This is a genomic window from Streptomyces sp. NPDC026672 (assembly GCF_040638185.1).
Lineage (GTDB): Bacteria > Actinomycetota > Actinomycetes > Streptomycetales > Streptomycetaceae > Streptomyces.
The window spans coordinates 170,927-227,630 of record NZ_JBEZXS010000002.1; the positions used below are offsets into that span (position 1 = coordinate 170,927).

Annotated in this window: 48 protein-coding genes and 3 pseudogenes (2 of these 51 cut by a window edge); 25 read left to right on the forward strand and 26 right to left on the reverse strand. The window is 72.4% G+C overall.

From position 1 onward, the window contains the following. Positions 1-783, reverse strand: the 5' portion of a protein-coding gene (locus AB0F77_RS02455) for an AAA family ATPase (protein ID WP_361940086.1). Its footprint begins 1,893 nt before the window's first position; 783 of the gene's 2,676 nt are visible here — the first part of the coding sequence; it begins with the start codon at positions 781-783; the stop codon falls past the left edge of the window. A 350-nt stretch (positions 784-1,133) separates the two neighbouring features. Here AB0F77_RS02455 and AB0F77_RS02460 point away from each other — a divergent pair, with 350 nt between their 5' ends. Further along, the gene (locus AB0F77_RS02460) at positions 1,134-2,186 is read left to right on the forward strand and encodes a DUF2510 domain-containing protein (protein ID WP_361940089.1); all 1,053 of its coding nucleotides are present in this window, start codon (positions 1,134-1,136) and stop codon (positions 2,184-2,186) included. Positions 2,187-2,342: 156 nt separating this feature from the next. On the opposite strand, the gene AB0F77_RS02465 is transcribed toward AB0F77_RS02460, so the two are convergent. Then, the gene (locus tag AB0F77_RS02465) at positions 2,343-2,957 is read right to left on the reverse strand and encodes a TetR/AcrR family transcriptional regulator C-terminal ligand-binding domain-containing protein (protein ID WP_361940092.1); all 615 of its coding nucleotides are present in this window, start codon (positions 2,955-2,957) and stop codon (positions 2,343-2,345) included. Between the two features lie 245 nt (positions 2,958-3,202). Between AB0F77_RS02465 and AB0F77_RS02470 the strand changes: the two genes are divergently transcribed. Further along, positions 3,203-3,994, forward strand: a complete 792-nt coding sequence (locus AB0F77_RS02470) for a phosphatase PAP2 family protein (protein ID WP_361940096.1) — start codon at positions 3,203-3,205, stop codon at positions 3,992-3,994. Then, positions 3,991-4,950 carry a hypothetical protein gene (locus AB0F77_RS02475; protein WP_361940099.1) on the forward strand — a complete coding sequence of 320 codons (960 nt, stop codon included), beginning with the start codon at positions 3,991-3,993 and terminating at the stop codon, positions 4,948-4,950. Before AB0F77_RS02470 ends, AB0F77_RS02475 begins: the two co-directional genes overlap by 4 nt. A 100-nt stretch (positions 4,951-5,050) precedes the next feature. Here AB0F77_RS02475 and AB0F77_RS02480 read toward each other — a convergent pair whose 3' ends face one another. Further along, positions 5,051-5,878, reverse strand: coding sequence for a phospholipid scramblase-related protein (locus AB0F77_RS02480; RefSeq protein WP_361940102.1), 828 nt, complete (start codon positions 5,876-5,878; stop codon positions 5,051-5,053). A 66-nt stretch (positions 5,879-5,944) separates the two neighbouring features. Then, on the reverse strand, positions 5,945-7,993 hold the full coding sequence (locus tag AB0F77_RS02485; RefSeq protein WP_361940105.1) for a phosphocholine-specific phospholipase C: 2,049 nt from the start codon (positions 7,991-7,993) through the stop codon (positions 5,945-5,947). 493 nt (positions 7,994-8,486) lie between these two features. Here AB0F77_RS02485 and AB0F77_RS02490 point away from each other — a divergent pair, with 493 nt between their 5' ends. The 10 genes from AB0F77_RS02490 (at position 8,487) to AB0F77_RS02535 (ending at position 21,256) form a co-directional block, all read left to right on the forward strand. Beyond that, the gene (locus AB0F77_RS02490; RefSeq protein ID WP_361940108.1) at positions 8,487-9,014 is read left to right on the forward strand and encodes a hypothetical protein; all 528 of its coding nucleotides are present in this window, start codon (positions 8,487-8,489) and stop codon (positions 9,012-9,014) included. A gap of 399 nt (positions 9,015-9,413) precedes the next feature. Then, entirely contained in the window at positions 9,414-11,543 is a 2,130-nt protein-coding gene (locus AB0F77_RS02495) for a hypothetical protein (protein WP_361940111.1), read from the forward strand. Positions 11,544-11,629: 86 nt separating this feature from the next. Further along, positions 11,630-13,171, forward strand: coding sequence for a GT4 family glycosyltransferase PelF (pelF, locus tag AB0F77_RS02500; RefSeq protein ID WP_361940114.1), 1,542 nt, complete (start codon positions 11,630-11,632; stop codon positions 13,169-13,171). Continuing rightward, positions 13,168-14,553: a hypothetical protein gene (locus tag AB0F77_RS02505; RefSeq protein WP_361940117.1), complete on the forward strand. Its 1,386-nt coding sequence runs from the start codon at positions 13,168-13,170 to the stop codon at positions 14,551-14,553. Before pelF ends, AB0F77_RS02505 begins: the two co-directional genes overlap by 4 nt. A gap of 109 nt (positions 14,554-14,662) precedes the next feature. Further along, positions 14,663-15,664: a GDP-mannose 4,6-dehydratase gene (locus AB0F77_RS02510; RefSeq protein ID WP_361940120.1), complete on the forward strand. Its 1,002-nt coding sequence runs from the start codon at positions 14,663-14,665 to the stop codon at positions 15,662-15,664. A gap of 41 nt (positions 15,665-15,705) precedes the next feature. Continuing rightward, positions 15,706-16,419, forward strand: coding sequence for a nucleotidyltransferase family protein (locus AB0F77_RS02515; protein ID WP_361940123.1), 714 nt, complete (start codon positions 15,706-15,708; stop codon positions 16,417-16,419). Positions 16,420-16,426: 7 nt separating this feature from the next. After that, a complete protein-coding gene (locus AB0F77_RS02520) occupies positions 16,427-17,323 on the forward strand; it encodes an NAD(P)-dependent oxidoreductase (RefSeq protein ID WP_361940126.1) in 897 nt (298 codons plus the stop codon). Further along, positions 17,320-17,979: a spherulation-specific family 4 protein gene (locus tag AB0F77_RS02525; protein ID WP_361940129.1), complete on the forward strand. Its 660-nt coding sequence runs from the start codon at positions 17,320-17,322 to the stop codon at positions 17,977-17,979. The genes AB0F77_RS02520 and AB0F77_RS02525 overlap by 4 nt, the downstream gene beginning before the upstream one ends. Continuing rightward, positions 17,979-18,773: an endo alpha-1,4 polygalactosaminidase gene (locus tag AB0F77_RS02530; protein WP_361940132.1), complete on the forward strand. Its 795-nt coding sequence runs from the start codon at positions 17,979-17,981 to the stop codon at positions 18,771-18,773. Before AB0F77_RS02525 ends, AB0F77_RS02530 begins: the two co-directional genes overlap by 1 nt. Before the next feature lie 122 nt (positions 18,774-18,895). Further along, positions 18,896-21,256 (forward strand): GH92 family glycosyl hydrolase, encoded by a 2,361-nt coding sequence (locus AB0F77_RS02535; protein ID WP_361940135.1) that lies wholly within the window; start codon positions 18,896-18,898, stop codon positions 21,254-21,256. Positions 21,257-21,390: 134 nt separating this feature from the next. Here AB0F77_RS02535 and AB0F77_RS02540 read toward each other — a convergent pair whose 3' ends face one another. Next, the gene (locus AB0F77_RS02540; protein WP_361940138.1) at positions 21,391-22,860 is read right to left on the reverse strand and encodes an aldehyde dehydrogenase family protein; all 1,470 of its coding nucleotides are present in this window, start codon (positions 22,858-22,860) and stop codon (positions 21,391-21,393) included. Positions 22,861-23,041: 181 nt separating this feature from the next. On the opposite strand from AB0F77_RS02540, the gene AB0F77_RS02545 reads away from it, so the two are divergent. Continuing rightward, positions 23,042-24,727, forward strand: a complete 1,686-nt coding sequence (locus AB0F77_RS02545) for an IclR family transcriptional regulator C-terminal domain-containing protein (protein ID WP_361940141.1) — start codon at positions 23,042-23,044, stop codon at positions 24,725-24,727. Here the strand turns inward: AB0F77_RS02545 and AB0F77_RS02550 are convergent. The 3 genes from AB0F77_RS02550 to AB0F77_RS02560 form a co-directional block, all read right to left on the reverse strand. Beyond that, positions 24,705-25,628, reverse strand: a complete 924-nt coding sequence (locus AB0F77_RS02550; RefSeq protein ID WP_361940144.1) for a hypothetical protein — start codon at positions 25,626-25,628, stop codon at positions 24,705-24,707. The genes AB0F77_RS02545 and AB0F77_RS02550 overlap by 23 nt on opposite strands. Positions 25,629-25,741: 113 nt before the next feature. Continuing rightward, complete coding sequence (locus tag AB0F77_RS02555) at positions 25,742-27,064, reverse strand: DEAD/DEAH box helicase (protein ID WP_361940573.1); 1,323 nt, start codon at positions 27,062-27,064, stop codon at positions 25,742-25,744. 331 nt (positions 27,065-27,395) lie between these two features. Then, entirely contained in the window at positions 27,396-28,076 is a 681-nt protein-coding gene (locus AB0F77_RS02560) for a hypothetical protein (RefSeq protein ID WP_361940147.1), read from the reverse strand. A 546-nt stretch (positions 28,077-28,622) separates the two neighbouring features. Here AB0F77_RS02560 and AB0F77_RS02565 point away from each other — a divergent pair. Genes AB0F77_RS02565 through AB0F77_RS02575 form a run of 3 tightly spaced genes read left to right on the forward strand, consistent with a single transcriptional unit; the run spans position 28,623 to position 30,858 of the window. Next, positions 28,623-29,723 (forward strand): aromatic ring-hydroxylating dioxygenase subunit alpha, encoded by a 1,101-nt coding sequence (locus AB0F77_RS02565; protein WP_361940150.1) that lies wholly within the window; start codon positions 28,623-28,625, stop codon positions 29,721-29,723. Further along, positions 29,720-29,890 carry a hypothetical protein gene (locus AB0F77_RS02570; RefSeq protein ID WP_361940153.1) on the forward strand — a complete coding sequence of 57 codons (171 nt, stop codon included), beginning with the start codon at positions 29,720-29,722 and terminating at the stop codon, positions 29,888-29,890. Before AB0F77_RS02565 ends, AB0F77_RS02570 begins: the two co-directional genes overlap by 4 nt. Continuing rightward, on the forward strand, positions 29,887-30,858 hold the full coding sequence (locus AB0F77_RS02575; RefSeq protein ID WP_361940156.1) for a PDR/VanB family oxidoreductase: 972 nt from the start codon (positions 29,887-29,889) through the stop codon (positions 30,856-30,858). Before AB0F77_RS02570 ends, AB0F77_RS02575 begins: the two co-directional genes overlap by 4 nt. 51 nt (positions 30,859-30,909) lie before the next feature. Here AB0F77_RS02575 and AB0F77_RS02580 read toward each other — a convergent pair whose 3' ends face one another. The 11 genes and pseudogenes from AB0F77_RS02580 to AB0F77_RS02630 all read right to left on the reverse strand — a co-directional run bounded on the left by AB0F77_RS02580 (position 30,910) and on the right by AB0F77_RS02630 (position 43,307). Next, entirely contained in the window at positions 30,910-33,084 is a 2,175-nt protein-coding gene (locus AB0F77_RS02580) for a discoidin domain-containing protein (RefSeq protein ID WP_361940159.1), read from the reverse strand. Positions 33,085-33,160: 76 nt separating this feature from the next. Then, positions 33,161-34,765, reverse strand: a complete 1,605-nt coding sequence (locus AB0F77_RS02585; protein WP_361940162.1) for an alpha-amylase family glycosyl hydrolase — start codon at positions 34,763-34,765, stop codon at positions 33,161-33,163. A gap of 29 nt (positions 34,766-34,794) precedes the next feature. Beyond that, positions 34,795-35,670, reverse strand: a complete 876-nt coding sequence (locus AB0F77_RS02590) for a carbohydrate ABC transporter permease (protein ID WP_361940165.1) — start codon at positions 35,668-35,670, stop codon at positions 34,795-34,797. Next, on the reverse strand, positions 35,667-36,617 hold the full coding sequence (locus AB0F77_RS02595) for a sugar ABC transporter permease (RefSeq protein ID WP_361940168.1): 951 nt from the start codon (positions 36,615-36,617) through the stop codon (positions 35,667-35,669). Before AB0F77_RS02595 ends, AB0F77_RS02590 begins: the two co-directional genes overlap by 4 nt. Before the next feature lie 5 nt (positions 36,618-36,622). After that, positions 36,623-37,969 (reverse strand): sugar ABC transporter substrate-binding protein, encoded by a 1,347-nt coding sequence (locus tag AB0F77_RS02600; RefSeq protein ID WP_361940171.1) that lies wholly within the window; start codon positions 37,967-37,969, stop codon positions 36,623-36,625. Positions 37,970-38,091: 122 nt separating this feature from the next. Beyond that, complete coding sequence (locus AB0F77_RS02605; protein WP_361940174.1) at positions 38,092-39,090, reverse strand: LacI family DNA-binding transcriptional regulator; 999 nt, start codon at positions 39,088-39,090, stop codon at positions 38,092-38,094. Positions 39,091-39,179: 89 nt separating this feature from the next. After that, complete coding sequence (locus AB0F77_RS02610) at positions 39,180-39,410, reverse strand: hypothetical protein (protein ID WP_361940177.1); 231 nt, start codon at positions 39,408-39,410, stop codon at positions 39,180-39,182. Positions 39,411-39,451: 41 nt separating this feature from the next. Then, positions 39,452-40,589: pseudogene (locus AB0F77_RS02615) on the reverse strand (inorganic phosphate transporter). 497 nt (positions 40,590-41,086) lie between these two features. Next, entirely contained in the window at positions 41,087-41,914 is an 828-nt protein-coding gene (locus AB0F77_RS02620) for a helix-turn-helix transcriptional regulator (protein ID WP_361940576.1), read from the reverse strand. Between the two features lie 102 nt (positions 41,915-42,016). After that, positions 42,017-42,289: pseudogene (locus AB0F77_RS02625) on the reverse strand (hypothetical protein); the annotation flags it as partial. Between the two features lie 538 nt (positions 42,290-42,827). Next, positions 42,828-43,307 carry a hypothetical protein gene (locus AB0F77_RS02630; RefSeq protein WP_361940180.1) on the reverse strand — a complete coding sequence of 160 codons (480 nt, stop codon included), beginning with the start codon at positions 43,305-43,307 and terminating at the stop codon, positions 42,828-42,830. A gap of 80 nt (positions 43,308-43,387) precedes the next feature. Between AB0F77_RS02630 and AB0F77_RS02635 the strand changes: the two genes are divergently transcribed. Both AB0F77_RS02635 and AB0F77_RS02640 read left to right on the forward strand, forming a co-directional pair. Continuing rightward, positions 43,388-44,629, forward strand: coding sequence for a helix-turn-helix transcriptional regulator (locus tag AB0F77_RS02635; RefSeq protein WP_361940183.1), 1,242 nt, complete (start codon positions 43,388-43,390; stop codon positions 44,627-44,629). Beyond that, complete coding sequence (locus AB0F77_RS02640) at positions 44,626-45,180, forward strand: flavoprotein (protein WP_361940186.1); 555 nt, start codon at positions 44,626-44,628, stop codon at positions 45,178-45,180. Before AB0F77_RS02635 ends, AB0F77_RS02640 begins: the two co-directional genes overlap by 4 nt. A 270-nt stretch (positions 45,181-45,450) precedes the next feature. Here AB0F77_RS02640 and AB0F77_RS02645 read toward each other — a convergent pair whose 3' ends face one another. The 4 genes from AB0F77_RS02645 to AB0F77_RS02660 are packed head-to-tail and all read right to left on the reverse strand — an operon-like array spanning position 45,451 to position 49,446. Next, positions 45,451-46,266 (reverse strand): ABC transporter permease, encoded by an 816-nt coding sequence (locus tag AB0F77_RS02645; protein ID WP_361940189.1) that lies wholly within the window; start codon positions 46,264-46,266, stop codon positions 45,451-45,453. Positions 46,267-46,277: 11 nt separating this feature from the next. Beyond that, a complete protein-coding gene (locus tag AB0F77_RS02650; RefSeq protein ID WP_361940192.1) occupies positions 46,278-47,177 on the reverse strand; it encodes an ABC transporter permease in 900 nt (299 codons plus the stop codon). 3 nt (positions 47,178-47,180) lie between these two features. Beyond that, positions 47,181-48,380, reverse strand: a complete 1,200-nt coding sequence (locus AB0F77_RS02655; protein WP_361940195.1) for an ABC transporter substrate-binding protein — start codon at positions 48,378-48,380, stop codon at positions 47,181-47,183. A 25-nt stretch (positions 48,381-48,405) separates the two neighbouring features. After that, positions 48,406-49,446 carry an ABC transporter ATP-binding protein gene (locus AB0F77_RS02660; protein WP_361940198.1) on the reverse strand — a complete coding sequence of 347 codons (1,041 nt, stop codon included), beginning with the start codon at positions 49,444-49,446 and terminating at the stop codon, positions 48,406-48,408. Between the two features lie 103 nt (positions 49,447-49,549). Here AB0F77_RS02660 and AB0F77_RS02665 point away from each other — a divergent pair, with 103 nt between their 5' ends. Together AB0F77_RS02665 and AB0F77_RS02670 are read left to right on the forward strand one after the other, a co-directional pair. Next, the gene (locus tag AB0F77_RS02665) at positions 49,550-50,305 is read left to right on the forward strand and encodes a GntR family transcriptional regulator (RefSeq protein ID WP_361940201.1); all 756 of its coding nucleotides are present in this window, start codon (positions 49,550-49,552) and stop codon (positions 50,303-50,305) included. A 36-nt stretch (positions 50,306-50,341) separates the two neighbouring features. After that, the gene (locus AB0F77_RS02670; RefSeq protein WP_361940204.1) at positions 50,342-51,124 is read left to right on the forward strand and encodes a cache domain-containing protein; all 783 of its coding nucleotides are present in this window, start codon (positions 50,342-50,344) and stop codon (positions 51,122-51,124) included. Between the two features lie 125 nt (positions 51,125-51,249). Here the strand turns inward: AB0F77_RS02670 and AB0F77_RS02675 are convergent, their stop codons facing one another. Further along, positions 51,250-51,915 carry a hypothetical protein gene (locus AB0F77_RS02675; protein WP_361940207.1) on the reverse strand — a complete coding sequence of 222 codons (666 nt, stop codon included), beginning with the start codon at positions 51,913-51,915 and terminating at the stop codon, positions 51,250-51,252. A 243-nt stretch (positions 51,916-52,158) separates the two neighbouring features. Here AB0F77_RS02675 and AB0F77_RS02680 point away from each other — a divergent pair, with 243 nt between their 5' ends. From AB0F77_RS02680 to AB0F77_RS02690, 3 genes are all read left to right on the forward strand, one after another. Next, the gene (locus AB0F77_RS02680; protein WP_361940210.1) at positions 52,159-52,821 is read left to right on the forward strand and encodes a helix-turn-helix transcriptional regulator; all 663 of its coding nucleotides are present in this window, start codon (positions 52,159-52,161) and stop codon (positions 52,819-52,821) included. Positions 52,822-52,853: 32 nt separating this feature from the next. Next, entirely contained in the window at positions 52,854-53,387 is a 534-nt protein-coding gene (locus AB0F77_RS02685) for a toxin-antitoxin system, toxin component (RefSeq protein ID WP_361940579.1), read from the forward strand. Positions 53,388-53,542: 155 nt separating this feature from the next. Next, a complete protein-coding gene (locus tag AB0F77_RS02690) occupies positions 53,543-53,770 on the forward strand; it encodes a hypothetical protein (protein WP_361940213.1) in 228 nt (75 codons plus the stop codon). Between the two features lie 34 nt (positions 53,771-53,804). Here AB0F77_RS02690 and AB0F77_RS02695 read toward each other — a convergent pair. Both AB0F77_RS02695 and AB0F77_RS02700 read right to left on the reverse strand, forming a co-directional pair. After that, positions 53,805-54,475 (reverse strand): annotated as a pseudogene (locus tag AB0F77_RS02695) (4'-phosphopantetheinyl transferase superfamily protein). Beyond that, positions 54,423-55,331, reverse strand: a complete 909-nt coding sequence (locus AB0F77_RS02700; RefSeq protein WP_361940216.1) for a metallophosphoesterase — start codon at positions 55,329-55,331, stop codon at positions 54,423-54,425. Before AB0F77_RS02700 ends, AB0F77_RS02695 begins: the two are co-directional and overlap by 53 nt. Before the next feature lie 324 nt (positions 55,332-55,655). Here AB0F77_RS02700 and AB0F77_RS02705 point away from each other — a divergent pair, with 324 nt between their 5' ends. After that, on the forward strand, positions 55,656-56,704 hold the 5' portion of the coding sequence (locus AB0F77_RS02705) for an ATP-grasp domain-containing protein (protein ID WP_361940219.1). 106 nt of this gene lie beyond the right edge of the window; the window shows 1,049 of its 1,155 coding nt (coding positions 1-1,049); its start codon is at positions 55,656-55,658; its stop codon lies beyond the right edge, outside the window.

Genomic DNA, 56,704 nt, shown 5'->3' on the forward strand with positions numbered 1-56,704 from the left:
CTGCACCTTGGCGAGGAGTTCGACGGTCTCGTAGGGGTTGCCGCCGGTGACGGCCCAGACCTCGCGGCAGAACGGGGCGTCGGCGTGCCGGCCGAGCGTGACGCGGGTGAGGCCGGCGGAGGCCTCCGGGGTGAGCGCGCTCAGGGCGTTCTCGGGGGTGGCGGCGGAGGCGGAGACGGTCTCCAGGTAGCGCAGGCTCTGGCCGCTGACCTCGTCGGGCCTGCGGGCGACCACGACGAGCACGGACAGTTCCCGGAGGCGTTCGGCGAAGGCCGCGAGCCAGCGCAGGGTCTCCTGGTCGGCCCAGTGCGCGTCGTCGATCAGCAGGACGAGCGGCCACTCGCGCTTGGCGAGCCGGCAGACGGCGGCGACGAGGCCGTCGCACACGCCCTGCGGGTCGGGGTTGCGCTCCCCGGGGTCGGCTATGCCGAGGGCGGGGCCCGCGATCTCGTACCAGTCGCCGAGGTATTCGCGGGCCTCCTCGGGCATCAGGGACATCAGCGCGGGCTGGAGGAGCTGGCGCACGACGTTGTAGGGGACGGACCTGAGGGTCTCGCCGCCGCGGGTGGACCAGACCGTGCAGCCGCGCCGTTCGGCCATGCGGCGGGTCTCGGTCAGCAGGGCCGTCTTGCCGAGTCCGGCCTCGCCGGAGAACACCAGGACGTTCCCGGAGGAGGCGTGGTCGGCGCAGAGGGCGTCGAGGGCCCGCGTGACGGCGGCGAGTTCCGCGTCGCGCTCCCACAGGGAAGCCGAAGCGACCGCGCGGGGCCGTGCCTCCGTCATCCCGTTACCTCCCCAAGTCGCCCGAACGACGTACAGACGTCGAGCCTAGCCGCCCGGCCGGGTGTGCGGAGGTGGGTCGGGGCAGGTGTTGCCGTGACGGATGAACTGGGGTAAAGGTGGGCGGCGCGGCACGCCCACGACCGGACGGCGTGGACCGGACGGCCCGTCAACGGGCCCGGAAATCCGGCGAATACCGGACAACGGGGACCGTTTGCGAACGGCCGCCGCGTCAGGAGGACGGCACGGCGGCGGGAGGTCCGAGGGACGTCCGCCGGACACCCGCGCAGCGAATCCGGCACGAATGCGGGGGCTCTCATCCCGCTTTCACCGATGCCTCTTACGGTGGGGTCATGACGCAGGCGACTCCTCCCGGGTGGTACCCCGACCCCGGGCAGACGAATGACGGTCCGGCCACCGAGCGCTGGTGGGACGGGAACGCGTGGACGCAGCAGACCCGCCCCACCGGGTCGGCCGCCCCCTGGGGTCCGCCGGCGCCGTCGGAGCCCGCCGGGCCCTATCCGCCGTACGCCGGGTATCCGCCGCATCCGCCGCATCCGCCGACGCCGCCGCGGCGCGGGCTGCGCACGGGGATAGCCGTCGCGGTGGCGGCCGCGGTGCTGGCGAGCATCGGCGTCGGTGTGTACGCGCTGTCCCGGGACGACTCGGGCGGCAGCAGCCGCGCCGGGGCGCCGCAGCAGTCGGGCGGCGGCTCGCAGGGGGGCGACTCGCAGGGCGGCGGCGCGCCGTTCGGCGGACCCGAAGGGGGGCCGGGAGGCTCCGACGGGGGATCGGGCGGCGGGTCGGACGGGGGATCGGGCGGGGGACCCGGTGGTCCCGACGGCGGGCCGGGGCAGTCCGGGCCGCCGAAGGTCGAGGGCGGCGGGAACGTGCCGGACCCGCTCAACGCGATCAGCCTGCCGGTGCCGAAGGGATGGACCGGGGAGATGCTGAGCGTGGGCGCGCAGGTGTCGTCCGAGAACGAGTACAAGTGCCCGGGCGACACGTCCAAGGACTGCACGGCGGGCGGCGCCTACTCGGCACCGGTGGAGGCGCTGGGCACCAAGGGCGACACGGCCGAGGAGGTCGCCAAGGCGGACATCGCGGTCAACGCGAAGGAGTCCTACGGCGGCAAGACCTACGGGGGCATCACCTCGCACCAGGTGCTGGCGTCCGAGGCGGTGACCGTGGCCGGGCAGAAGGGCTACATGGTCCGCTGGAAGGCCGTCACCAGCAAGGGCGCGGACGGCTACGTCGAATCGCTGGTGTTCCCCTCCCCCGCCGACACCAAGCGCCTGGTCGTGGTCCGCTTCGGCCTCGACGTCGGTCAGGACCAGTCGGTCATCGACGAGATCACCAAGGGCATCAAGGTCTCGTCGGGCGGCGGCAGCGGCCAGAACGTCTGACCCTCCCGGCCGTCCCCACACGCGTGGGAACGGCGGCCGGGTGGGCTCCCCCTCCGCTCAAGGGGGAGCCCACCCGGCCGGGGTGCGCCGCGTCCGTCCCCACGGCGCGGCGCGGCAGGTCGCCGTCCAGTCATCCCGCGGACGGCGGCCCGGGTCTCAGGTCAGTCCGAGTGCGGGCAGCACGGCGGCCTCCACGAACCGGACGAGGTAGTCGGCGTCGGCGTACTGGCCGGTGAGCACCGGGCGCACGCGCAGGACGCCGAACATCATCGCGGGGATGTACTCCAGCGCCGGATGGTCGGCGCGCACCTCGCCCCGCTCGACCCCGCGCCGCAGGATCGCCTCCAGCGCGGCGATCTCGGGGTCCACCAGCGCCTCGCGCAGCGCCTGCTTCAGCTCGTGGTCCGCGGTGACCGCGTGCCCGAGGGCCTGGAGCAGCCGGGTGTCCTTGCCCGACCAGTCGCCGGCGCTGCGGGCGGCCAGCCGCAGGTCGTCCGCGAGCGAACCGGTGTCGATGCCGGTGAAGCGCGCCTCCCTGCTGGCGCGCAGCGCGGCGGCGACGAACTGGGGCTTGGTCTTCCACTGCCGGTAGAGCGTGGACTTGCTGCACCGCGTGGTGGAGGCGACGCCCTCCATGGTGACGGAGTCGTAGCCGCACCGCCGGATCTGTTCGAGCACGGCGTCGAAGAACTCCCGCTCACGCTCCGGCGTGATCTTGGAGCGGCGCGAAGCGGTGACCGTCTCCGGTCCGTCCTCGGCCTGCGACGTCATGCGCTCTTCTCCTCACTCGCCCGCGAGCGGCGGACGGCTCGTGCGCTGTGCCGGCGAACGACGCCGGCGGGCGATCCATTCCTTGATCCGGTGTGTTCTACGTCTAGCGATACGCCAGTGTACCGGTACGCGAGCGTATCGGTACACTGGCGTATCGGAACGGAAACGTATCGATGACCGCCGGCCACCGCCCGCGTCCCGTCCCGTACCGCCTCACGCACCACCGTCAGTGAAAGGGCCGGGGGATGAATGCCCGCACCGAGCCTGAACAGGAGCCGGACTCCATAACCCGGCCCCCGCTCGTCCGTGAGTTCCTGCTCGTCGCGGGGCTCTTCCTCGTCTACAAGCTCGGCCGGCAACTGGCCACGGGCCACACCGGCGAGGCGTTCCACAACGCCCACCGGGTCTGGGACCTGGAACGCGCCGCGCACCTGCCGGACGAGCTCTCCGTGCAGTCCGCGCTGCTGCACGGGAACACGCTCGTCCACGTGGCCAACACCTACTACGCCACGATTCATTTCCCGGCCACCCTGGCCTTCCTGGTCTGGCTGTACCTGCGGCGGCCCGCGCACTACGTCTGGGCCCGCCGGGTCCTCGCCGTGGTCACCGCGGCGGCCCTCGTCCTGCCCTTCACGTTCCCGCTGGCCCCGCCGCGCATGCTGGCCGGCACCGGAATGGTGGACACCGCCCGGCTGTACGGCCCCTCGGTGTACGGCCCGCCCACCTCCGACCACCTCTCCAACCAGTACGCGGCGATGCCCTCGCTGCACTTCGGCTGGGCCCTGATGGTGGCGGTCGGCCTGATCGTGGCCACCCGTTCCCGGTGGCGCTGGCTGTGGCTGCTGCATCCGCTGACCACCCTGCTCGTGATCGTCGGCACCGCCAACCACTACTGGCTCGACGCGATCGCGGCGACCGCCATGCTGGGCGTCGCCCTCGCCCTGATCCATCCGCCGCACCGCACGCGGACCACCGCCGGGCGCGGCACCCGCGGTCTCGTGTCCGAGCAGCCGGTCCTCGTCGGGGCGGACCGATGAGCGCCGCCCTGGCAGCCGTCCTCCTCTCCCTCGTCTCGGCCGTCGCCTACGCGTGCGCGGCCGTCGCCCAGGAACGGCTCGCCTCCCGGGGCGCCGGCACGGGCCTGCTCCGGCTGCTGCGCGCCGGCGCCTGGTGGTGGGCGGTCGCGCTGAACGCGGGCGCCGCGCTGCTGCACGTCGTCGCCCTCAAGTACGGTCCGCTGACCGTCGTCCAGCCGCTGGGCGCGCTCACCCTGGTCGCCGCGGTGCCGATGGGGGCGCGGGCCGCCGGGCGGCGGGTGACCGCGGCCGAGTGGCGGGGCACGGCCCTCACGCTGCTGGGCCTCGCCGCCCTGCTGGTGACCGCGTCGGGTCCGGCGCCCGAGCGGGTGCTGAGCCTGACCGAGGCGCTGCTGGTGGCCGGCGCGACCACGACCCTGATCGGCATGCTGTCCTGGCCCGGTGCCCGGCCGGGGCTGCGGCACGCGACGGCGTCCGGCTTCGCCTCGGGGGTGGCGTCGGCGCTCACCCAGACGGTGACGGTGGCGGCGACGGACCGCTCGGGCCCGGTGCCGAGCGTCGAGGTGGTCGTGGTCGCCGTCCTGGTGGCCGCGTTCGCGACGGGCGGGCTGCTGCTGTCGCAGACGGCCTACCGCGGCGGACTCGGCGCCCCGCTCGCCGTGGTGACGCTTGCCAACCCGGTGGCGGCGGCGGTGATCGGCCTCACGCTGCTCGGGCAGGGGCTCCAGGGCGGGCCGGCGGGGGTGCTGCTGGCGCTGGCCGGGGCCGCGGCGGCCTCCTGGGGCGTGGTGACGCTGACCCGGGGCGCTCCCCGGGCGGCCGCGCCCGGTGCCGACGACCCCGGGCATCCGGTGGCCGCGGTCCTGGCGCTGGAGGCCGCCGCGGCGGCCGGGGCCTCGCCGGAGGAGGTGCTGCGGTCCCGCAGGTCCGCCCGCAGGCGCCTCACCCCTCTGTAGGCGCGATCCGCCCCCGCGCGAGAACGGAGGCGGCGGCCGACGCGTGCGGGAGATCCGCGCGCACCGGCCGCCGTCGCCTCGCGTCCGTGGGGACCGCGGGTCAGCCCAGACCCCGGGAGTCCTGCTTGAGCGCGGTGTCGACGGTCAGGGCCGTCGCCACCACGAGGCTCAGCAGCGGCTCGGGGAGCTGGTAGTGGATCTGGAGGACGTAGTTGTCCGCCGTCGTGAACATCGTCTTGGCGAGGCCCTCCCAGGTCTTGGTGATCCGGGCCACCTCGTTGTCCGCGTGGTCGACGATCGCGAAGTTCCACGCCCGCCAGTTCTCCGCCTTGATCGCGCCGACCTGCCGGCCGTCCGCGTTGATCGCGAAGTTGATCTTCCCGATGACGTTCTGCTGGACGATCTCACCCACCGTCGAGCCGTCCGGACGCGCCACGATCACCCGCGACTTGAGGAACTTGGCGGGCCGGGTCAGCAGCAGCTGCGGCTGTCCGGACGCGTCGCGGATCTCCAGCTTGTGCGTCATGAACTGGTCGACGCTGAAGACGAGGCGCACGGCCTTCTTGAAGGCGCTCTGACCGATCTGGACGACCGAGCCGAGCTCCCGGCCGCCCTGGTCCATGACCTTGTACTCGTTGGTCAGCTCGATCAGTTTGGCCTTCTGGTTCACGACGAGCACGGGCTCGGTGAACAGGGTGCCGCCACCGGGGCCGCCGGCGGCGACCCCGGCCTGCTGCTGCACCTGCTTCTGTACGCGCGCGTCGGCGGCGGGCTGCTGCGGTACGACGCCCGGGGGCGCCGCCTGCGGGGCCGCGCCCTGCTGGTTGGTGTGCTCGGTCCACTGCGCGCCGTCCCAATAACGGAGCGTCTCGGACGCGCCGTGCGGATCCGGGTACCAGCCGGCAGGAGTGTTCGATTGTGTGGTCACCGGGGCACACTATCCTGATGTGACCGGTACCTGACCAGCCCGTACGAAGCACCGTTCATCGTCCCGTCACCTGCCGCCGAACGCGGGGTCGCTCACACCGGGACGGCCGTTCTCGACATGTCCGGCGAAGCGCCGCAGGAAGGACGCGTCGGACTCGGACGTGACGGTCAGGTCGTACCAGCGGTCGCTCCCGGCGAGGTCCACGTTCTCGCGCACGGTCGCGCCGGGGCGCACCGTGACCGTCCGGGCCCGGCCGCCGTGGCCGTCGGCCACCCTCAGCCGCACCGTGGCGCGGCCCTTGTTGGTGAGGGTGAGCTCGACGTCGTCGCCGTGGTACCGGGCGGTGACCTCGGCACCCGCGCCGCCGCCCGTGCCCTTGAACACGCGCAGGAAGCCATTGGGGCCGTGCACGGTCAGGTCGTACGCGCCGTTCGAGGACGCCGGCTTCCAGGTGTCGGCGACGGACTTGCCGGCCTCGGTCGTGTAGCTCCAGGGGCCGTCGGCGCGGTTGCCGGAGGTGACGAGGAAGGCGGCGCCCGCGTGCGCGCCGGAGGCGAAGGCCAGCGTGAACCGTCCGGCGCCGTCGGCCGAACCGTCCACCACGGGGGCGTACCTGAGCGGGCGGGTGGGCTTGCGGCCGCGCTCCTGCCGGGGCAGCGCCGGGTGGGCGGGCGGCGCCGGGACGTAGTCGGGGTGGCGGTCGCGGTCCGGCGGCAGATAACCGTCGGTGCCGGGCAGCGCGACCGGCGCGGTGTCCGTGCGGGAGAAGTCGAACGCGGAGGTCAGGTCGCCGCAGATCGCGCGCCGCCACGGCGAGATGTTCGGCTCGCGCACCCCGAAGCGGCGCTCCATGAAGCGGATGATCGAGGTGTGGTCGAAGGTCTCGGAGCAGACGTAACCGCCCTTGCTCCACGGGGAGACGACGAGCATCGGCACCCGCTGGCCGAGGCCGTAGGCGCCGGCGACGTGGCCGGAGTCGCCCGTGAACAGGTCGGGTCCCGGGTCGACGGTGGACCTGCCCTGGGCGGCGGACCCGGCCGGGAACGGCGGGACCAGGTGGTCGAAGAAGCCGTCGTTCTCGTCGTAGGTGATGAACAGGGCCGTCTTCGCCCAGACCTTCGGGTCGGCGGTGAGCGCGTCGATGACCTGCGCGATGTACCAGGCACCGTAGTTGGCGGGCCAGTTGGGGTGCTCGGTGAACGCCTCCGGCGCGGCGATCCAGGAGATCTGCGGCAGCCGGCCGGCCTTGACGTCGGCCTTCAGCCGGTCGAAGAAGCCCTCGCCCCTGCTCGCGTCGGTGCCGGTGCGGGCCTTGTCGTACAGCGGGTCGCCCGGCCGGGCGTTGCGGTACTGGTCGAAGTAGAGCAGCGAGTTGTCGCCGTAGTTGCCGCGGTAGGCGTCGTCGATCCAGCCCCAGCCGCCGGCCGCGTCGAGGCCGTTGCCGACGTCCTGGTAGATCTTCCAGGAGACCCCGGCCTCCTCCAGGCGCTCGGGGTAGGTGGTCCAGCCGTAGCCCGCCTCGTCGTTGCCGAGGACCGGGCCGCCGCCCCGGCCGTCGTTGCCCGTGTAACCCGTCCACATGTAGTAGCGGTTGGGGTCGGTCGAGCCGATGAACGAGCAGTGGTAGGCGTCGCAGACGGTGAAGGCGTCCGCGAGGGCGTAGTGGAACGGGATGTCCCGGCGGGTGAGGTACGCCATCGTGGTGGCGCCCTTGCTCGGCACCCACCGGTCGTACTTGCCGTCGTGCACGGCCGCGTGGCCGTCGTTCCAGCCGTGCGGGAGGTCCTGGATGAACGCCAGGCCCAGGTCGTCGGCCTGGGGGTGGAAGGGCAACAGGTCCTTGGTGCCGTCCGACTGGTACCAGACGGGCTTGCCGTCGGGCCGGGCGACCGGGTGCGGGTCGCCGAAGCCTCGGACACCCCTGAGCGAGCCGAAGTAGTGGTCGAAGGAGCGGTTCTCCTGCATGAGGACCACGATGTGCTCGACGTCCTCGATCGACCCCGTGCGGTGGTTGGCGGGCAGTGCCGCGGCACGCTCGACGCTGTTGGACAGCGCGGTGAACGCCGTGGTGGCGCCCGCGAGTTGGAGGAATCTGCGCCGGTTGACCTCGGGCATGTCTGTGCGTCCTCTCAGCCTGACGTACGGAGGGCCAAAACGGGACCGGATGCGCGCGGTGCGAGTGTTCCAAGGGCAACGAACGGGAGGGAAGGGTCCGGTGGCGTCGATGTGACGCGAGGCGGTACGTGTGACCAAGTTCTGGCCAAGCGCACGTCACGCGGGGGCCGGGCGTCGGCTCGGCGCGGGGTCCGCGAGGCGGCGGTCGGCCGGGAGCGGGCCCGCCACCGGACCGGGGGCCCTCGTTCCGCCGCGCCCCACCCGTGCCGTACGCGCCAATGACGGCCGGCCCTCCCGCCCCCGGCAGCGACCCGGACGGCCCCGGCGGGACCGCGATCGGCACCGCCCGTAGAGTGCGCGTATACGATCCGTGATCACCCGTCACAGCTCCGCCGCACGGCCTTCACACGAGGGGCACTTCCGGCCGATCGCCGCCCGCCCGGTCCCCTCGGGGGCAGACGCCGTGCGCGCCCCCTGCCTAGCCTGCCGGGCCATGCGATCACCTCTGATGAGACGCCTCGGTCTCACCACCGTTCTCGCCCTCGTCCTCGCCGTGTTCGGGCTGGCCCCCGTGGCGAGCGCCGCCGACCCCGCGCCGGCCGACCTGACGTTCACCACCGACTCGGCCACGACCACGCCGGGCGGCACGGTGAACCTCTCCATGACACTCACCAACAACAGGACCTTCGACGTCTGGTTCGTGTACCAGACGATCGACCCGACCTGGCTGACCACCCAGCGCCCCGACCTGAAGTACTCCTTCACCGGGTGCAGTCTGGCGACGGCCGCCGGCAGCACGCCCTGTTCCGGCACGGGCCCGGCGAACCTCGGCGGCAACTACGGCACCACGATCCCGCCCGGCCAGAGCCGCACCGTCACGCTGACCCTGCAGATCGCCCCGGACTCCGGCTGCAACGGCAACATCGGCTTCTACTCGTACTACTACGCCGAGTTCAGCGACACCGTCAGCACCAACGGCGGCCCGGTGTACACGCCCGAGACGCGTGTCCTGTGCGCCTGACGCGCTTTCGGACGGCATCACGTCATTGACCTGAAACCGCCTCCGACCAGGCACCCCGCGTGGTCTGGACCACCGGCGGTTCCACCGGCGGGCCCGTGCGGCCCGCCGGTGCGCCCCGCACGGCACCGACCAGCGGGCGCACCCGGCCCGCGCCCGCGCACACGGCCGCGCCCAGCGGTGCGGAACGCCCAATTCACCTACGGACAGGGCGTGTTGGACACCTTCGGTTTTCCGTCAGGTTTCGCAACACGACCACGAAAGCTACACAGAGACACCACCATGTGAGCCGACGGATGCGTCGACGACTGGCCTCTGAGGGGGAAGCCGGCGTCGCGCCAGGGGGTGCGTCCGCTCCACGGGAGCCGTGCTCACCCCTGCCCGGGGAGGGGACTTCACCGCATGAAGCGGACCTTACGCACCAGCGCCCTGACGGCGGGTGCGCTCATCGCCGCACTCGGCCTCCCGGCCGGCACGGCACAGGCCGACACCGCCGAGCCCCGCATCGACCTGAAGGTGCTCGTGGTGAGCGACGGCGGTCCCGCCACCGACGCCATCGCCGCCGAACTGGACACGGCGGGAACGCCGTACACCGAGGTCGACCTGACCCGCGCGGACCGGCCCGTGATCGACGCGGGCTTCCTCGCGGACACCGTGGACGGCCGCCCCCGCGCCAGGTACCAGGCCGTGGTCCTGCCCAACGACAACCCGTTCGCCGCGGGCTCCGCCGAGATGACCGCCCTCGCCGACTACGAACGCGCGTACGCGATCCCGCAGGTGGACGCCTACACCTACGCCCGCCCCGAGGCCGGCCTCCAGTACCCCGTCGCCCCCGGCTACTCCGGCAGCATCGACGGGGCGCAGGCGACGGTGACCGCGGCCGGCAAGGCGGGCCCCTTCGGCTACCTCGAAGGCTCGGTCCCCTTCGAGGACAACGACCCCGCGATCGGCGAGAGTTACGCCTACCTCTCCCGGCCCGCGCCGGGCGCCGACTTCACCCCGTACGTCGAGGCGCCCGTGCCCGGCTCCACCGAACGCGGCTCCCTGGTGGGCGAGTACCGGCACGACGGGCGGCGCGAGCTGGTCGTCACGTTCGTCTACAACCAGTACCAGCAGCAGTTCCGGCTGCTGGCCCGCGGCATCGTCGAGTGGATGACCGGCGGGGTCCACCTCGGCGCCTCCCGCAACTACTTCGCGGTGCACGTGGACGACGTGTTCTCCGCCGACGACCGCTGGGACACCGTCCTCAACTGCACGCCCGGCGACGTCGACTGCCCGCCCGGCCAGGGCACGCCCCAGCCGATCCGGATGACCCCGGCCGACGTCGACCACGCCGTCGCCTGGCAGAACAGCCACGACTTCACCCTCGACCTGGTCTACAACGGCGCCGGCAGCGTCGACCAGCGCGAGGAGCACGGCGGCGTGGACGCGCTCGCCGACGAACTCGTCGCGAACCGCGACGAGTTCCGCTGGGTCAACCACACCTACACACACGCCTTCCTCGGCTGCGAGCAGGACACCACCGTGGTCCCCTGGAGATGCGCGACCAACCCCGACGGCAGCACCAAGTGGGTCAGCCGCTCCGCCATCGGCGACGAGATCGCCACCAACCGCGTCTGGGGCCAGGGCCTCGGACTGCCGCTGGAGAACGACGAGTTGGTGACCGGCGAGCACTCCGGTCTGAAGGTGCTGCCGCAGCAGCCCACCGACAACCCCAACCTGGCACCGGCCCTCGCCGACAACCACATCGACTGGCTCGCCTCGGACAACTCCCGTGACCCGGTGCAGCGGCAGGTCGGCCCGGCGACCACGGTCTCCCGCTACCCGATGAACGTCTTCTACAACGCGGGACGGGCGGCCGAGCAGGTCGACGAGTACAACTGGATCTACACCAGCCGCGCCCAGGGCGGCAGTGGCATCTGCGAGGACAACCCGGCGACCACCACCTGTCTGCCGGCGCCCCTGGACCCGGCCACCGGCTACACCGGCCACATCGTGCCGCTGGAGACCCGCATCGCCCTCGGCCACGTCCTCGCCAACGATCCCAAGCCGCACTTCATCCACCAGTCCAACCTCGCCGAGGACCGCATCGCGTACCCGGTCCTCGACGGCGTACTCGACGGCTACGGAGACCTGTTCGCGGCCGACACCCCGCTGGTGAACCTGCGGATGAAGGACATCGGCACGGAGATGAGCCGGCGGGCCGCCTGGCGGACCGCCCTCGCCGCCGGGCAGGTCACCGCCTACCGCGTCGGCGACACCGTCACCGTGGACGCGCCCGGCGGGCTGGCCGTCACCGCGACCCTGCCGACGGGCAGCGAGCGCGACGGCGCCGCCTTCGGCACGCCGTACGCGGGCGGGGTCTCCGGCTGGACCCCCTCCGCGGGCACCCCGGTCGCGCTCGACCTGCCGGCCTCCGCCGCGGCCCCGGCCCCCGGACCGGACGCGGACGGACCGGCACAGGTCCCCGCGCCCGCGCCGGACACCCGGGTCCCCGCGGCCGTACGCGATCAGGGCCCCACGGAGAACTGAACCGCGCACCGAACCACGGTCCCGGCCGCCGACCACCGGCCGGGACCCCCTCACGACCACCTCACACTCCGGCCGTGGAGCCATCGATGCACGTTCAGCACGGCACGCGCAGCACCGGCGCGACGCGTGTCACCCTCCTCACCGAAGGCACCTATCCGCACAGCCACGGGGGCGTCAGCGTCTGGTGCGACCAACTGGTGCGGGGCATGCCCGACGTCGGGTTCGAGGTCCTGGCCGTCACCGGCACCGGACGCGAACCCGTCGTCTGGGACCTGCCCGCCCACGTCTCCCGGGTGCGGTCGGTCCCCATGTGGGGCGAGCCGCCCGCGGGCCGCGCGCCCCGGGGCCGCGCCCGCGACCGGCTCGCCCTCGCCCACGAACGGTTCCTGACCGCGCTGCTCGACCCCGGCGCGGAGGACGGGTTCGCGCCCGCGCTCTACGCCATGGCGCGGGCCGCGGCGGACGGCACGCTCAGCCCGTTCCTGCGCGACGACCGGGCGGTGCGGATCCTCGCGGCGGTCTGGAACCGTCCCGGCCTCGCCGTGCGCGAGGCCCGGCCGAGCCTGCACGACGCGCTGACCGCCACCGCCCTGCTGGAACACGCGCTGCGCCCGCTCGCCGCGCCGCCGCCCCACGAGGGCGTCGCGCACGCGGTCAGCGGCGGCGTCGCGGCGCTGCCCGGCCTCGCCGGACTGGAGCGGCACGGTGTGCCGCTGCTGCTGACCGAGCACGGGGTCTATCTGCGCGAGCGCTACCTCGGCTACCGCACCGCGCCCTACCGCTGGCCCGTGAAGGCGGTCGTCCTCGGCTTCTTCCGGCTGCTGGCCCGGGAGAGCTACGAGCGCGCCGCTCTGGTGACCCCCGGCAACCGCTACAACCGTCTATGGGAGGAGGAGGGCGGCGCCGCGCCCGAGTCGATCCGCACCGTCTACAACGGCGTGGACCCGGCCGCGTTCCCGCCGGCCGGGCCCGAACCGGAGGTGCCGACGCTCAGCTGGGCCGGCCGGGTCGACCCGATCAAGGACCTGGAGACCCTGATCCGCGCCTTCGCCCTGGTCCGGGAGCGCGTTCCCGAGGCCAGGCTGCGGCTGTTCGGCGGCACACCGCGGGGCGGCGAACCCTACCGGGAGCGCTGCCGGGCCCTGGCCGCCGAGCTCGGGCACGCCGACGCCGTCGCCTTCGAGGGCCGGGTCGAGGACATCAAGGACGCCTACGCGGCGGGCAACGTGGTGATGCTCTCCAGCATCAGCGAGGGCTTCCCGTTCACCCTGATCGAGGCCATGTCGTGCGGGCGGGCGACCGTCTCCACCGACGTCGGCGGGGTGCGGGAGGCCGTCGGGGACGCGGGGCTCGTGGTCCCGCCGCGCGATCCGGCCGCCATGGCGCGGGCGGCCCTCGACCTGCTCGCCGACCCCGGGCGGCGGCGCGCGATGGGCGAGGCGGCGCGGCTGCGGGTGATCGAGCAGTTCACCCTGCGCCAGACCGTCGACACCTTCCGCTCCATATACCGTGAACTGCCCGATCTCCTGCGGCCGTCGGTGCCCGAGCCCGTGGGCCCGGCCGCACCGGCCGCACCGGTCGACGGACCGGCCCCCGCGGTCACCGGCACGGGGAGCCTCGCCGGATGAGCGGGCCGATGGCACTGGAGCCCGGCGGGTCCGAACAGGACACGCTGGCCCTGCGGCTGGCGGCGCCCCGGTCCGACCGGACCCTGTCGCTGCGGCTGCCGGTGTTCGCCCCCGACGAGGACGCGGTCAGCGCGCTGGCCGCCGCCCTCGCCGACCGCGTCGGCCCCGCCGTCCACCCCTACGAGGTGGCGGCGCTGCTGGAGGCGGAGGGGTTCTCGGCCGAGGTGATCCGGGAACGGTACGGGCATCCGAACCTGTTCTCCCTCGCCGCCGCGCTGTACGAGCGGGTGCCCCGGGTCTTCCCGGAGCCCGCGCCGGCCGCCGACCCCTGGCGTCCGGACACGGCGCGCTGTCTGCTGCGGGGCGTGCTGTTCGCCCTTCCGGGACTCGCCTATCTGCTCACCGCGCCGGTGTGGCAGCCCGGCCGGCACGCGGTCGCGCTGATCGTGGCGGGGCTGGTGTCCTGGGCCTGGGGACAGGCCCTCGGGCACCGGGCGCACCTGCGGATGACGGCCGGACGGCGCGAGGCCGGACGCGCCCTGCTCGTCGGGGCGCCCCTGGGCGCGGTCCTGGCCACGGGCGCGGGCACCCTCGCCGCCGGGGGCGGACCGGTCGCGCTGGCGGCGGCCGGGCAGTCCCTGTACCTGGCGGCGGCGGGCGTGCTCCTCGTGCTGGCCCGCGAACGGCTGCTGCTGGCCGCGCTCAGCCCGCTGATCGCGGGCGCGGCCGTGCTGCCCTGGTGGGAGCCGGGGCACCGGGTGCGGGTCGGTCTTGTCCTGCTGGCGCTGGCGGCCACCCTCACCGTCACCGGCCGGGTCCTGGCCTCGGCGCTCGCCGTCCCGGCCGCGGCGGGCGCCGCGCGGCCACCGCTCGTACGGTCGCTGCCCTACGGCCTGTTCGGGCTCGCCGCCGGTGTGCTCGTGCTGCTCGCGGGCCGCCGGGAGCCGTACGCCGTGATCGTGCTGACCGTCAGCATGGGACCGGCGGAATGGCTGCTGTACCGCTACCGGGGGCTGTCCGTGGGCGCGCTGCGCGCCACCGCGACACCCGCCGGGTTCCTGCTCCGCTCGGCCGGCGTCCTCGCGCTGTGCCTGTCCCTGTACGTCCTGCCGCTGGTGCCCGCCGCGATGCTCACCGGCGCCGGGCCGTTCACCCTGCCGCTGCTGGCCGCCGCCCTGTGGATCGCGCTGCTGCTCCAGGCGTTCGGCGCGGCCTGGCCGCCCGCCGTCCTGTGTCTGCTCGCCGCGGACACGGCGGGCACGGTCACCCTGCTCGGCGTGCCGCCCGGCCCGGTGATCCTGCCGGTGTGCTGCGCGGCCGCCGCGCTCTGTCTCGCGGTGTGCGCGCTGCGCCTGCTCGGCCGGCCCGCGTCGCACGCCTGACCCCCCGGCGCCACCGCGCCGCTCCGTTCACGACCACCGCACCGCCCCGGCCGGCGACGGCCGGGTCCCACCTCCCACGCACGCTCGACCGACCGGAAGGACACCAGAGTTGACCTCCGCACCGCTCGCCGCCGTCACCGGCGCCGAGGGCTTCATCGGCTCCCACCTCACCGAGGCGCTGGTCGCCCGCGGATTCCGGGTCAGGGCCATGGCCCAGTACAACTCCTTCTCCTCCTACGGCTGGCTGGAGACCCTGCACCCCGACGTCCTCGACCATGTGGAGATCGTCCTCGGCGACGTCCGCGACCCGGGCTCGGTGCGCGGCCTGCTGGAGGGCGCCGACTGCGCCTACCACCTGGCCGCGCTCATCGCGATCCCGTACTCCTACCGGGCGCCCCACAGCTACGTCGACACCAATGTCACCGGCACCCTCAACGTGCTGGAGGCGGTGCGCGCGCTCGGCACGCCCCGGCTGGTGCACACCTCGACCAGCGAGACCTACGGCACGGCGCGGACCGTACCGATCACCGAGGACCACCCCATCAACACCCAGTCGCCGTACGCCGCTTCGAAGGCGGGCGGCGACCGGCTGGCCGACAGCTACCACGCCAGCTTCGACACCCCGGTGGTGACGCTGCGCCCGTTCAACACCTTCGGACCGCGCCAGTCGATGCGTGCGGTGATCCCCACCGTCATCGGCCAGGTCGCCGCCGGGGAGCGCGCCATCACCCTCGGCGACCTGCGCCCCACCCGGGACTTCACCTATGTCGCCGACACCGCGCAGGCGTTCCTCGCCGTCGGCACCGCGCCCGCCGAGCACGTGGTGGGCCGCACCTTCAACGCCGGTACGGGCGGGGAGATCTCGGTCGGCGACCTCGTCGCGCTGATCGGCAAGGTGATGGACGTCCCGCTCGACGTGCGCGAGGACAGCGCCCGCATCCGCCCGGCCAACTCCGAGGTGATGCGGCTCGTGGCCGACGCGACCCGGCTCGCCGGCGCCACCGGCTGGCGCCCGGCGCACACCCTGGAGCAGGGCCTCGCGCACACGGTCGAGTTCTTCCGCGACCCGGCCAACCTCGCCCGTTACAAGACGGGCATCTACAACATCTGATCCTTCCCGGCACGTCCCCCACGTCCACGTAGGAGGAACCCATGCACGCTGTGATCCTGGCGGGAGGCAAGGGCGTCCGGCTTCGGCCCTACACCACCGCGCTGCCCAAGCCGCTCGTCCCCATAGGCGACCAGCACGCCATCCTGGAGATCGTGCTGCGCCAGTTGTCCACCGCCGGATTCACCCATGTGACCATCGCCATCGGCCACCTGGGAGAGATCATCCGCGCCTACGTCGGCGACGGCTCCCAGTGGGGCATGCACGTCGACTACGCCACCGAGGAGAGCCCGCTGGGCACCATGGGCCCGCTGCTCAACCTGCGCAACCGGCTGCCCGAGACGTTCCTCGTGATGAACGGCGACGTCCTCACCGACCTCGACTACGCCGACGTCCTCGGCCGCCACCGCGACTCGGGCGCCCCGCTGACCATCGCCACGTACTCCCGCAAGGTGCACATCGACTTCGGGGTGCTGACCACGGACGCGAGCCGGGTCGTCGCCTTCACCGAGAAGCCCAGCATGGACTACCGGGTGTCGATGGGCGTCTACGGGCTGACCCTCTCGACGCTCGACGGCTACACCGCGGGCCTTCCGCTCGGCTTCGACGAACTGGTCCTCGACCTGCTGGCCGCCCAGAATCCGCCGCACGCCTACGAGTTCGACGGATACTGGCTGGACATCGGCCGCCCGGACGACTACGACCGGGCGAACGCCGAGTTCACCACCCGCAAGTCGCTGCTGCTCAAGGGAGCCTGAACCCTCCATGCGCATCCTCGTCCTGGGCGGCTCCGGTTATCTGGGCACGCACGTCGCCGAACGGCTGCGTGCCCTGCCGGGCGCCCTCGTACTCGGTGGCGGGCGCTCGCCCGCCGCCGAGTACGGCATCGACCTCGCCACGGACCGGCCGGAGCGGCTGGCGAAGACCCTGGCGTCGGCGGCACCCGACGCGGTGGTCAACTGCGCGGGCGCGACCGGCGGCGACGCCGTGACGCTCGCCGAGGTCAACGCCCGCGGCCCGGCCGCGCTGTGTGCGGCGCTGCGCTCCGCGGCGCCCGCCGCGCGGCTGGTGCACCTCGGGTCGGCCGCCGAGTACGGGCCCGGGGAACCGGACACCGCGGTCACGGAGTCGGCGGCCACCCGGCCGGCCGGGCCGTACGGCGCGACCAAGCTCGCGGGCACGGTCGCGGTGGCCGCGTCCGGCCTGAACGCGGTGGTGCTGCGGGTCGGCAACCCGGTGGGGCCGGGGGCTCCGGCGACCGGGCTGCCGGGCCGGATGGCGTCGCTGCTGCGGGCGGCCGGCACCGACCCGGAGGCGGTGGTGCGGCTCGGCGACCTGTCGGCGTACCGGGACTTCGTGGACGTGCGGGACGTCGCGCGGGCGGCACAGCTCGCGGTCACGGCGGCCGGTCCGCTGCCGCCGGTGCTCAACATCGGGGGCGGGCGGGCCGTCGCGGTGCGCGAACTGGTGCGGGCGCTGGCCCTGCGGGCGGGCTTCCGGGGCCGGATCGTGGAGAACGCGGGCGGTTCGGCGCGCTCGGCCCAGGTGTCCTGGCAGTTGTCGGACATCACGGCGGCCGGTCAGACCCTGGACTGGCGGCCCGCGTACTCGCTGGAGGACGCGCTGGCCGCGCTGTGGGCCGAGGTCGGCGCGGCGCCGTGAGCCTGCTGATCCCGCTGTACGTGCATCCGGCCGACGACCCGGGCGCCTGGCACCGGCTGATCACGGCCGCGGACCGTACGTACGCGGTGGTGCTCAACCCGGCGAACGGGCCCGGCAGCCGGCCCGATCCGGCGTTCGCCGCCGCCGCCGGGGCGCTGCGGGCGGCGGGGGCCCGGCTGCTCGGTTACGTCGACACCGACTACGGCGTGCGCGAGCGGGCGGCGGTCACCGACGACCTGCGCCGGCACCAGGAGTGGTACGCGACCGACGGCTGCTTCCTCGACCGGGTGACCGCGACTCCCGAGGGGCTGCCCGCCTGCCGCCGGACGGTCCGGGCGGTGCGCCGGCTGGGGGCGACGACGGTCGTGCTGAACCCGGGTGTCCACCCGGCGCCCGGCTACGCCCGGCTGGCCGATCTGACGGTGACCTTCGAGGGCCACTGGTCCACGTACGTCTCGGCGTTCAGCCGGCCGGCGTGGGCCGAGCGGCATCCGCCGGAGCGGCTGTGCCATCTTGTGTACGGCGTGCCGAGGCCGCTGGTGCCGCTGGCGGTGCGCACCGCGTGGGACCGCGGCGCCGGGGTGTCCGGGCCGGTGACCAGCGAACTGCCCAATCCATGGGCGGAGTTGACTCCCGCACTGACAGGGGTGGAGTGATGAGGGGCGCGGTACGGGCGGGCGCGTGCGCGCTCGCGGGGTTGCTGGTCTGGGTGCTGGCGGGATGCTCGTCGTCCGACGCACCGGCCGGCGGGTCGTGGTGGCGGCCGCGGCCGGGGCTCGCCTGGCAGTGGCAGCTCGACGGACGGGCCGACCCGTCCGTGGACGTGCCGGTGTACGACATCGACGGTTTCGAGAACTCCGCGGCGGACGTGGCACGGCTGCACCGGGACGGCCGCAAGGTGATCTGTTACGTCAACGTCGGCGCCTGGGAGGACTTCCGGCCCGACAAGGACGACTTCCCGCGCTCCCTGCTGGGCGCCGCCAACGGCTGGGAGGGCGAGCGCTGGCTCGACATCCGCGAGCTGTCGGTGCTGCGGCCCCTGATGGAGCGCCGCTTCGACATGTGCCGGGACAAGGGGTTCGACGCGGTGGAACCCGACCTGGTGGAGGGGTACACCAACCGGACCGGGTTCCCGCTGAGCGCCGACGACCAGCTCGCCTACAACCGCATGATCGCGCGGATCGCACACGAGCGGGGGCTGGCGGTGGGGCTCAAGAACGACCTGCCGCAGATCCCGCGGCTGCTCGGCGACTTCGACTTCGCGGTGAACGAGGAGTGCGCCCAGTACGACGAGTGCACCCGGCTCACCCCGTTCGTGAAGGCGGGCAAGGCGGTGTTCCACGTCGAATACGCCGAGCCCGCGGCCGAGTTCTGCCCGCAGTCGCGCAGGCTGCGGCTGTCGTCGATGCAGAAGAAACTCGACCTCGGGGTGTGGCGCAGGCCCTGCTGAGCCGTCGGCGCCGCGGTCTTGCCAGAACCACAGGAGCCCCATGAAACTTCATAATTAATGCATTCACGGGTCGCGACCGGCATGACTGCTCAGTGACGTCGTATCTCTGGAGGAACGTGTCCATGAGTGAACCGTCCGGGCCCGGTGGCCCGTTCACCCGGCGGAGCTTCCTCGCGGCCGGTGCCGCCGCCTCGGCCGCGATCGGCACCGCCGTCGGCGCCGCGCCCGCCGAGGCCGCCACAGCCGCCGAGGCCGCCGCCGTTCCCGTCCGGGCCGCCTCCTCCGCGGCCCGCGGCACCGCCGGGCGGACCGGTGTGGATCTGATCAACCCGCTGACCGGCGCGCTGACCACGTCCCCCGACACCGCGTGCGGCAAGACCTTCCCGGGCGCGGTGCTGCCCTTCGGGCTGGTGCAGTTGAGCCCGGACACGGTCAGCGGCGGCGACAACGGCAGCGGCTACTCGGCCGACATGACGACCCTGGAGGGCTTCAGCTTCCTGCACCTGAGCGGCATCGGCTGCTACGGCGACCTGGGCCAGGTGCAGGTCATGCCGCAGACCGGCGAGCTGGTGACCGGCCGGGACGCCGCCAAGAGCCCCTTCGACAAGGCCACGGAGATCGCCGAGGCGGGCTACTACGCCGTGGACCTGGAGCGCTACGGCGTGTGGGCCGAGCTGACCGCCGCCGAGCGGGCCGGCATGCTGCGCTTCACCTTCCACGAGGCGGGCACCGGCCGGATCAAGGTGGACCTCTCGCGCCGCATCGGCTTCGACGGCACCCACACGGTGACCCAGGACCTGCGGCTGGTCGACGAGCACACCGTGGAGGGCACGCTCACCAACGACCGCTCGGGCGGCGGCTGGATCTGCGGCAACGGCCCCGTCTACACGGTGTACTTCTCGATGCGCTTCCAGCTGCCGGTGCGCTTGTTCGGGACGTGGGACGGCGACACCGTCGACCGGCAGGCCCGGGAGCAGCACAGCACGGGCGACAGCGCGGGCTTCTTCGTGGAGTTCCCGGTGACGGCGGGCCAGGAGGTGCTGGTCAAGGCCGGGGTGTCGTTCACGGGTCTGGCCGGGGCGCGCGCCAACCTGGCGGCCGGACTGCCGGGTTGGGACTTCGACGCGGTGCGGGCCGGTGCGCGCCGGGCCTGGGAGCGGGCGACCGGCCGGGTGCGGGCCACGGGCGGCACCGCCGAGCAGCGGGAGATCTTCTCCTCGGCGCTCTACCACACCATGATCGACCCGCGGATCAGCGACGACACCGACGGCGCGGCGCGCTTCGGCAACGGCCCCGTCCGGCGCGACGGGTTCCGGCAGCGCACGGTCTTCAGCGGCTGGGACGTCTTCCGCGCGCAGTTCCCGCTGCTCACGATCATCGACGAGCAGGTGGTGTCCGACACGATCGGCTCGCTGCTGGCGCTGACCGCCTCGGGCCGGGTGAAGGGGCTGGCGCGCTGGGAGCTGCTGGGCACGGACACCGACACGATGGTCGGCGACCCTGCGGTCAACGTGATCGCGGAGGCGTACGTCAAGGGGGTGCGCGGCTTCGACGCGGACACCGCCTACCGCTACTGCCGTGACGTGGCGCTGGGTCCGGCCGAGCGGTCCAACCGCAACGACTTCGCGAACTGGACGGAGCTCGGCTGGTGCGTGGACACCAGTCTGTCCAAGACCCTGGAGAACAGCTACTCCGACTACGCGCTGGCCCGCTTCGCGCACGCCACCGGCCGGGACGCGGACGCCCGGACGCTGCTGCGGACCTCCCGCAACTACCGCAACGTCTTCAGCGCGGAGGCCGGCTGGTTCCGGGGGCGCAACGCCGACGGCAGCTGGATGGGCGACCAGGACGGCTGTGTCGAGTCCAACCCGGACCAGCAGGGCTGGTTCGTCCCGCACGACGTGCCGGGTCTGATCGAACTCGTCGGCGGGCGGGAGGCGTTCGTGGACCGTCTCAACACCATGTTCGAGCAGACGCCGCCGGACGCGATGATGCGCTGGAACGACAAGTACAACCACTCCAACGAGCCCGTGCACCACATGCCGTTCCTGTTCGTGTACGCGGGGGCGCCGTGGCTGACGCAGAAGTGGTCGCGGTACGTGTGCCGTTACGCCTACGCGACGGGCCCGGCGGGGCTCGCGGGCAACGACGACTGCGGGCAGATGTCCGCGTGGTACGTCCTCGCGGCGTCCGGGTTCTATCCGGTGGCGCCGGCGAGCGGTGTGTACGCCCTGGGCAGTCCGCTGTTCGACGAGGTCGTCTACACCACGAGCCGGGGCACCCGCTTCACGGTCGAGGCCCGCGACAACTCCGAGGCGAACTGCTACGTCCAGTCGGCGACGCTGAACGGCCGGCCGCTGCACCGGGCCTGGCTGCGGCACGAGGAGGTCGTCTCGGGCGGCCGTCTGGTGCTGGCGATGGGGCCCCGGCCGAACGAGGAGTGGGGCGCCGATCCCAGGTGGGCCCCTCCGACCGGCCTCTGACGCCCCCCTTTTTCCCTTTTATCCGCCTTCTCGCCTTTCTTCGCCCTCTCCCCCGCCCCACCCGCTTTGCCCGCTCCACCTGACCTCCCGTCCCCGGCCCGGCCCCGCACGCACGCCGGGCCGGGGGCGGGGGTTCAGATCGGGAAGCGGGCGTGGCCGCGGGTCTGTGCGGTGATCCACCGGGTGTCGGTGAACGCCTCGACGCCGGCCTCACCGCCGAAGCGTCCGTAGCCGGAGTTCTTCACGCCGCCGAAGGGTGCCTGGGGTTCGTCCGCGATGGACTGGTCGTTGACGTGCACGAGTCCGGTGCGCAGCCGCCCTGCGACGTCGAGGCCGACGGCCAGGTCCTCGGTGATGATCCCGGCGGTGAGCCCGTACGGGCTGTTGTTGGCCAGGTCCACCGCCTCGTCGACGCCGTCGACGACGTGCACGACCGTGGCCGGGCCGAAGATCTCCTCGCCGTACACACGCATGTCCTCGGTGACGTCGGTGAGGACCACCGGGCGGATCAGGGTGCCGGGGCCCTCGGGCCGGCCGCTGCCCGCGACCAGGGTGGCGCCCTTGGCGACGGCGTCCTCGATCAGCTCCGTGACGCGGCGCGCGGCACGGGAGTTGATGACGGGCCCGACGGCGGTGCCCGGGTCGGAGGGGTCGCCGCAGGACAGGGCGGCCACCCGCGCGGCGAGCTTCGTGGTGAACTCCCCGGCCACCGAGCGGTCCACGACGACCCGGTCGACGCACATGCAGATCTGGCCCGCGTTCATGAAGGACCCGAAGACGGCCGCGTCGACGGCGTAGTCCACGTCCGCGTCCGCCAGGACCAACAGGGCGTTCTTGCCGCCGAGTTCGAGGACGGCGGGCTTGAGGTGACGTGCGGCCAGGACGCCGATGGTCCGGCCCACCTCCGTGGAACCGGTGAAGTTGACCATGCGCACCCGGTCGTCGGAGACGAGCGCGTCGACCACCTCGGCGGCGTCGGCCCGGTCGTTGGTGACGACGTTCAGCACACCCGCCGGCAGTCCCGCCTCGTGCAGCACGTCGGAGATGAGCAGGCCGCAGGCGATCGGGGCGTCCTCGCTGGGCTTCATGACGACCGTGTTGCCGAGGGCGAGGGGCAGCGCCACGGCGCGCACGCCCAGGATGAGCGGGGCGTTCCAGGGCGAGATCGCGGCGACCACGCCCTTGGGGACGCGCACCTGGGTGGAGATCACCCCGTCGGCGTTGGTGGACAGCACCTGCCCGGTGGGCCTGCTGACGGCCGCGGCGGCCTCCAGCAGGATCTCGGTGGCGAGGTGGACGTTGAAGGCGGCCCAGGCCGCGGCGCCGCCCACCTCCTCGGCCATGAGCCGCACGACGTCGTCGGTGCGGCCGGCCAGGATCCGGGCCGCCTCCAGGAAGATCCCCCGGCGGACCGCGGGCCGGGTCGCGGACCAGGAGGGGAACGCGGCGTCGGCGGCGGCCACGGCACGGCGGACGTCCTCGGCGGTCCCGGCGGCGACCTCGGCGTGGACGCTTCCGTCCCAGGGGTTGGTGTCGGCGGTGGTGCGCGCGGAGGAGGCGGGGACCTCGGCTCCGTCGATGATCAGTCCTCGGGCGGTGGACACAGACTGCTCCAGCGTGATGGGCGGGTGGGGCCGTGCGGAACCGGACATGCCGTTTTTCGCTCAGTGAACTTTCGTTCGCCTGTCGTGATGTGTGAGTCTGGGCCGCGTGCCGGACGCTGTCAACAGTCGGTAGCGTTCACGACAGCGGAACGGGAACGGCAGAACAGGAGCGGCGCCGGCCATGGCAGCACGCGCAGCGGCCACGACGGAGGGCATGCCGACGGGGAGCGAGGGCGAGGCGGACGGCCCGCTGACCCGCGGCCTCGCCCTGCTGCACACCCTCGCCGAGGCGGACGGCCCGGTGCGCGCGGCGGACCTCGCGCACACCACCGGTCTCGCGCGCTCCGCCGTCGACCGGCTCACCGCGACCCTGGTCCACCTCGGACACCTGCGCCAGGAGGGCCGGGACCTGGAACCGGCGCCCCGGCTGATGGAGTTCGGCAACGCCTATCTGCGCGCCACAGGGCTGCCCACCGTGGCCCAGCCCCCGCTGGACCGCGTCGCCCGGGTCCTGGACGAGTCGGTGTCGCTGATCGTGGACGACGGCGGAGACATGCGCATCGTCGCCCGCGCCGTCCCGCCGGAGCGGGTGATCCCGCTGGGCTTCCGGGTCGGGGACCTGCTCCCCGCGGACCGCTGCGCCGCCGGCGCCGTGCTCGCCCGCGACTGGACCCCCGAGCGGTACGCAGCCTGGCGGGCACGCCGCGCCGCCGACCCGCTGGACACCGGCTACCCGGCCCTGCCGCCGCGCTCCGCGCCCGGCGAGGCGGCGGTGGACGAGGGGCGCTTCCGCGCCTGGGTCGCCGACGCGGCCGAGGCCGGCTGGGCCCTGGACGACCAGATCGCCGCGCCGGGACTGGTCGCGCTCTGTGTGCCCGTCGAGGGCGGGGAGGGCGGCCCCCGGTACGCCCTGAGCGTGCTCGCCCACACCAGCCGGCGCGACGCCGAGGGGCTGCGCGCCCACGCCACCGCCCATCTCACGGCGGCGGCACGCGAGGTGAGCGACGCCCTGGCCCGCACCCCGGACTCGGCCCCGGAGCCGTACCCGGCCCCGCTCCCCTACACCGACGCCAAGGCGGAACTCGGGCCGCTGTTCCTCCAGTCGCTGGCGCGCGGGCTCGCCGTGCTGACCGCGCTCGGCAGCCGGCGCGGCGGCCTCACCCTCAACGAGACGGCGCAGGCCGTCGGCCTCTCCTACCCCAGCACCCGCCGCGCGCTGCTCACCCTGCGCGCCCTCGGCTACGTCGACCAGCGCGGCCGGCACCATCTGCCCGCCGCGCGCACCCTGGGCCTCGGCCACGCCCGGCTGGCGGGCCTGCGCCTGTCCGACATCGTCCTGCCGCACCTCACCGAACTCGCCGCCCGCGCCGGGGAGTCAGCGTCGGTGGCCGTCCTCGACGGGCCCGAGGTGCGCTATCTCGCCCGCTCCGCCACCCGCCAGGTCACCGGCGTGCGCATCCGGCCGGGGACCAGGCTGCCCGCGTACGCCACGTCGATGGGCCGCGTCCTGCTCGCCGACCTGCCGCGCGCGGAGCGGGACCGGCTGCTGGCCGCCCTGCCGCCGCGCCCCCTGACCCCGTACACCCGCACCTCGCCCGTCGACCTCGCCGAGCTTCTGCGCCGGACGCGGGAGGACGGATACACCCTGGTGGAGCAGGAGTTGGAGACCGGGCTGCGCTCCATGGCGGCTCCGCTGCACGACCCGCGCGGCACGGTGGTCGCGGCCCTCAACCTCGCCCTGCACGCGGGCCCGGACACCCCCGACCGGTCCCGCGACCGGCTCCTCCCCCCGCTGCTGGCCACGGCCCGCGCGATCGAGACGGATCTGTCGGCGGTCTTCGCGTTCACTCCTGTGCCCCCCGAATGACGGGGACGTCGCGGTGGGTAACGGGCCGGCCCGTGGAGGCGTCCAGGACGACGCGCTCGCCCATCGGCCGCTCCAGCCGCACCGTCACCCGCTCGCCGCGCAGTTCGTCGGTGCAGGGACCGTCCTTGGTCCCGACGACGTACGCGGACAGCACAACAGCGGTGCCGGTCTCCCGTACGTCCACGGCGGGGCCGTCGTCGCAGGAGCCGTGCGTGGCCACCACGGTGAGGGAGCGGCCGTCGCCCGACACCTCGGTCAGTCCGTCGAGCGGGGCCAGGACGTCGGCGGGCAGCCCGCGCACGGGTCCGACCGGCGGGGCGGGGAGCCGCGACGGAGCGACCGCGGCGACCTTCAGCGGTGTGCCGTAGCCCTTCAGCGTGAACAGCCAGGCGGGGACGGTGGCCGGACCGCGGTTGGTGGCCCCGAGCGTCATCTCCCCCGGCCGGGCCCCGGTCACGGTCAGCCGCGGTCCCGGACTGTCGGCCCGGTCGAGGCCCCGCAGCGCCCGGTCCGCCCCCACCAGGGGCAGTGCGAGGGAGTCCCCGTTCCGCCACACCACCCGGCCGTCGCCCCGCGGGGTCCCGGGCAGCTCGCCTCCCAGCGCGAAGTTCCCCCTCCGGTAGGCGAGCCGGTCGTCCGCACCGTGGAGACCGCCCTCGGGCAACTGCACCGCCGCTTCCAGCGGTTGATAGCCCCTCCGCCACACCCGCACGGCCGCGGACCCCTCCCAGGCGTCGGCCACCTGACGGACGCGGTCCTCCCTCCGCGAGGCGGCTTCACCGACGGGACCGTGCGCGCCGCCGCTCCTCTCACCACCACAGCCGACGACGGCACCCGAACCCGCGACGAGCAGGCCGACGACGGCGAGGACACGGACGACACGAACGCGGTGGGCACACATGTTTTCCCCCGGGGACATGAGCACGGAACGAACCCTGCACGGCGAGACCCTCCGCCCCACCCCCACGGAGACGCACCACCACCCCGGAACGTTCGACCACTGTCCTCCGGAGCTCAGCTGCCGCGGCGTACGCGGGCCGCCTCGCGGGCCTGGGCGAGTGCACGGGCCTCGCTGGTCTTGCGGGACGGCCTGCCGCCGGAGCCGCTCTTCGTGTCCTTGGTGCTGCCCATGCCGCGGAACGGTGCGTTGTGGTTCTTGGGGCGTGGTGCGGCCGGTCCGCCGTCGAGGGGCTGTCCGGAGGGGGCCCTGGCGCCGGTGATCCGGCTCAGTTCCGCCTCGCCCGAGCGCACCTTGATGACCTGGGGGACGACACCGGCGTCCGCCATGACCTGGCTCGCCTCGCGGCGCTGCCCCGACAGGACGAGCGTCACGACGGTGCCGGAGCGGCCGGCCCTGGCCGTGCGGCCCGCGCGGTGCAGATAGTCCTTCGGGTCGGTGGCCGGGTCGACGTTGACCACGAGGTCGAGGTCGTCGACGTGCAGGCCGCGTGCGGCGACGTTCGTCGCCACCAGCGCGGTGACCTGCCCGTTCTTGAACTGGGCCAGGGTCCGGGTGCGCTGTGGCTGGGCCTTCCCGCTGTGCAGGGCCGCGGCGGCCACACCGCTGGCCCGCAGGTGCCGCGTGAGCTGGTCGACGCCGTGCTTGGTGTCCAGGAACAGCAGGACGCGGCCGTCCCGGGCGGCGATCTCCGTGGTCACGGCGTACCGGTCCGGGCCGTGCACGACGAGGACGTGGTGCTCGATCGCGGGGACCGCGCCGGACGAGGGGTCCACGGAGTGGACGGCGGGGTCGCGCAGATAGCGCCGCACCAGCTGGTCGACGTCGCGGTCGAGGGTGGCGGAGAACAGCATCCGCTGCCCGTCGGGACGCACCTGGTCCAGGGCCTCGGTGACCTGCGGCAGGAACCCCATGTCACACATCTGGTCGGCCTCGTCGAGGACCGTGACGCGCACCCGTCCCAGTCGGCAGGCCCTGCGCTCAACAAGGTCGTGCAGCCGCCCCGGCGTGGCGACGACGATCTCCGCGCCGTCCCGCAGCGCGGCGGCCTGCCGTCCGATCGACACCCCGCCGACCACGGTCGCGAGCCGCAGCCGCAGCGCCTCGGCGTACGGGGTGAGCGCCTCTCCGACCTGCTGCGCCAGCTCCCTGGTGGGCACCAGGACGAGCGCCAGCGGCTCCTTGGGCTGCGCGCGCCGCCCGGCCGTCCGGGCGAGCATGCCGAGGCCGAAGGCGAGCGTCTTGCCGGATCCGGTGCGGCCCCGGCCCAGGACGTCCCGTCCCGCGAGCGCGTGGGGCAGTGCCGCCGCCTGGATGGGGAAGGGTACGGTCACGTCGTGCTCGTCGAGCGTCCGCAGGATCTCGGCCGGCAGCCCCAGCTCCGCGAAGGACGCCGCCGGGGGCGGAGCCGCGCTGGCGTCCTTCGCCTCGCTCGCCCCGCCCTGCTGCCGGGCACCGGCACGTGCTGATTCGTTCGCAGAAGGCCTTCCTCCGTAGGAACCGAACCGAGGAAGGCGCGGCGGGGACACGACCACCGGCCAGGAACCGCGAACCGGGCACCGGCACAGCGACGCTGCAAACGCCCGACGCTAGCACTTCACCCCACAACTGGGCGAATCCCGCCATCACACCCGCTGCCACGCCCTCCGTACGCGGCCGATGGGGGGCCGTTCCGGTGGAACGCGCGGCGGGCGTGGGAGAGGTGGACGGCTAGGGGTGGCTCGGGTGCAGCGAGGGGGACAGCGGGGCCAGTGACTCACACAGCGAGGACGGGAAGGCGGGCTCCTTGCGCTGCACGTCCCGGCAGCCTCCGGCCGAGGTCCGGATCACCGGCTCCCAGCCGGTTTTCCTGGCCCGGAAGAACCAGCGGTCGCCCAGCCGGGAAGAGCAGGCAGGCCCCGTCGAGTCGCTGCAGACCGGTCCCGTGCGCCAGGAGAAGTCCAGCACCAGCCACTTCCCGTCGCACCTCTCCGAGTTCCGGTAGGTGTGCTCGGGCGCGCCGACCGACATCAACGCCTGATCGTAGGAGGCGGCGGTGCAGCCGGTGGCCGGCGGTGTGCAGCCCAGTTCTCCGCACAGCCGCAGCGCAGGCGGTTCGGCACCCTCGGCGGTGAAGCGTGTGTAGTTGTCGACCACCACATCCCGGTCGCCCAGCGGGTCGGGCAACCTGACCTCTGCCGTGGCCGTGCTCTCCTCGGTGCATCCGGAAGCCCTGTCCGCGGACGGCGAGGTGAAGGTGACCTGTACCCACACGAGGTCCGTCGTCGAATCGGTGACCACCGCCCTGAGCTTGCGCACGCACGCGTGAGCGCCACTGGGCACCTGCGTGTCGAGGAGCAGCGTGCGCCGGTCCCCGCCGACCCGTACTCCGGTGACCGCGGAAGGCTGCATCGTGGTCCACGGGATCGGCTCGCCTGCCGCCGGCGAGGATGCCCCGTCGCCTCCCTGCCCGGCCACCCGAGTCCCGCACGCACCGAGCAACAGCACAGCAACGGCCCACAACAGAACAGCTGCTCGACGCGTCCCACCCGATAGTCGCAAGAGCGGTCAATCCCCCCGGCACGCACCGACGTTCCCCAGCCCAATATAGGACGGTGCCCTGGAAGACTCCCCAGCCGGGCGACCCACCAGCTCGACTCAGCCACAGGCCCTGTCGTGTCGTGAAGGAACGGGCCAGGGGCTGAACAGCGCCCTCACCCCACGGACATGTGCCCCGCAGATCACCACGCTCGCCGAACCCGTGCCGTGACCAGCAAACAGCGGGTCATCGAGAGGTGGCGGTGGGAGGGAGGGCTACGACGGATTCGCTTTCGCAGAGGAGCGCCCGCCCTCGACAGGCAGTTTTCCCGGTCTCTTCCGTCAGGTGAAAGCCTTGTTGCGGCTCCCCGACGCGCTTCCCGACGATGTCGCCACCACCCAACGACGGGAGCCGCAGCCATGTCGCACATCGCCGCCTTCGCCAGGAATCAGTGGTACGTCGCCGCCTACGGGAGCGAGGTGGGACGGGAGGAACTGCTCGGGCGGACGGTCCTCGGGGAGCCGCTCGTGTTCTACCGGGCCGAGGACGGGACGCCCGTCGCGCTCGACGACCGCTGTGTGCACCGGCGTTACCCGCTGTCCGCGAGCCGGCTCGACGGGGACCGCATCGTGTGCGGGTACCACGGGTTCACGTACGACACGACGGGCACCTGCGTGTACGTGCCGGGCCAGAAGCGCGTCCCGCGCACCGCCCGGGTCGCCTCCCACCCGGTCGCCGAGGTGGACTCCCTGGTGTGGGTGTGGATCGGCGACCCCGCGCTCGCCGACCCGGACACGATCCCCCGCGCCCCGCACCTCGGCTCCCCCGGCTGGGTCACCGTGCGCGGCATGGAGCCGATCGACGCCGACCACGGGCTGCTGGTCGACAACCTCCTCGACCTGTCCCACGAGACGTATCTGCACGGCGGTTACATCGGCACCCCCGAGGTCGCCGAGACGCCGATCACCACCGAGGTCGACGAGGGCGCGGGGATCGTCCGGGTCAGCAGGCACATGGAGGACGCGGCCTGTCCGCCGTTCTACGCCCGGTCCACCGGGATCGAGGGCCGCATCGACCGGTGGCAGGACATCGAGTACCACGCGCCGTGCCTGTACCTGCTGCACAGCCGGATCGCGCCGACCGGCGTACGGCCCGAGGCCGACGGCAGCGACCCCGGCGGCTTCCACACCGAGATCACGTACGCCATCACCCCGTCGTCCGAGGGCAAGGTGTACGACTTCTGGGCCGTCTCGCGGGACTGGGCGACGGCCGACACCGAGGTCACCGACTTCCTGCGGTCCAACAACCACACCGTCGTCATGCAGGACGTGGACGCGCTCAACCTGCTCCAGCGCACGCTCGGCACCGAGCGCGCCGGCTACCAGGAGCTGAGCATCAACATCGACACCGGCGGCCTGGCCGCGCGCCGCATCCTGACCCGGCTCGTCGAGGAGGGCGCCAAGCCGGTGGAGGGCGTGGAGGACGTGGAGGGCGTGGAGAACACGGCGGGCGCCCGGTGACCGCTCCGCCGCGCGAGGTCTACCGCGTCGACTGGGTCCCGGGCACCGATCTGCTGCACGGCACCTGCCACTGCGGCGCCGAGCACACCGCCCAGGACCCGGTCGTGATGTGGGAGTGGATGCTCGCCCACCCCGAGGGCCACGAGCCGCCGGAGGACGCCTCATGAGCGGGTACGAGAGTGAACTCGTCGTGGCGCGGCGGGAGGTGGCGGCCGACGGCGTCCTCGCCCTCACCCTGCGCCGTCCGCACGGCGGGCCGCTCCCCGCGTGGGAGCCGGGCGCGCACGTCGACGTGGTGCTCGGGCCGGGACTGGAGCGGCAGTACTCGCTGTGCGGCGACCCGGCGGACCGTACGGCGTGGCGGATCGCGGTGCTGCGGGAGCCGGACGGGCGGGGCGGTTCGGCCCTGGTCCACGACCGGCTGGCGGAGGGCGACACCGTGCGGGTGCGCGGGCCCCGCAACCACTTCGCCCTGCGGCCCGCGCCCCGATACCGGTTCGTCGCGGGCGGCATCGGCATCACCCCGATCCTGCCCATGGTCGCGGCGGCCGAGGCCGCGGGCGCCGAGTGGACGCTGCTCTACGGCGGTCGCACCCGCGCGTCCATGGCGTTCCGCGGCGAACTGGCGGCGTACGGCGGCCGGGTGACCGTCGCTCCGCAGGACGAGTGCGGGCTGCTGGACCTCGGCCCGGTGCTCGACCCGCTGCCGGAGGACACCCTCGTCTACTGCTGCGGTCCCGGTCCGCTGCTGGACGCGGTCGAGGAGCGCTGTCCGCCGGACGCGCTGCGCGTCGAGCGGTTCCGGCCGAAGGACCCGAAGGACCCGGAGGACCCGAAGAACCCGGAGGACCGGCCGGCGGGCGGGGACGGCGCGTTCGAGGTGACGCTCGCCCGCAGCGGCCGGACGCTGACCGTGCCGCGGGGCGTCTCGGTGCTGGACACCGTGCTCGCTTCGGGCACGGAGGTCCTGTACTCCTGCACCGAGGGGACCTGCGGCACCTGCGAGACCGACGTGCTGGAGGGTGTTCCCGACCACCGGGACTCGGTGCTCACGGACGCGGAGCGCGCGGCCGGCGACACCATGCTGATCTGTGTGTCCCGCTGCCTCGGCGACCGGCTGGTCCTCGACCTGTGACGGTCCCGGCCGCTCCCCCACCGGTGTGCGGGAGCGGCCGGGGACACGGGATCAGTTCAGATACGCCTCCACCTCGCTGAACTGGCCCGCCGGCCAGCCCGTGTTGCCGGTGACGGTCAGCCGCAGGTGGCGCAGGTTCGTGCCGCCGGGCAGGGACACGGTCGCGGTGTTGCCGCTCGCCGGGTCGAAGCGGTAGCCCTGCGGGCCGGCGACGGTCGAGTAGGACGAGCCGTCGGTGCTGCCCTGCACGGTGACGGTCTGGGTGCGGGCGCCCCACGCGGCGGACGGCGGCAGCTTCAGCACCACCCGGCGCACGGCCTGCGCGGAGCCGAGGTCGACGGTGAGGGACTGCGGGAAGGCGTTGTTGGCGGACTCCCAGTAGGTGTTCGCGTCGCCGTCGACCGCCCTGCCCGGGGTGTAGACGTCCTGGGAGCCGGTGGCCGTGGCCGGGCGGCCCTTGGCGAGGTTGCGCGACGGGTCCGGGTCGGGGTTGCCCGCGCCGGGCTGCGGCCAGCTGTTGCAGTCCGACCAGGTGCTGCTCCAGCCCGAGTTGCCGCCGCCGTCGGTCAGGGCGAAGGTGCCGGAGTTCGCCGGGAAGGGGCAGTTGTAGACGCCGGCGGCGCCGACCCCGGAGGCGGTGACGTTGCGGAAGGTCGCGGCGCCCTGGGCCTCGGCCTGCACGACGACGGTACCGGTGTTGCGCACGGTCGCGCCGGTGACGTTGACGCCCCGGACGGGGTGGCCCTGGCCGCCGCCGGAGACGAACTCGAAGGCGCTGTAGGGGCTGTCGGTGATCGTGGTGTTGGTGATGTTGACGGTGGCGTTGACGGCGCTGTCGTAGGAGTCGACGCGCAACGCGCCCATCGGGTGGTTCCAGTTGGGGTTCATGGCACCGGTGCGCACGAGGGTGTTGCCGTCGACGGTGATGGTGCCGGCGAGCGGGCTGAAGGGGTCGAGGAACTTCTGGTTGGAGACGGCGATGCCGCTGCCGAGGGCGTTGGTGTCGGAGATCAGGTTGCCCCGCACGGTGATGTCCGTGCCGCCGTAGACGGCGATGCCGTTGGCGAGGTTGGGCTGCGAGATGGTGTTGTTCTCGAACCTGCTGCCGACGTCGGGGCCATTGAGTGACCACATGGCGAGGGAGTCGTCGCCCTGGTTGCGCAGGAAGTTGTTGCGGACGATCACGCCGCGGGCGTTGCCGTTGAGGTTGAGGCCGTCGGCGGTGGTGTCGAGGATGCGGTTGTTCTCGACGACGAGGTTGTCGTTGTTGCCGGTCAGCCAGAGACCGACCTTGAGGTGCTGGATCCACATGCCGGAGACCGAACTGCCGGGTCCGAGTGAGCCGTTGACGAAGTTGTCGGGGTTGGAGTCGACGCGTTCGGTGACCTCGCCGACGACCGCGAAGTCCCTGATGCGGACGTTGCCCGCGGAGCTGCCCTGGTCGATGAAGCGGGAGGTGTGCACGACCGAGTACCAGCTGCCCGCGCCCTGGAGGGTGACGTTCTGCACGTTGTTCAGGGACGAGGTGACGCGGTAGTCGCCCGGCGGGATCCACACGGTGCCGCCCTGCGCGGCGGCGATGGCGTCGCGGAACGCCTGGGTGGAGTCGCCCTGTCCGGTGGGGTCGGCGCCCCGGGAGGTGACGGACACGGACCCGGCGGGCTGGCCGGCCGCCGCGGCGACCTGCTCGAAGTCGGCGACGTCGACGGTGACCTGGGTACCGGTGGACTCGAACGCGATCCGGTCGCCCGCCTGGACGTTCTGGCCGAGCAGCAGGCGCGCGTTGTCGTAGAAGTGGTGGGTGCGCGACCCGGTGATCCAGCCGGTGTCGACGTGGGAGTACTTGGAGGTGACGGTGAGCGTCCGGGCGATCCTGGTGCCGTTGACGTACACGTTGAGGGTGCCGGACTGGCCGTCGGGGACGCTGTAGGCGACGTTGACGGCGTTGGCGGCGCGGGGCGCGGTGAACTCGACGCGCTGGCCGGAGGTGAGGCGCACGGCCTGGCGTCCGGACGCCTCCGAGGCGAGGCTGCCCTGGGTGTAGTCCGGGCCGATGCGGGTGCCGTTGGTGGTGGCCGACTCGGCCTCGACGGAGGTGAAGGGCAGGGTGGCCCCGGCCGCGTGGGCGGCGGTCGGGGCGAGGGTGACGAGCATGCCGGCGGCGAGGGCCACGGCCGTCGCGACGGCCGGCATGCGCCTGAGGTGGCTGCGGGTGCTGCTGGGCATGTGCTGATCCCTTCGTGGTGGGGGTACGGGGATAGCAGGTGGGGGGTGGTGCGGTGCGCCGGGAGCGGGCGGCGGCTCAGGCCCGCACCCAGGCCGCCGTGTCCTTCGGCAGCCGGCCCCGGTCGTCCAACGGGCCGCTGGTGAACAGGGACCGGGTGTGCGGGGGGAGCTCTACGGGGGTGTCGGCGAGGTTGACGACGCAGGTCGTGCCGGCGCGGGTGAAGGCGAGGACGCCCTCGGGGGCGGGCAGCCAGGTGAGCGGGCCGTCGCCGAAGTCCGCGCGCCGCCGGATCGCCTCGCGGTAGAGGGCGAGCATCGAGCCGGGGTCCCGGTCCTGGAGGTCGGCGGCGTGGGCGGACCAGTCGGCGGGCTGCGGCAGCCAGGGCTCCTCGCGGGAGCCGAACCCGGCGTACGGCGCCCCGGCCGTCCAGGGCAGCGGGACCCGGCAGCCGTCCCGTCCGGGGTCGGTGCCGCCGGAGCGGAGGTACATGGGGTCCTGGATGCGGTCGGCGGGGACGTCGGCCTCGGGCAGGCCCAGTTCCTCGCCCTGGTAGACGTAGACGGCGCCGGGCAGGGCCAGGGACAGCAGGGCGGCGGCGCGGGCCCGGCGGGTGCCGAGGGCGAGGTCGGTGGGGGTGCCGAACGCCTTGGTGGCGAAGGCGAAGCCGGTGTCCTCGCGGCCGTACCGGGTGACCGTACGGGTCACGTCGTGGTTGCACAGCACCCAGGTGGCGGGGGCGCCGACGGGCGCGTGTTCGGCGAGGGTGGTGTCGATCGACGTGCGCAGCCGGTCCGCGTCCCAGGGGCAGGACAGGAAGGAGAAGTTGAAGGCGGTGTGCAGTTCGTCGGGGCGCAGGTAGCGGGCGAAGCGCTCGGCGTCGGGCAGCCACACCTCGCCGACGAACACCCCGCCGTACTCGTCGGCCACCGCCCGCCAGGAGCGGTAGACGTCGTGGAGTTCGTCGCGGTCGACGAAGGGGTTGGGGTCGACGCCCTCGACGAAGTCCGGCAGTTCGGGGTCCTTGGCGAGCAGCGCGGCCGAGTCGATGCGCACGCCCGCGACGCCGCGCTCGAACCAGAAGCGCAGGATGTCCTCGTGCTCCTGGCGGACGGCCGGGTGGTCCCAGTTGAGGTCGGGCTGCTCGGGCGTGAACAGGTGGAGGTACCAGTCGCCGTCCGGGAGCCGGGTCCACACGGGTTCGGTGGAGCCGGCGAACTGGGACGGCCAGTCGTTGGGCGGGAGTTCGCCGTGCTCCCCGCGTCCGGGCCGGAAGTGGAACAGGTCGCGCTCGGGGCTGCCGGGGCCCGCGGCCAGCGCCGCCCGGAACCAGGGGTGCTGGTCGGAGACGTGGTTGGGCACGATGTCGACGATGGTGCGGATGCCCAGTTCCCGCGCCTCGGAGATCAGTTTCTCCGCCTCGGCGAGGGTTCCGAAGGCCGGGTCGATCGCCCGGTAGTCGGCGACGTCGTAGCCGCCGTCCTTCATCGGCGACAGGTACCAGGGGTTGAACCAGAGGGCGTCGACGCCCAGTTCGGCGAGGTACGGCAGCCGGGACCGCACGCCCGCGAGGTCGCCGGTGCCGTCCGCGTCGCCGTCCGCGAAGCTGCGCACGTACACCTGGTAGATGACGGCGGAGCGCCACCAGTCGTGGGGGTTTTCGGCAGGGGTGGGCTGTCCCACTGTGCGTGCCTTTCTGTCGAGGGGCCGTGTCAGCCCTTGGTGCTGCCCGCGGTGATTCCGGCGATGATGTGCCGCTGGAAGACGAGGAACAGCGCGACCATCGGAATGCTGGCGATCACCATGGCGGCGATGAGCACGGTGAGCTGGATGTTCTGCGACAGCTGGACCAGGGCCACGCTGATCGGCTGTCTGTCGGTGTCGGAGAAGACCATCAGCGGCCACAGGAAGTCCTGCCACACGGCGACCAGGGCGAAGATCGACACCACGCCGAGGACCGGCCGGGACATGGGCAGCACGATCGACCACAGGACGCGCAGCTTGCCGGCGCCGTCGATCTCGGCGGCCTCCAGCACGTCGCGCGGCAGTTGGTCGAAGAACCGTTTGAGGAGGTAGAGGTTGAAGGCGTTGGCGACGGCCGGGAGCCAGATGGCGAGGGGGTCGTTGAGCAGGCTGGTGTGGATCAGCGGCAGGTCGGCGACGGTCAGGTACTTGGGGACGACGAGGGCCTGGGCCGGGACCATGAGGGTGGCGAGGATGCCGCCGAGGATCACCTTGCCGAAGGCGGGCCTGAGCCTGGACAGGGCGTAGGCGGCGGCCGTGCAGAACACCAGCTGGAACACCCAGGCGCCGGCGGCCTGGACGACGGTGTTCCACAGGTGCTGCGGGAGCTGCATCAGGTCCCAGGCGTCGGTGTAGCCGCCGAGGTGCCACTTCTCCGGGACGAAGGTGGGCGGGGTCCGCGCCACCTCGTCCGGCGACTTCATCGCGCCGGTGACCATCCAGTAGACGGGGAAGAGGAAGGCGAGCGTGAACAGCAGTACGACGGCGGTGAAGACGGTCCAGTAGACCGCTCTGCCGCGCGGGCGGGCCAGGGTGGCGGGCGAGACGAGGGTGCGGGTGCTCATGCGTCCCCCTCGGAGCGGGTGAGCCGCAGGTAGAGGGCGGAGAAGACGCCGAGCAGGAGGAGCAGCAGAACGCTGAGGGCGCAGGCGCCGCCGAAGTCGTTGTAGAGGAAGGCGTACTTGTAGATGAGGTAGAGGACGGTGACCGTCGCGTTCTCGGGGCCGCCGCCGGTGATGACGAACGGCTCGGTGAACACCTGCATGGTGGCGATGATCTGGAGGAGCATCAGCATGAGGATGACGAACCGGGTCTGCGGGACCGTCACGTGCCGGATGCGCTGGAGCAGGTTCGCGCCGTCGAGTTCGGCGGCCTCGTAGAGCTCGCCGGGGATGGACTGGAGGGCGGCCAGGTAGATCAGGACGGTGCCGCCCATGTTGGCCCAGGTGGCGACGATCACCAGGGAGACCATGGCGGTGTCGGCGCCGTTGGACCAGTTCGAGGTGGGCAGGTGCAGGAAGCGCAGCGCCTCGTTGGCGAGTCCGGCCCCGGGGTCGTAGAACCACTTCCACAGCAGGGCGCTGACCACCGGCGGGATCATCACCGGCAGGTAGACGACGACCCGGAAGAACGCCTTGGCGTGCCGCAGTTCGTTGAGGACCAGGGCGAGCACGAAGGGGACGGCGAAGCCGATGAGCAGGGCGAGCAGGGTGAAGGTGAGGGTGTTGCGCCAGGCGGCGCCGAACTCGGGGTCGTGCCAGACGCGGGTGAAGTTGGCGGTGCCGACCCACTCGGGCGGGGAGCCGGGCGTGTACTTCTGGAAGGCGATGACGACCGCGCGGATCGCCGGGTACCAGGAGAACAGCGCGAAGCAGAGCAGTCCGCCGAGCAGGAAGCCGTAGGCCTGGACCTGGTCGAGCAGGCGACGCCGCCCCCGTCCCCCGTGCGGGAGCGGCGCCTGGACCGGGCGTACGGCGATCGCCTCGGCGGGCCGTGCGGCCGTCTTGGTCATCGCCGTCAGCTCCGGGCCAGAATGCTGTCGATCTTGCCGGAGGCCTCCTTGAGGAGCTGGTCGATGTTCGCGTCCTTCTTGGTGAGGACGGCGGAGACCGTGCCGTCGAGGACCGAGTAGATCTGCTGGGCGTTCGGCGGCTCGATCTTCATCTCCAGCTGCTGGTTGCCGTCGAGGAACGCCTGGTAGTTGTCCACCGGCACATTGGCGTTGGCCTTCTTGATCTCCTGGTCCTTGGCGTCGGCGGCGCCGGTGAACAGGCGCGGCTCGGGCAGGCCGACCGGGGCGTCCTGCTGCTTGGCGCGGGCGTAGTCGCCGAGGAAGCCCTTGCCGGGGGTGAGGAACATGTGGTCGAGCCACTTGAGGCCGGCGCGGATCTGGGCGGGCGTGGCCTTCTTGTTGAACATGTAGCCGTCGCCGCCGATGAGCGTGCCCTTGCCGCCGGGCATGGGGGCGAGAGCGATGTCCTTGTAGTCGCCGCCCTTCTCCTTGACCAGGATCGGGATGTTGTCGGGGGCGGCGAGGTACATGCCGAGCTTGCCCGAACCCATCATCTGCTGCGCGTCGTTGATGACGAGGAGCTGCTTGCTGCCCATGGAGTTGTCGGTCCACCGCATGTCGTGCAGGTTCTGCAGGACGGCGCGCCCCTCGGGGGTGTTGATGGTGGCCTTCTTGCCGTCGGCGTCGACGACGTCGCCGCCCTGCGAGTACAGCTCGGCGGTGAAGTGCCAGCCGCCCTGGTTCTGGGCGCTGTAGTCGGCGTAGCCGACGGTGCCGCCGCCGAGCGCGGCGATCTTCTTGGCGTCGGCGCGGACCTCCTCCCAGGTGGCCGGCGGCTTCTCGGGGTCGAGGCCGGCGCGCTGGAAGAGCTGCTTGTTGTAGATCAGGCCCATGGAGTAGCCGGTGCGCGGGATGCCGTAGACCTTGCCGTCGACGGTGTAGATGTCGCGCAACTGCTGCTGGATGGTGTCGTAGCTCTTCAGTTCCTTGACGTACGGGGTGAGGTCGGCGGCCTGGTTGATGTCGACGACGTGCCGGGCGTCGGTGAAGTACGTGTAGAAGACGTCCTCCATCTGGCCGCCGGCGAGCTTGGCGTCGAACGTCTTCGGGTCCTGGCAGGGGAACGCGTCGTGGGCGACGACGTCGATGTCCGGGTTCTGCTTCTCGAAGGAGGCGATGTCCTCCTCGAAGAACTTCCGGTCGACCTTGGCGCTCTTGGGCGGCTCGCAGTTGACGGTGATGCGGGTCTTGCCGCCGGACGACTCGTCGCCCGACCCGCAGGCGGAGACGGCCAGGGCCAGGGAACAGACGCTGAGCGCGGCGAAGGTGCGGCGGAACCCGGTGCTTCTCATCGGTGGACCCCTCTGGGCAGGAGCGGTGGGCGCCGCACACTCAAGCACCGCCGACATCACTTCGCAAGATGTCGCGCAGAATCTGGAATTATTCGACAGAGCGTTGGATCTTCCGTATACCGTCAGCGCGGGGCTTGCGCGGTGGAGCCGCGGACCACCAGTTCCGGCTCGAAGAGCAGTTCGTCGGCCGGCACGGCGCTCCCGCCGATCTGCGCGTTGAGCAGTTCGACGGCGGCCTTGCCCATCGACTCGATGGGCTGGCGCACGGTGGTCAGCGGGGGTTCGGTGCAGTTCATCAGGGCGGAGTCGTCGTAACCGACGACGGAGATCTGCGACGGGACGTCGAGTCCGCGGCGCCTGGCGGCCCTGACGACACCGAGGGCGAGGGGGTCGCTGGCGCAGATGAAGCCGGTGACGCCCCGGTCGATCAGCTTGCTCGCAGCAGCGTGACCGCCCTCGATCGAGAAGATGGCGCGGGCCACGCGCTCGTCGGGCAGCGCCTCGCCCGCGACCGCCCGCGCCGCCGCGAGCTTGCGCGCCGAGGGCACGTGGTCGCCGGGGCCGAGCACCAGGCCGATGCGCTCGTGGCCGAGGGAGGAGAGGTGCCGCCACGCCTGCTGGACGGCGACCGCGTCGTCGCAGGACACACCGGGGAAGCCGAGGTGTTCGATGGCCGCGTTCATCAGCACGACGGGGATGTTGCGCTCGGCGAGCAGCCGGTAGTGGTCGTGCGGCGCGTCCGCCTGGGCGAACAGGCCGCCCGCGAAGACCACTCCGGAGACCTGCTGCTGGAGCAGCAGCCTGACGTAGTCCGCCTCGGAGACGCCGCCCTTGGTCTGGGTGCACAGCACGGGGGTGAGGCCGAGCTGGGCGAGGGCGCCGCCGATGACCTCGGCGAACGCGGGGAAGATGGGGTTCTGCAGCTCGGGCAGCACGAGGCCGACGAGCCGTGCGCGTTCGCCGCGCAACTGGGTCGGCCGTTCGTAGCCGAGGACGTCGAGGGCCGACAGCACGGACTGCCGGGTGGCTTCGGAGACACCGGGCTTGTTGTTGAGCACCCGGCTGACCGTGGCCTCGCTGACCCCGACCTTCTTCGCCACTTCCGCAAGTCGTCGTGTCATGCACGCAAGAGTAGCGCAAGAAACGCAAGCTGTTTGCGTAAAGGTGGGCCCGCTCCGCCACCGGGCCCGCGCGCCGCCGTCAGTCGCCGTCAGTCGCCGATGATCAGCGCGATCCCGTAACCGGCCACCGCCAGGCAGGCGCAGAAGCACAGCACCGCCACCGCGGTGCCGATCGGCCGGTCGCCACGGCGTGCCCGTTCCCGGCCGGTGCCGCCGCCGGGGCAGGTCGCGACGCCGAGGGAGAACAGCACGACCGTGAGCAGCGTGATGCCCAGGCTCACGACGAAGACGCCGACGAAGGCACTCCAGTCGATGTCCATCCGAAGCCTCCCTCTGCCCGTGGGCAGGACGGCCGCGCCGCTCATGTCACGGTGTTCCCCGCGTGCTGGGGCAGCGGAGCGTGCACGGCGTTGACGTTGTCGGCGGTCACGGGGAGGCGGCGCGACAACGCCCAGAACCCGGTCGCCGAGGCGGTGGCCGAGGCCGCCACCACGGCCACTCCGGCGGTGCCGTGATCGGCGATCCAGGCCGCGGCACCGCCGATGGCCGCCGCGGCGGGCAGGGTGAGCGCCCACGACACGGCGATCCGCCCCGCCGTGCCCTACCGCACCTGCGCCGTCCTGCGCCCCAGGCCCGCGCCCAGGATGCTGCCGGTGCAGACCTGGGTGGTCGACAGCGGAAAGCCCATGTGGGACGACGCGAGGATCACGGCGGTGGCGCTGGTCTCGGCCGTGAAGCCCTGCGGGGCCTCGATGTCGGTGAGGCGTTTGCCCATGGTGCGGATGATCCGCCAGCCGCCCATGTAGGTGCCGAGCGAGATCGCCAGAGCGGCGGTCAGCACCACCCACCAGGGCGGTCCTGAGCCGTGGGGCAGCAGCCCGGCGGAGATGAGGGCGACGGTGATGACGCCCATGGTCTTCTGCGCGTCGTTGGTGCCGTGCGCCAGCGCGACCAGCGACGCCGAGCCGATCTGCCCCCTGCGGAATCCGCCCCGCGCCCGAGCGCGGTCCGTCCGCCGGGTGATGACGTACGCCAGGTGGGTCGCCAGTACGGCCACGACGCAGGCGACGACCGGGGAGAGGACGGCGGGGACGACGATCTTCTCGACGAGCGTCCCGAACTGCACGGCCGAGCCGCCCGCGCCGACCCACACGGCGCCGATCAGCCCCCCGAACAAGGCATGCGACGAACTCGACGGCAGCCCCGCGAGCCAGGTCGTCAGGTTCCACAGGAGCGCGCCGACGAGACCCGCGAAGATCATCACCAGGGACACCTTCGCGTCGTTCACGATGCCGCCGGAGACGGTCTTCGCGACGGCCGTGGACAGGAAGGCGCCCGCCAGGTTGAGGACACCCGCCACCGCGACCGCCACACGTGGGCTCAGAGCGCCGGTCGCCACCGACGTCGCCATCGAATTGGCGGTGTCGTGGAAACCCGTTGGTGAAGTCGAAGGCCAGGGCCGTCACCACGACGACGACGAGGAACGAGACGGTACCCACGGGGACACCTCACGAGGGAGGAGCGGCCATCACGCCTGCGGCGCGTACTCGGACGCGCCGCCTCTCACGCCAGGCGCGTCCTCGACACCCCGCGACCTCAGCCGCCCATCCGGCCGAGGCCCGGTTTCCGGCCCCGGCGTGACGACCCCTCGCCCCTGGATTTTCCCGCAGCCGCCGAGGTCTGTATCGGCCCCGCGCCGCCAGAACGCGCCGCGTGGTTACCTGGCCTTGGCCGGACAGGACAGCCCCCGGCCCCTCGTCGACGGCCTCCGCCGACACGGGCGCCCCAGGGGGCCGGACGGGGTATCGAGTCGGGGCGCTCCCGTTGGACGGGTGATCCGGACCGTGCCCGCCGGCACCGACGACTCCAGCCTCGGCTTCAAGCTCGCCTTGGAGCAGCTCCTCGGCAGTTCGACCGGGCTCTCCCCGGCGATGGTCACATGGCTGACAGCAGTGGCAGGCCGACCACGTCGCCTTCCTGGAATCGGAAAGCGGACTTACGCCGCTTGCTCTCCGTAGCGGTCCTCCGCCATTCGCCGCATCAGCTGCGCCGAGTCCTTGATGGACAGCGCGGCGGCCCGAAGGTAGTCGTATCGGAGTGAACAGTTATCGACTGTCTTCGAGTCTGCCGTTGGATGACCGCATCCGTATCCGTCGGTGTAGGCGACAGCCGGGTCAGTTTCGAACCGGAAGACGCTGAATGAGCCGACAAGCCCCGGATGTGCTCCGGCCGAGAACGGCAGCACCTGGACGTTGACCCGGGTGTGGGACTCGAAGGAGGCCAGGTGGGCGAGTTGCCCACGCATGATCTCCCGGCCACCGATCTCCTGGTGCAGTGCTGCCTCGCTGAGCACCATCCAGAAGATCGGCGGTTTCTCCTTGCCGAAGATGCGCTGCCGGTTCAGTCGCGCAGCGGTCCAGTCCTCGGGGTTGGCCTGGTTGAACGCGGAGAGCACCGCATGGATGTAGGCCCGGGTCTGCAGCAGCTCATGGACCATGCCCGTCTGAAAGGTGCAGATCTCGCGTGCCCGTGCTTCCAACTTCTCGATCTTCTGAAACCAGCTCGGGAGCTGGCTCCTCATGACCAGTTCCAGGAGCCGGGACAGCATCCCGTCCGTCTTCAGGGCGGCGTCAACCCGCTCACTGAACTCCGCCGTGGGCAACTTCCGGGCGGTCTCGATCTGACCGACGAGTGACCCGGTATAGGCGACGATGTCACCGAGCTGCCGCTGCGTCAGCCCCGCCGCCTCCCGGGACCGGCGGAGTTCGAACCCGTAGTAATCGAGCGGTGAAGCGCCCGGGTCGAGCACGTTGATATTGGTCACGAACGATCTCTTATTCACTCTCAGTGTGGCCCGGACAGCGGTCCGGGAACGAGGCAACCGGTGGGGGGAGTGTCGGTGCATGCCTCGGCGGCGTTCCAGGCCGGTGGCGTGTCCGCGGTGCCAGGCGAGTTCGGCCTGCGCCTCGTGGGCGTAGTGCCGTACGACGTTGTTGCCGAGCCAGCTCTCGGCGACGGCGCTGTACTCGAAGCCCTGGAGCACTTCGACCAGATCGGCGGGGAGCCGCACCGCATGTCGGTCCTGGTAGGCGTCGCCCTCGCAGGCCGGCGGCAGCGCCAGGCTGTTCTTGATGCCATGGGCGATGGCGGCGAGGTGGGCGGTGAACACCACCCGTGTGAGCGCCCTTGCCCACATCATCCACGCGTCCGCGCTGGTCGAGTTCTCGTCCACCCAGATCTTGAAGACACCGCCCTCGCACCAACCGCCAGAAGACGACTGCGACTCGTGCGCGGCGCCCAGTTCCCGCTCGTTCTGGACAACAGGTCACGAGCGGCGTGATAGCGGCCTATTTTCAGGTCCTCCAGCGCGGCCCACAGATCGGTGTCGACGCCCACCGGACTGATGATCGGGGGCAGGCTGCTGGAGGGCATTGCTCGGTCTCCGCTGCGCATGGAGGTGACGCCAGCCGCTAACACGACGGACATTGGGAGGCCTCAGATCTGCTGGTTTCTTTGGAGGGCTGGCTTGGCGCTTCTGCAAGGCACCAGTGGGAGGAGCCCAGCCGGGAACGACGACGTACGCACTCACGGCTGTGTCGGCGGGAGCATTGCGAGGCAGCACCATGTCTCCGCGCCGGCATTGGATGCATGAGCCGTGACAGGACGGTAAGAGCAGTCGGGCCCGGGAATGGCACGCAATGTGCGTGCGTTGTCGGGCAACTTCATATGCGCTCAGCTCATGGACGATGAGCAGAGCAGCGCGCGGGCTCGCCGAGTCTGTCTGCCGCGAGTAACGCCTCACGCAATGCGATGACGTCAACGTAGCGCGTTGCTTGGGGAGTTGGGCGGTTGATCCATGCCGCGTGCATCGTTCCGGCGCCCTTGGCAGGGACCATCACCCACCCTCCGAGTGAGAGCGGGCGGACACCTTGAACGCCCTCGAACTGATCGACCGCGCTCCCGGCTCGAACCTGCACGATCAGCTCTTGTTTGTAGTAGTCGGCGAACACGGGATACCCCTCGTCCTGTGGCAGGCCGAGGACATCAAGGGCAGCGAGGCCGCGCTCAAGAGGTGCGATCACGACGGCGTCCCACTGAATACCGCAAGGCGCGAGCCTCATTGCAGAGTTCTCAACAAAGCGCAGTTCAACAGCGGTCGTGTCGTCCGGCGAGACGAACGCGGTCCACTTACAAGTGGTTTCCTGGGACTCGGCCATATCCAGACGGTAGGGGGAGTACAACGGACTGTAGGCACGCGAAGTGCGTGCATCATGATTCCGGCTCTGGAGCAGTACCTATGGATGCGCAGGAGTTCGGCCGCCGTGTCGCCTACTGGCGAGAGCGCCGACACATGACGCAAGAAACTTTCGGCCGCCTGATGGGTCAGTCCCGTAGATGGGCCCAAGACATCGAGCGAAGCGAACGGCAGCGTGACCCCAATCTCTCTGTGGTCGAGCGCGCGGCCCGGGTGCTGCAAGTCGACGTCGCGGTGTTCCTCTCCTCTGCTCCGGCGGTCAGATGCCTGGACTCTGTCGAGCTCGACGTGATCCGCCGGACCCTGCAGCGGCACGACGTGATCACGGGCGCGGTGGACGACGACGGCACCGAACCACTCCCCATCAATGTCCTGCGTGGCCGCCTCGACCACGCCCGTTCCGCCTTTCAAGCGGGACATTTCGCGAGCCTGGGGCGGCTCGTCCCCGAGCTCCTGGTCGACACCAACCGCGCCGCCGCCTGCCACCAGGACGAGGACCAGCTCGAAGCCTTCCGGCTCCTCTCCTTCACCCTCGAACTCGTCGAGGGAGCAGCGATCAAGTACGGCGACACCGACCTCGCACTCGTCTCCGGACACCGCGCCGTGGCCGCCGCCGAGCGGTCCGAGGACCCCGTCAACATGGCGTCGGCCGCGCGTCACCTCGTCGACGCCATGACCATGCACGGCCAACCCCACGCCGCCGCCGAGTTCGCCATCAGTGCCGCGGCCCGCCTTGAACCCCACTTGCGCACTCGCGGCGCGGACGGCACGTCAGTGCTGGGCATGCTGTACCTCAAGGCGGCCATGGCGCAGGCCACGGCTGCCGCGTTCGACGACACCCGGGCCGCCGCGGCGGCCCGCACGGTCCCCGACCTCCTCGACCAGGCCGACCGGCACGCCGACGAACTCGGGTTCGACGGCAACAGCCTCTGGACCGCGTTCGGACCCACCAACGCGAAGTTGTACCGCGTCGCCGCGCACGTCCAACTCAGCGCAGGCGCGGACGCCGTCGCCGTGGCCCGCACCATCTCCGAGCCGAGCCGCGCTGCGCTGCCCAAGGAGCGTCGTGCCCATCTCCTTACTGATCTCGCCTACGGGCTCATGCAAGCCGGAGACCGTGTCGAGGCAGTCGATGCCCTCCTCACAGCCGAGAGGGAAGCACAGGAAGAGGTCCAGTGCAGGCCCCGGACCCGGCAACTCATCGGCGACTTACGGCTCTTGGGTGCCGGTTCAGCTGAGGGACGCTTGCAGACGCTCGCCGCACGCTGTGGACTGCCCACGTGAAAACTCTGTACGTGATCGCCTGCGCCGCACCACCCGCCCGACGTCTCACCATCCCCATCCGGGCCGCACAAAAAGCGGGCTGGGACGTCTGCCTCATCCTGACCCCGTCCGCCCACCGATGGATGGCGGAGGACCCTGAGGGCAACCTCGACGAGCTTCGCGAGCTCACCGGACACCCCGTCCGGCACTCCTACAAGCTTCCCTCGGACCCCGATGTCCTGCCCGCCCCGGATGCGCTTCTTGTCGCTCCCCTCACCTCCAACACCCTCAACAAGTGGGCCGCCGGCATCAGTGACACCCTCGCCCTCGGCCTGGTGACCGAGGGCATCGGCAAAGGGCTGCACATCATCGCCCTCCCGCATTGGAACGACGCCCAGGACCGGCACCCGGCCGTTCGGCGGAGCGTGGCCGAACTGCGCGAGGCAGGCGTGACCGTGCTCCTCGACGACGGCCGGAGCGGACCCGGCTATGCCCCTCATCCGCCCGGCCGCGGCAACCTCGACACCTACCCATGGGATCTGGCCCTCGACGCCCTCCCGCCGACATCCTGACGCCCCGCCCGCATCCGGGAAGCGCGGACGGACCCCGCTCCAACGGAGCGGGGAATTCGGCCTTGTCCTCGTACAGCTACCGCCAGGTGGCGTGTATCAGCGCTCGCGAAGACCAGGAGTCCGATGCCGGCCCCGGCGAAGCCAATCGCCACGTATGCGGTCGAACAAGCAGAGGCGATCAATACGGTCTCCGGCCGGGAAACGATGACCCGTAGCGAGATCAGCCGGTACGAACACGGGGAGCGGCGGTCCCGACGGAGTCCGTCGGTGCTAGACACGCCCCCCTCCGGTCGTGTCCGACGACAGGCGTTGGGCGACGTAGATCGGGACGACGGAGAGCAGGACGAGGACCGCCGCGACCACGTTCACCACGGGTGCCTGCTGCGGGCGGGTCATGTTCTCGAAGATCCAGATCGGCAGCGTCTGGACCCCCGGCCCCGCGGTGAACGTGGTCACCACGATCTCGTCGAAGGACAGCGCGAAGGACAGCAGTCCGCCGGCCAGCAGCGCCGAGCGCACCAGCGGGAAGGTGACGTCCACGAAGGCCCGGAAGGGGTGGGCGCCGAGGTCGGCGGCGGCCTCCTCGTAGGAGCCGGAGGTGCGGCGCAGCCGGGCGACGACGTTGTTGAAGACGATCACGATGCAGAAGGTGGCGTGCCCGACGACCACGGTGAACAGGCCGAGCCCCACACCGAGCGGTTCGAGGACGGTGCCGAACGCGGAGTTGAGGGCGATGCCGGTGACGATGCCGGGCAGCGCGATGGGCAGCACGACGACGAAGGAGACGGCGTCACGTCCGAAGAAGCGGTACCGGGCCACCGCGAACGCGATGAGCGTGCCGAGCACCAGGGCGACGGCGGTCGCGCCGAGGCCCGCCTTGACGGACACCCACAGCGCCTCGCGCGCACCGGAGTTGTGCCCGGCCACCGACCACCAGTGCAGGGTGAGTCCGGGCGGCGGCCAGCTCGCGCTGCGGTCCGGGTTCAGGGAGTTGACGAGGACCAGCAGCAGCGGCACGTAGATCACCGCGAAGCCGAAGCCCGCGGCGACGCGCAGCGCGATGCGCGCGGGACGGGAGAGTTGCACGGCCGGCTCCTCTACAGGCTGCTCAGGGCGCCGGTGCGGCGCATCGCCAGCAGGTACAGCACGATCACGGCGACCGGGACCGTGCCGAGCGCGGCGGCCATGGGCAGGTTGAGTTCGATGTCGGAGTAGACGAGGTTGCCGATCAGCTGGGTCTTGCCGCCGACGATCTGCACGGTGATGTAGTCGCCGAGGCTCAGCGAGAACGTGAAGACCGACCCGGCCGCCACCGACGGCAGCACCAGGGGCAGCACGACGGACCGGAAGGTGCGCCAGGGCCGGGCGCCCAGGTCGCCGGAGGCGTCGAGGAGGCTGTCGGGCAGCTGCTCCAGGGCGGTGTGGACCGGCAGGATCATGTACGGCAGCCAGAGGTACGTCAAGGTCAGCACGGTCGCCGGCAGTCCGTACCCGGGTCCGCCGAGGCCGAGGGGCGCGAGCAGCCAGTCGGCGAGGCCGCCCTCGGAGAGAATCAGCCGCCAGGCGTACACCTTGACCAGGTAACTGGCCCACAGCGGCGTGAGGACGGCGACGACGAGCAGCGGGCGCAGGCGAGGCCGGGCGACGCGGGCGGTGCAGAAGGCGACCGGGAAGGCGATCACGGCGCACAGCGCGGTGACGGCGAGGGCGACGCCGACGCTGCGCAGGATCACCTGCCGGTAGACGGGGGTCGTGAACAGGGCCCGGAAGTTGTCGGTCGACCAGACCTTCACCACCTCGGAGGTGAAGGAGTCGGTCGTCCAGAACGCGGAGACGAACAGCACGGTGAGCGAGCCGAGGTAGAGCACGGCCAGCCACAGCAGCGGGGCGGTGAGCAGCAGGGCGAGCCGGAGCCGGGGGCGGCGGTGCAGGAATCCGGCGAGCCGCCGGACGGTGCCCCGGGGGTGCCGTCCGGCGGTCTGCGCGGCAGCGGTCATCGGTCAGCCCTTGATCTCGGTCCAGGCCTGGACCCACTTGGCGTACGGGACGCACTTGACGTCGGTGCGGCCGTCGAGGCACTGCTCGATGGGCGTGTTCCAGAAGGCGACGTTCTTCCAGTAGGCGGTGTCGGCCGCGTGGTAGGTGGCGCAGAAGTTCTTGTCGCTGGTCAGGTCGCAGGCCTTCGCATTGGCCGGGGCCTCGCCGAAGTACTCGGCGACCTGGGCGTTGACCTCGGGCGAGACGATCCAGTCGAGCCATTTGTAGGCACAGTTCGGGTGCTTGGCCTTCGCGGAGACCATCCAGGTGTCGGACCAGCCGGTCGCGCCCTCCTCGGGCACGAACGCCTTGACCGGGGCGCCCTCGGCGGCGGTGAGGTTGGCGATGACCTGCCAGGTGGTGCCGATGACGGAGTCGCCGCTCTTGAAGGCGGAGACCTCCTTGAGGTAGTCGCTCCAGTACTCGCCGACGTCGGCGTTCTGCTTCTTGAGCAGGGCCACGGCGGCGTCGAACTGCTTCTGGTCGAGCGCGTAGGGGTCCTTGATGCCCAACTCGGGCTCGGTGGCCTTGAGGTAGAGGGCGGCGTCGGCGATGTAGATGGGCGAGTCGTACGCCGTGACGTGGCCCTTGTACGTCGCGGCGTCGTCGAAGACCGCGGCCCAGGAGGTCGGGGCGGGACTGACCTTCCGGGTGTTGTACATCAGCAGATTGGCGCCGCGGCCGTGCGGGATGCCGTACGCCGTGCCGTCGACGGAGTTCCACGCCTGCATCTTGAGGTCGGGGAAGACGTCCTTGTAGTTCGGGACGAGGGCGGTGTTGACGGGGGCCGCGTCACCGGAGGCGATCAGGCGCAGGGAGGCGTCGCCGGAGGCGGAGACGGCGTCGTACTGGCCGGTCTTCATGAGCTTGACCATCTCGTCGGAGCTGGCCGCGACCTTGGAGCGGACCTGGCAGCCGGTCCGCTTCTCGAAGTCGCCGACCCAGTTCACCTTCGGGTCGTTGGAGCCGTCCTCGACGTAGCCGGCCCAGGCGATCAGGTTGACCGCGCCCTCGGTCCTGCCGAGTTTCGTCGGGGCTTTCAGGTCGGGCGGGTTGAGGCCGGTCGAGGACGTGCCGCCGCCGGAGCCGGAGGAGCCGCAGGCGGTGACGGCGAGGAACAGGGCGGCGACGGCGGCGGCTTGGCGGGTTCGGGTGAGGCGCACGGCGTTCTCCCTGGGGGATGGGGGGTCAGCGGGCGGCGTCGGGGACCTGGACCGTGTGGCGGCGGTGCCACCGGAGGCGGACCCGGGTGCCGCGGTAGGCGGCGACGTCCGCGGCGGAGGTCTCCAGGTTCTGCTGGAGCGCGGTGAGCCGGCCGCCGGCGTCGAGGTCGACGAGGAGGCGGGTCGCGTCGCCCAGGTAGACGACCTCGGCGACGGTGCCGGTGGCGGTGGTGTGCTCGGGCTCGTCCGCGGTGGCTGACTCCTCCAGGACGCGGATCTTCTCGGGGCGGACGCTGTAGGTGCCCGGGGCGCCGACGACCCGCCGGGCGGTCTCGCCCTCCAGCAGGTTGGAGGTGCCGACGAAGGAGGCGACGAAGGCGGTCGCGGGGCGTTCGTAGATCTCGGCCGGGGTGCCGACCTGTTCGACGCGGCCCTGCCGGAAGACGGCGATGCGGTCGCTCATCGTCAGGGCCTCCTCCTGGTCGTGGGTGACGAACACGAAGGTGATGCCGACCTCGCGCTGGAGGGCCTTGAGCTCGGTCTGCATCTGCTCGCGCAATTTGAGGTCGAGGGCGCCGAGGGGTTCGTCGAGCAGCAGGACGCGGGGACGTCCGACGAGGGCGCGGGCGAGGGCGACACGCTGGCGCTGGCCGCCGGAGAGCTGGGCGGGGCGGCGTCTGCCGTAGCCCTCGAGGCGGACCTCGGCGAGGGCCTTGCGGGCGCGCACGAGCCGTTCCGGCCTGGGTACCTTGCGGACCTTCAGGCCGTAGGCGACGTTCTGTTCGACCGTCATGTGGGGGAAGAGGGCGTAGTCCTGGAAGACGGTGTGCACGTCGCGTTCGAACGGGGCGAGGCCCGTGACCTCCTGTCCGGCCAGCTCGATCCGGCCCGCGGTGGGGGTCTCGAAGCCGGCGACGAGCCTGAGGACGGTGGTCTTGCCCGAGCCCGAGGGGCCCAGCATCGAGAAGAACTCGCCGTCGCGGATCTCCAGGTCGACGCCGTCGACGGCGGTCGTCTCGCCGAACGACTTGCGCAGGCCCTCCAGCCGGATCGCTGTGCCCTCCATCGACGGGAACCTTCCTGGCGCGCTCGCTCGTTGACCGGATGAACGGAAACATATGAAGTCATAGTTCAAATCTCAAGTCCCCATTAGGGTAAAGCTTGAGTCAATGTGCAAGGTGGTGGCCGTGAAGCAACCGACCGACGGCGGGGCCCGCAGAGCCGTCTTCGCGCCCGTCGACAACCGCGCCCGGGTCGACGCGGTCGTGCGCCGCATCGGCGACGCCATCGAGCTCGGCCTGCTCGCCGACGGGGAGCAACTGCCCGGCGAGAGCGAACTGGCCGGGCAGCTCGGCGTGTCCACGGTGACACTGCGCGAGGCGCTGATGGCCCTGCGCCAGCAGGGTCTCGTCACCACCCGCCGGGGCCGCGGCGGCGGCAGCTTCGTCTCCCTGCCCGACACCCCGGGCGAGGAGCGGCTCAGGGACCGGCTGCTCGGCTGGTCGCCGGAGGAGCTGCGCGACCTCGGCGACCACTGGGCCGCCCTCTCGGGGACCGCGGCCCTGCTCGCGGCGCAGCGCACCGAACCGGACGACCTCGCCCAACTGCGGCGTACGGCCGACGAGTTGGCGAAGGCGGCGGATACGGCGGCGCGCGGCAGGCTGTACGGCCGCTTCCACGTGGAGCTGGCCGCCGCCGCCCAGTCGGCCCGGCTCACCCGTGAACAGGTCGCGCTCCAGACGGAGATGGGGGCGCTGCTGTGCCTGCTGCCCGGGGACGACGGATATCGTGAAGAAGTCGCCGATCGTCATCGGTCCGTCATCTCCGCCGTGCAGGATGGGGCCCACGAATCGGCCCGCACGCTGGCCGAACGGTGCGTCCGGGAGGCGACGGCGCGGCTCATCGCCCTGCGTCTGACCCTGTAGGCGGCATCCGTCCGGTCCCGTCCGCTGGAGTGCGCCATGAGCAGGAGCCCCGGCCTCGTCGCCGCCGTGACCACGACGCCGGGCGCCACCGCCGAGGAACGGGTCGCGGCGCAGGTGGGGCACCGGCTGGAAGCGGTGTTCGACGCCGTCGCGCAGACCCGTGCCGACACCACGGCGCTGCTCACCCGGGTGACCGCGCGGGGGCGCCGGCCGGCGACGGCCGACCTCGCGGCGCTGCGGCCGGGGCTCCACGCCCGGCTCGCGCACGAGGAGTTGGTCTCCGGGGTCGGCTTCGTGGCCGCGCCGGGGCTGCTCACGGACGTGCCGGCGTGGCTGGAGTGGTGGCAGACCGACGCGGAGGGTGACGTACGGCCGCTGCTGCCGGACCTCGATCCGGACCGGTCGGCGTACTCGGACTACACGCACTGGGACTGGTTCGCGCTGCCCCGCGACACCGGGCGGCGGGCCGTGGCCGGACCGTACGTCGACTACCTGTGCTCCGACGAGTACAGCCTCACGCTGTCCGCGCCGGTGCGGGTGGCGGAGCGGTTCGCGGGGGTGGCCGCGGCGGACGTGTACCTGCGGCACTTCGAGGCCGTCGCGCTGCCGCTGCTGCGCGAACTGCCGGGCCCCGCCCACCTGGTGAACGCCCGGGGCCGGGTCGCCGCCTCCGCGGACCCGGCCCGGCTCGCGGGCTCCCTCACCCGGGGCCCGGACTTCGGGGCGGTGCTGGAGCGCGCGCGGACGGTCGTGTGCGACGGTCTGCGGCTCGTGCCCTGCCGCAGCGTGCCGCTGGTCCTGGTCGTGGCGGCCGGGTGAGCGCACCCCGGACGCCCCGCGCGGGGCGGGAGTCACCGGGTGCCGCGCACCCGGGCCGCGGCGGCCGTCTCCTCGCGGGCGGCCCGCCCGGCGCCGTCGGCGACCTGAACGCCGGCGGTGCCGGGTCAGGCCCCCGCGGTCGGGACGATGGTCAGATGCGTGGCACCGCCACGGCTTCGGCGCGCTCGCGCGGGCGCGGGACGGCGGGAGTCGCGCAGGACCAGGGTGAAGCGCGTGTAGCCCAGGTCCTGGAGGGATTTGGGGGTCTCCCGCACCACACGGCACTCGGTCGCGCCCCAGCGCGGGTCGGGGTGCAGCAGCCGGCGCACCGCGCCGTCGTGCTCGGCGGCCGACTCCCCCACCGCGCGGATCCAGTGCGGCAGGCCCTGCCGGTAGGCCGCCTCCATGATCGGGTCCTGGGCGATCTCCCGGCGGATGGCCTGGAGCCCGTGGTCGTGCCCGGACCGTTCCACGGCCGCCTTGAATCCGGCCAGCATCGGCAGGCACCAGCCCGACTCGTGCTCGCCGAGGACCGTGCCCGCGTCCGGGTGGAACAGCACGAAGCGCAGGAAGTTGTGACCGGGCATGGCCGTGGGATGGGGGCCGATCTCGCGGAAAAGTGTCTCGAAGGCGCCGTTGGCGAGCACGACGTCCCAGCGGTGGTCGACGACGAGGGACGGGAACGGGACGGCTTCCAGAAGCGTGGCGTAGTCCTGGAGGTACGCCTGGGCCTCTCGGTCCTCGGGGACGGGCCGCGGCTCCGGCCACGGTCCTCCTGCCTGATGTGCCATCGGGAGGTCACCCCTCTTGCCTATGCGGCCTTCACGCGGCGATGTGATCCTCCTGCCCGGACGAGAGCCATGTCAACTATCGTGGCATTTCATGCCCGTTGACGGCTGAAATTGGCCACAGTTGTGGCGAGACCTGGATGTGAGTTCGAAGCACCCGCTACTCTCCGGGAAGTTCACGGCAATCGCTTGCGAGAACCCTGCGAGATCCCCTTGAAGCCCATGAGAGACGTAGGAGTTCTGTCGGTGACGGATGGCCACGAGGATCCGGACGCCTCGGCGACCGCCCAGCTGCCGGCCGTCGTCACCCGCGTCACCGCGCTCGCCGACCGGCTGGGGGTGGCCCACGCCGAGGTCTTCGACGTCGCGCGGCTCTCCGTCGCCTGCGGGGTCCCCGAGCCCGTGGTCCGGGCCCTGCTGGTCGGCCGGCCCGCGGGCGAGCCCGATGTGCAGGCGCGCTTCCTCCAGCGGCTCGATCTGCTGCGCCGCTCGCGGCTCAAGCCCAACGGGCGCAAGTACACCCAGCAGGAGATCGCCGACGGCGCGGGCATGTCCCGACAGCAGGCCGGCGCCCTGATCAACGGCGACCGGCGTCCCACGATGGAGCACTGCGACGCCCTCCAGCGCTTCTTCCGCGTCCACGCGGGCTTCCTCACCGCGGAGGACCCCGAGGCCCTCGCGGGCGCCCTCCAGCGCACCGAGCAGGAACTGCTCCAGAAGCTCGCCGACCACGAGCGCGCCGCGGACCTCGCGGCGGCCGACCCCTTCGAACGGCTGCTCCAGGACCACGGGGTGCGGGGCATCGCCTGGCGGGCGGCGCAGCTGCCCACCGACCAGCACCGGGACAAGGTCGCCGAGTGGCTGGACATGCTCCTGGAGAGCGTCAAGCGGCCCGAGCCCGAGTCGTGAGCGGGGTGAGGAACGTGGGCATCGGCAGGGACATGCGCCGGCTGAGCGGCGAGCTGGTCGGGGAGCTGACGCTGTCCGCGCCGGCCCGGCCGCACGAGCTGCACACCGCGCTGTGCGAGGCGATGAGCCGCCGCCGGGGCCGGCCCGTCCAGTTCCGCGCGGCCACCTTCCCGCCGGGGACGGCGAGCGGGCTGTGGCTGGACATGTCCGACCGCGATCTGGTCGTGGTCGAGGAACGCACCGCGCCCGACCACCAGTTGGTGATCCTCGGACACGAGCTGTGGCACATGACGGCCGGTCACGGCGGCCACCACGTGGAGGGGGCCGCCGTCGCCACCCGGCTGCTGGGCGAGTCCCCCGACCCGGCGGCCCTGGAGGCGGCGGTCCGCGGGGTCGCGGCACGCACCCACTTCGACCGCGACGACGAGCGCGCGGCGGAGACCTTCGGCCTGCTGCTCGCCAGCAAGTGCCGTACGTGGCTGGCCGGTCCCGCGCTGCGCGGCCCGGTGCGGCGGAACCACCTGGCGGGCCGCATCGAGGCGTCCCTGGGTTATCCCGGGTCCTGACGCCGCGTCACCGGGGTGCGCCGAGCGGGCGAATCGTGGCGCAGCGCGCGGGCGTTGTCAGTGGTGGGCGGCAAGCTGGAGGGGCGCCGCCACGACGGGCGGCGTACGCGCCGTCCGGGCGCGGGACCAGGACACCGACCGGGGAGAGCCGACCGATGCCCACCGCCGTACTGACCGACCGTGAGCGCACCGCCGTCCAGGCCTATCTGCGGCTGCTGCGCACGGTGCGCGCCGCCTTCGACGGGCCGCCGGAGGGCGGCCGGCCGCCCCTCGTCGCGCCGGCGGTCCTCGCCGAGGCGGAGGAGGCGCTGGCGCGCGCGGGGCTGACGGGGAACGAGGAGGAGTTCTTCCGGCTGCTGCACACCTGGTGTCCCGAGCCCTGACCGCGGACCGGGGCCTGGCCGACCGCCCCCGGGCTCAGGAGTGGGGCACGACGACGGCCGTGGTGACCACGCCGCGCCGCACGGCCCAGCGGCCCTCGAACCACTGGAGGCGCCGCCCGCCCACCCAGGGGCCGGGGACCAGGAGCCGGGCACGCAGCCGGCCCGTGCCCTCCTCGTCGGCGAGCAGGTCGATGTCGGCCTCGGAGAAGTCGAGCCACCGCCCGGTGAGCGGGAACCACGCCTTGTAGACGGACTCCTTGGCGCTGAACAGGATCCGGTCCCCGTGGACGCCCGGGTGCTCGGCGGCGAGCGAGCGCAGGCGCGTGGTCTCGGTGGGCAGGAAGACGTACGAGACGACGTCCTCGGGCAGCGGGTCGTCGGGTTCGGCGTCGATGCCGAGGGAGGCGAGGTCGGTGGCGCGGACCAGCGCGGCGGCGCAGTAGTCGTCGCTGTGAGTCATGCTGCCGACCAGGCCGGCCGGCGCGGGGCGCCGCCGTCCCCGGTCAGGACGGGCTGCGGGGGCACTCCGAGCTTCTCCATGGCGCGGCGGGCGCAGGCGCGTACGGCGGAGAACTCGCGGCGGCGCTTGGGCACCGCGCGGGTCATCAGCGCCTCCTCCTCGGGGTGGAGGGGGGCGTCCCGGAGCGCGTCGTCACCGTGCAGTTCCACGGCCACCACCGAGTCCGGGAGCAGCTCCTCGATCACCGGTTCCGACCTCCATCGGCAGGATGCGGCGCAGCCGGCCCGGTGGGTCCGGGCGCTTGCGCCATTCGCGCGGGTATCCCACGGACACCTCCTCGAAGCGGACGCCGTCGAGCCAGGTGGTCCGGGGGATGTGCAGATGTCCGTAGACCATGGTGTCGACACGGAACCTGCGGTGCCAGTCGGCGGTTCGCCGGGTGCCGCACCACATCGCGAATTCCGGGTACCAGAGCACGTCGGTGGGGTGGCGGTCGAGGGGGTAGTGGTTGATCAGGACGGTGGGGAGGTCGTCCGGGAGCTCGGCGAGGCGGCGCTCCGTCTCGGCGACGCGGGCGTGGCACCACGCCTCGCGGGTGGGATAGGGGTCGGGGTGCAGCAGGTACTCGTCGTTGCAGACGATGCCGGTGCCCTGGGCGTAGGTCAGCCCCTCGTCCTTGGTGGCGCAGCCCGGGGGCAGGAACGAGTAGTCGTAGAGCAGGAAGAGCGGGGCGACGACGGCGGGGCCGCCGGGGCCCTCCCACCGGGGGTAGGGGTCCTCGGGCGTGACGACGCCGAGCTCGCGGCAGAGGGCGACGAGATGCTCGTAGCGGGCCACGCCGCGCAGGGTGACCGGGTCCTTGGGGTGGGTCCACAGGTCGTGGTTGCCGGGGACCCACAGGACCTTGCGGAAGTGCGCGGTGAGCGTCTCCAGCGTCCAGCGGATGTCGGCCACGGTCTCGGCGACGTCGCCGGCCACGATCAGCCAGTCCCCGTCCGACTCCGGGCGCAGTCGCTCGACGAGCGCGCGGTTCTCCGCGTACCCGATGTGCAGGTCGCTGATGGCCAGCAACCGCCCGCCACCATCAGCCGTCGACTCCACCCCTGGCCCCTTCCGGTCGTCCCGCGGTGCCCAAGAGACCACATCCACCGACCCGGAACAAGACGCCTGCCCGAGGGGCGGCACCCGTGGCGCGCGGCCAGGGCCTTTCGGGCAAGGTCGCCGAGGCTTCGGTGTGACGACGGAAGCGGTTCGGGAATCCGTAACACGCGTGTTGCACGGTGGGGGCTCGGGAAGCCGTATGATCGCCCCAACACCACCGCCACGAACCTCCCTTCGCGCAGTGCGGTTCGGTGACCCTCCAACCCCCCTGGCCGGGCTCGGCTCCGCTTCGCCGTGCCCGGACGACCCCGAAAGGCGGCCTGCATGCCCTCTCGCGTACGCGTCTGGCTCAACCGCACGTACGCGGAGAACGTGTTCTTCATGGATCAGCTGCGCAGAAATCCCAGTGATCGCGCGGTGGAGATCCACGCCACGCACGGCGACCCCGACTCCCCCGTGCTGGCCGCCGCCGACACCGCCGAGCTGGAGCCGGAGGGCCTGTCCCCGGCGGCGTACGTGGAGTTCGCGCTGGACCAGTGCGTGCGCCGCGGCATCGACGTGTTCGTCCCCCGGCTGCACCAGACCGCGATCGTCGCGCACCGCGCCGAGTTCACGGCCGTGGGCACCGCGCTGCTGGCCCCGACCCCGCAGGCGCTCGCCGTGTTCGAGGACAAGGCGACGGCGTACGAGGCGGTCGGCTCGGTCGGCGCCCCGGTGCCCCCGTGGTGGCGGGTGCGCACGGCGGCCGAACTCGTGGCTGCCGTCGAGGAGTTGGAGGCCGCGGGGCACAAGGCGTGCTTCAAGCCGGCCGCGGGCGCCGGCGGCGTGGGCTTCCGGGTGATCACCCGTACGCCGTTCTCGCTGCTGAACCTGAGCGGCTTCCCGGGCCCGTACGTCCAACTGGACCTGGTGGTCGAGGCGTTGGAGCGTTCAGGGGAGCCGGTGAACTGGCTGGTGATGCCGCGCCTCGACCAGCCGGAGGTGTCGGTGGACTGCCTGACCGGTCCCGACAACCGGGTCCGGATGGCCGTGGGCCGCACCAAGAACGGCCGGCGGCGCGGCTTCACGCTGGACGAGCGGTGGCTGGAGCCCGCCCGGGTGATCGCGGGCGGCTTCGGGCTGCACCACCTGTCGAACATCCAGTTCCGGATGTTCGGCGACCGTCCGGTCCTGCTGGACGTCAACACCCGTCCGGCGGGCGGGCTGCACCAGCTGTCGCTGTGCGGTGTCAACGCGCCGTGGGCCGCGGTGCAGCTGGCGCTCGGCGAGGACCCGGGCGACGTCGTGCCGCCGTTCCTCGGCCAGGACTACACGGTGGTGTCCGGGCCGCGCCCGCTGCTCCCCGCGTCGCTGGCGGGCCGGCGGGTCGAGGA

What these genes read in the sequence shown, in the direction of transcription:
- AB0F77_RS02670 (WP_361940204.1), top strand. Translation starts at nt 50,342, where the DNA reads ATGAGCAGGAGCCCCGGCCTCGTCGCCGCCGTGACCACGACGCCGGGC.
- AB0F77_RS02550 (WP_361940144.1), bottom strand. Translation starts at nt 25,628, where the DNA reads ATGTGTGCCCACCGCGTTCGTGTCGTCCGTGTCCTCGCCGTCGTCGGC.
- AB0F77_RS02675 (WP_361940207.1), bottom strand. Translation starts at nt 51,915, where the DNA reads ATGGCACATCAGGCAGGAGGACCGTGGCCGGAGCCGCGGCCCGTCCCC.
- AB0F77_RS02590 (WP_361940165.1), bottom strand. Translation starts at nt 35,670, where the DNA reads ATGAGCACCCGCACCCTCGTCTCGCCCGCCACCCTGGCCCGCCCGCGC.
- AB0F77_RS02490 (WP_361940108.1), top strand. Translation starts at nt 8,487, where the DNA reads ATGCGATCACCTCTGATGAGACGCCTCGGTCTCACCACCGTTCTCGCC.
- AB0F77_RS02575 (WP_361940156.1), top strand. Translation starts at nt 29,887, where the DNA reads ATGAGCGGGTACGAGAGTGAACTCGTCGTGGCGCGGCGGGAGGTGGCG.
- AB0F77_RS02495 (WP_361940111.1), top strand. Translation starts at nt 9,414, where the DNA reads ATGAAGCGGACCTTACGCACCAGCGCCCTGACGGCGGGTGCGCTCATC.
- AB0F77_RS02690 (WP_361940213.1), top strand. Translation starts at nt 53,543, where the DNA reads ATGCCCACCGCCGTACTGACCGACCGTGAGCGCACCGCCGTCCAGGCC.
- AB0F77_RS02560 (WP_361940147.1), bottom strand. Translation starts at nt 28,076, where the DNA reads ATGCAGCCTTCCGCGGTCACCGGAGTACGGGTCGGCGGGGACCGGCGC.
- AB0F77_RS02600 (WP_361940171.1), bottom strand. Translation starts at nt 37,969, where the DNA reads ATGAGAAGCACCGGGTTCCGCCGCACCTTCGCCGCGCTCAGCGTCTGT.
- AB0F77_RS02595 (WP_361940168.1), bottom strand. Translation starts at nt 36,617, where the DNA reads ATGACCAAGACGGCCGCACGGCCCGCCGAGGCGATCGCCGTACGCCCG.
- AB0F77_RS02635 (WP_361940183.1), top strand. Translation starts at nt 43,388, where the DNA reads ATGGATGCGCAGGAGTTCGGCCGCCGTGTCGCCTACTGGCGAGAGCGC.
- AB0F77_RS02665 (WP_361940201.1), top strand. Translation starts at nt 49,550, where the DNA reads ATGTGCAAGGTGGTGGCCGTGAAGCAACCGACCGACGGCGGGGCCCGC.
- AB0F77_RS02685 (WP_361940579.1), top strand. Translation starts at nt 52,854, where the DNA reads ATGCGCCGGCTGAGCGGCGAGCTGGTCGGGGAGCTGACGCTGTCCGCG.
- AB0F77_RS02515 (WP_361940123.1), top strand. Translation starts at nt 15,706, where the DNA reads ATGCACGCTGTGATCCTGGCGGGAGGCAAGGGCGTCCGGCTTCGGCCC.
- AB0F77_RS02475 (WP_361940099.1), top strand. Translation starts at nt 3,991, where the DNA reads ATGAGCGCCGCCCTGGCAGCCGTCCTCCTCTCCCTCGTCTCGGCCGTC.
- AB0F77_RS02605 (WP_361940174.1), bottom strand. Translation starts at nt 39,090, where the DNA reads ATGACACGACGACTTGCGGAAGTGGCGAAGAAGGTCGGGGTCAGCGAG.
- AB0F77_RS02630 (WP_361940180.1), bottom strand. Translation starts at nt 43,307, where the DNA reads ATGGCCGAGTCCCAGGAAACCACTTGTAAGTGGACCGCGTTCGTCTCG.
- AB0F77_RS02470 (WP_361940096.1), top strand. Translation starts at nt 3,203, where the DNA reads ATGAATGCCCGCACCGAGCCTGAACAGGAGCCGGACTCCATAACCCGG.
- AB0F77_RS02535 (WP_361940135.1), top strand. Translation starts at nt 18,896, where the DNA reads ATGAGTGAACCGTCCGGGCCCGGTGGCCCGTTCACCCGGCGGAGCTTC.
- AB0F77_RS02580 (WP_361940159.1), bottom strand. Translation starts at nt 33,084, where the DNA reads ATGCCCAGCAGCACCCGCAGCCACCTCAGGCGCATGCCGGCCGTCGCG.
- AB0F77_RS02545 (WP_361940141.1), top strand. Translation starts at nt 23,042, where the DNA reads ATGGCAGCACGCGCAGCGGCCACGACGGAGGGCATGCCGACGGGGAGC.
- pelF (WP_361940114.1), top strand. Translation starts at nt 11,630, where the DNA reads ATGCACGTTCAGCACGGCACGCGCAGCACCGGCGCGACGCGTGTCACC.
- AB0F77_RS02610 (WP_361940177.1), bottom strand. Translation starts at nt 39,410, where the DNA reads ATGGACATCGACTGGAGTGCCTTCGTCGGCGTCTTCGTCGTGAGCCTG.
- AB0F77_RS02485 (WP_361940105.1), bottom strand. Translation starts at nt 7,993, where the DNA reads ATGCCCGAGGTCAACCGGCGCAGATTCCTCCAACTCGCGGGCGCCACC.
- AB0F77_RS02565 (WP_361940150.1), top strand. Translation starts at nt 28,623, where the DNA reads ATGTCGCACATCGCCGCCTTCGCCAGGAATCAGTGGTACGTCGCCGCC.
- AB0F77_RS02520 (WP_361940126.1), top strand. Translation starts at nt 16,427, where the DNA reads ATGCGCATCCTCGTCCTGGGCGGCTCCGGTTATCTGGGCACGCACGTC.
- AB0F77_RS02660 (WP_361940198.1), bottom strand. Translation starts at nt 49,446, where the DNA reads ATGGAGGGCACAGCGATCCGGCTGGAGGGCCTGCGCAAGTCGTTCGGC.
- AB0F77_RS02650 (WP_361940192.1), bottom strand. Translation starts at nt 47,177, where the DNA reads ATGACCGCTGCCGCGCAGACCGCCGGACGGCACCCCCGGGGCACCGTC.
- AB0F77_RS02505 (WP_361940117.1), top strand. Translation starts at nt 13,168, where the DNA reads ATGAGCGGGCCGATGGCACTGGAGCCCGGCGGGTCCGAACAGGACACG.
- AB0F77_RS02465 (WP_361940092.1), bottom strand. Translation starts at nt 2,957, where the DNA reads ATGACGTCGCAGGCCGAGGACGGACCGGAGACGGTCACCGCTTCGCGC.
- AB0F77_RS02460 (WP_361940089.1), top strand. Translation starts at nt 1,134, where the DNA reads ATGACGCAGGCGACTCCTCCCGGGTGGTACCCCGACCCCGGGCAGACG.
- AB0F77_RS02530 (WP_361940132.1), top strand. Translation starts at nt 17,979, where the DNA reads ATGAGGGGCGCGGTACGGGCGGGCGCGTGCGCGCTCGCGGGGTTGCTG.